Genomic DNA, 57671 nt, shown 5'->3' with positions numbered 1-57671 from the left:
TATCTTCGATGAGCCGAGCGTTGGCCTGCACCCGCGTGATGTACACCAATTAAACGAATTGCTTTTGAAGCTGCGAGACAAGGGCAATACCGTGATTGTTGTCGAGCATGATCCCGATGTGATTAAGGCGGCGGATCATATCGTCGACGTCGGCCCTCACGCCGGCAGCCGCGGCGGCTCCATCGTATATGAAGGAAGCTTTCAAGGCCTGCTGGAGTCAGGTACACTGACAGGCACCCATATGAAGCGGCCGCTCCAGCTGAAGCACAACTGCAGGAAGCCATCCGGCAAGCTGACTGTCAATAATGCTACACTGCACAACCTTCGGAACGTGAGTGTGGATATTCCAACCGGAGTGCTTACCGTAGTGACGGGTATCGCTGGCTCGGGCAAGAGTACACTGATTAACGAGGTATTCCTTGGTAAGCATCCGGATGCGATCGTCATCGATCAATCGGCGGTAGGAGTGTCAACCCGCTCGAATCCCGCAACTTATACAGGCATTATGGATGATGTGCGCAAGGCGTTTGCTTCCGCGAACAAGGTCAGCCAAGGCTTATTCAGCTTCAACTCCAAGGGAGCCTGTGAGAATTGCCAAGGGCTGGGAGTTGTCTATACAGACCTGGCATACCTAGACAGTGTGAAGCTGCCTTGTGAAGTATGCGGAGGCAGACGGTTCAAGGAAGAGGTGCTTGCATATAAACTAAACGGCAAGTCAATTGCAGATGTGCTGGAGATGACGGTAGAGCAGGCATTGGAATTTTTTCAGCTAAAAGAGGTTGTACGCAAGCTCCAGGCTATGTGTGATGTGGGGCTAAATTATATTACACTCGGCCAACCGCTCAGCACGCTCTCGGGCGGGGAATGTCAACGCATCAAGCTGGCAAGCGAGCTGCATAAGAAGGGCAGCATTTATGTGATGGACGAGCCTACGACCGGTCTGCATATGTCAGATATCGGTCATCTTCTGGGGATCATGAACCGCCTCGTTGACGCCGGGAATACGGTGATCGTCATCGAGCACAATCTCGAAGTGATCAGTCAAGCGGATTGGATCATCGATATGGGACCGGAGGGAGGTAGCAAGGGCGGTCAGGTGGTATTCGAGGGTACACCTTCGCAGATCATCCATGCGGAGCGGTCGATCACGGGAAAATACTTGGGGTAAATTCCACATTAACTGACAAGGTTTGTCAGTGGATTGATTTTATACTTGGATTAAGAAGAGTGAAACATCCTGTAGAGATTTACAACACCGCCGTTTCGAGTGTATGCTAACCCTACTAAAGGAGGAGAAGAATCTATGATAAAACAATTGATTATCGGAGACGCCAAGCAAGAGCTTGCCGCTACACGCCGTATCCTTGAACGCTTGCCCGAGGAGCATATGAACTGGAAGCCGCACATGAAATCAATGACGTTAGGCGGATTATCCACGCACTTGGTCAACCTGGTGAACTGGCAAATCGCGATTTTCCTTTCCGCTGAATTAGATCTCTCGACTTTACCGGACCGCCGGGAAGCTTTGGAGAATCGCGAAGACGTACTGAAGGAATTTGACGAGAACCTTGTCAAGCTTGAAGAGCTATTAGACGAATGCGACGAGAAAACACTCGGGGAGGAATGGACCTTACGACACGGTGACCATGTCATCCTGCGCCAACCGCGGGCGATCGCGCTGCGCACCTTTGGATTAAGTCATATGGTCCATCATCGTGCGCAGCTCGGGGTATATTTGCGGCTGCTTGATATTCCAGTGCCAGGCTTTTATGGCCCTTCGGCTGACGAAGAAAGTAAATGAACTACGATGTGCCTGATAGACGAAGGGTATCGGCTTTTACGCTGGTACTCTTTTTTTCGTGGATTAATGCTTCAGTCTCCGGAAGGACCAGAAGCCCCTTAGCGCGTGTTTCTGTTTATCTCACGTAAACAAAGCGGCAGGCTGCCCGCATATACCGCTCATCACGGATCTTCACGGACAACTCCGTAATTTCTTTAATAACGCCGCTGCCGACTAGCTCATCGCCGCGAAATACGATAATAGGCGTACGATCGTTAGCAGCCGTATACAGGTGGATTTCGGATGTTAATTCGCGGAATCCCTTATAGAGCTTCGTTCGTTTCAATGGGGGTGCTCCTGACTGTTTAAGGTTATACTTGGTCCATAATGTGTTTGAAAAATAAAAAAGTGCGTTGCCATAGGCATTGCACTTTTATTTGTATGTATGTTTTTGACACGGTTTAATGCAACATAGATGACCTCGCCATTCATAATCGTAGTATAACCGATCGAAAATGATAAGTCTATACTTTTTCCTAAATTTCCCTTATTTTATTTAAGTATCGATGATCGAAAGGAGGAGCATTTACTTTGAAGATTGGACTAAAGGTTTATGAATTAAAGAAAAAATAATAAAAAAAAAAATCATGCGTTTTTTTAGCAATTTGATATTTATGGTACGTGAGCAGTGGGGCGAAGAGCACGGAATCGATATTTCAGGAGGCGAGGAGCAGAAGATCGCATTGGCACGCGCCATCTACAAGGATGCTCCAATCGTTGTGCTGGATGAGCCTACCGCTGCCCTCGACCCCATATCCGAATTTGAAGTGTATTCAAAATTTAACGAAATGATTGGATGTAAAACGGCATTATTTGTGTCCCATAGACTTTTAGTACAATTAGGCACACATCTTGAATTACTTAAGAATTCGACTGGGACATATTTTGAGCTATGGAACGCACAGGCTCAGTATTATGCGGAAAAGGGCGAAGATATTAGTCTAAACGAGATTAATTGACGGGCAGGATACGTCAGTGGTTTTGTGGAAACTATTGCGTAATGCTTATGGAAGACATTCACGCCATGATAACCTATGGTATGCTCTTGCCTGAATATACAATTTTGGAGGGATAATCCATGAAAATAGGAGCGGCTCGAGAGGCGGCAACGGAGTGGATCAAGCATTATGCTAGTCAGGAAGCATGGTTCATGGGGGCGTATTTCAGCGGCTCGACGGTTGGTCAGCCGGATGACGTAATGATGTCATTGGGCTCCGACATTGATGTTGTCGTTGTTACCACTGAAGCAAAAGCACCTCTAAAACTGGGGAAGTTCATCTACCGTGATGTGCTGATCGAAATAACCTTCATATCGTGGAACCAGATCGCCTCTGCGGAGGAGGTACTGGCATCGTATCACCTGGCAGGCAGCTTCCGCGTAGATACCATCATTGCAGATCCAACCGGACAGCTGCGCGGCGTGCAGCAGAAGGTATCGCACCATTTTGCCGAGAGGGAATGGGTGCGGCGCCGCTGCGAAAACGCTAAGCAGAAGATAGAACATGGGTTAAAGAATATCGATCTGACTGCACCATGGCATGACCAGTTTATGTCATGGCTGTTCATGACCGGAGTCACCACGCATGTCCTCCTCGTCGCAGCTGTACGCAACCCTACCGTGCGGCTTCGCTATCTGGCTGCGTACAAAGTGCTTCAGGAGTTCGGGCGAACCGAATTCTATCCGGAATTGTTGAGGTTATTGGGCTGCGAGCACTGGACCCCCCAGCGCACCAGCCATCATCTGAGCGCGCTTGCCCGTACCTTCGACGCTGCAGCAGCGCATGCCAAGACCCCATTCTTCTTCAGCAGTGACATTACAGCCGCTACACGACCGATTGCGATTGACGGCAGTCGCAGCCTTATCCGCGACGGATATCACCGCGAAGCAGTGTTCTGGATCGGGGTGACTTTCGCTAGGTGCCACAAAATGCTCTCTATAGATGCCCCAAAACTACAAGTTGAGCTAGCTCCGGCGTTTGAGCAATTCGTCATCGACCTCGGCATTACTTCATCCGATAGCCTTGTGCGTCGTGCCGAGGACGTGCAGCAGTTTCTACAGCGGCTCTGGGATGAAGCCGAATTAATTATGCAAGCCAATTAATCCGGCAGCAAAGTGCTACTAATTGGTGAATGATTTATCTTTCAATTATGATTATCAGACAGAACGAAGCCTTAAGCAATAGTTAACAACAATTAGAATCTACTGCACTTTTATCACCAAGGAGGCATCCACATCCTGAATACAGCTGCGGCCGGAGATGGTTAGCTGCAGCTCGGTTTCCGCGATAAGTTGTTCCAGCAGCTTCACGACGCCCATTTCTCCTGCTACGGCCAACGCATAAGCATAAGGACGGCCCAAGAGTACGGCGGAAGCGCCGAGCGCAAGGGCCTTCATTATGTCGGCGCCCCTGCGGATGCCGCTGTCCAGAAGAACAGGAACTCTACCTCTAATGGCCTCGGCTATCGAAGGAAGACTATCGAGGGTCGCTACCGCTCCGTCCAATTGTCTTCCTCCATGGTTAGAGACGACGATACCGTCTACCCCGTGCTCTACCGCCATAATGGCGTCGTCTGGATGGGTGATGCCTTTGATCAATAATGGAAGCTTCGTTTGCTTGCGAATGAAATCCAGTTCCTTCCATGTAAAACAAGTATTATTTCCTTCTTCAAGCGCCTTTTTGACAGCCGCTTTCTTGTCTTGTTCCGGAGGCTCCTTCAGCAACGCAAGAAATACGGGATCGGTAAAATAATTCCCCATCCCTTGTCCGGAAAGGAAGGGGAGGTAAGCATTGCGAAGATCCGTTTCGCGCCATCCGAGAAGGGTGGAGTCCACTGTGACGACGATGGCCGAGTATCCGGCTGCTTCGGCGCGGCTGATAAAGCTTTTGGTCAAATCGTGATTTTTGGGTGGATACAATTGAAACCACCGAACCGCATCTTTCATGGCATCTGCCACTTCTTCCATAGGCTTACTGGAAACATTGCTGAGAATATAAGGAACGCCAAGCTTTGCCGCTGCTTTAGCAGGACCGAGCTCGCCGTCGGGATGGAGAATCGTATTGACACCGATAGGCGCCAGCAGGAACGGGACCGGGAACCGGCAGCCAAATAGGGAAGTAGTCAGATCATGCTGGGAAATATCGCAGCACACCCGGGGCCGGATTCGGTACTTTTGAAACGCCTCCACATTGCTCCGATTCGTATCTCCTGCTCCGGCAGATCCATAAACATATCCGAACGGTGCGGCGGCAAGCGTTTTTTTCGCCCGTTCTTCCCATTCATCAATCGAAATTGGCAGCAGCTTGGCCGCCTCATCCCCGGACTCGTAAATTTTCATCTGAATGTCTTCACTGTGCAAAGTCAAATTCCCTCCGCAAACCCATTTTCTTTCAATGATAAGTAAACGTGTTTATCATCTCCGACTTATTCCTTTTTGATTCTCAAGAAAATACGCGATGTCCCCGTTTTCCCAGCAATCGAAGGGCTAAGTAGAGGCCCATGCAAACAGCGAAAAATAATAAACCGCCAACCGAACGGGCCAAAGCGGATTCGGCACCGATATATAGCAGGAAGGCAGCATACGGATTGTACAGGATGCCGACTCCGGCCAGGAACAACGTCCCGATTGCTAACGGCTGCAGGGGGAAGATACCTCGACATCGTTTTCTCAGAAAACTGATGTTCCAAACCAGTGCAATGCATTCCAGTGTGAAGACACCTATCGCCGCTCCGGAATAGCCGAATCCTGGAATGGCAACGAAATAATATGCGGCTGCGGCAGAGCCGATCAATCCGAAGAGAAGCCCGAACAGGGGGATCGTCTTTTGCTCGGAGGCCCATAACATCGTCGTCGTTAGCTCCCGTATCCCGGTAATGAGAGGGGCAAATGCCAAACAGCGAATCGCCTCGGCCGCCCCAAGGCTGCCGAAAATAAGATTAGACAGTTCAGCAGCATGTGCATATAGAAACATCATCGAACTGATGCCCAATATCCATCCGATTTCCAGAGATAGATTGGAACGTTCGGCAAACTCTTTGGTCTTGCCACTCTCCCAATCGGCCGTTAATTTGGGAGCAGTTGTAAACGATAGTGCAGCGGTGACCATCGTGGGTAAATAAACGATCGTCGCCGCCATTCCGAAGATTTCTCCGAACATCGCGAACGCTTCCGTTTGACTAAGTCCAGATACCTGCAGCCGATTGGGGATAATTAGGGTATCCAAAACGTCGGAGGCCGGTACAATTAAGCGGGTGAGGGTAATGGCCAGGGAGGATTGAATGAACCAGAATACGCCTGGCCCGATGACCAGCCAGCGGTAGGCTGGGGTTCTAACAGACCTGAAGCTTCCAATAGACGATCCCCTGGAATGGCAGTAAAACCAAATGATAAGAAAACCCAGTGCTATACAAGCACCTGTAAAGGCGCCGAAGACCGCTCCACCCGCAGCGGCATGAATACCGTAATTCATCCATAGGATGACTAGCAGCAGCATCGTGCCGACGCGAATGATTTGTTCTACCATTTCGGATACGGATACCATCCCATAATATTCAAGACCTTGCAAGTAGCCGCGATACAGCTGCAGAAGAGGGACGATTGCAAGAGCAGGCACCATACAGCGGAGCGGAAACGTTAATCGGTCGTCACCAAAAAAATGGGCAAGCTGGGGAGCCAGAACGAAGAACAGGATGCCCAGGCTAGTCCCCAGCATGAAGAAAGGGATCGCTATATTGTGAAAAAAACGCTGTCCTCGTTCCTGATCTTTTGCGGTCATTAGCGCCAAGGAGGTTGGAAATCCTCCGGAAATCAATGTTAGAGCGAAGCCGTATATGGAGTAAACCATCTGGTAAATGCCCGTGCCTTCTGGACCAAGCAGCCGAAATAAAGGAATACGGACTGCCAGTCCGATAAGTTTAATAAGAAAAATAGCGCTAGAACGCAGCGCTGTTTGTTTAATAAAGGCGGGAAGCTTCATCTTTTCACCCCAAAGGATTTGTCCAAATCATTATATGAACAAGCTCCTGGAGGTAGACTTCTCCGCGCCTTTTAATCGTTGATATGAATTAATATATATTTGGTTGTCCGATCCCAGCCCAAGTCGAAGGGCACACGATACCGGTCGGCGGTATGGGAGTTTACCAAAGGGTATCCGTTCGCATCCACTCCGATTACGATGGAGAAATGGTCCGTATCCCCATCCAATACATAACCGATCAAATCGCCCGGCTGTAATTTAGCGATGGCTCCATGAGGATGCTTATCACTGGGCCGGGTAACTTCCGTGAAGGTTCCTTTGCCAATGAGCCGGCCGTACCCCGAGTACAGCAAGAAACGTTCAAAGGCATCCGTCTGCACCCAGGATTGGCTTCCCCCTCCATGGTATCTCCATATATTTGACATCGGCAAGCCGCCGCCTTCCTTAGCATCGCCAAGAACTTGGGAGGCAAAATTCGTACAGTCTCCTCCAAGAGGCGTATAATCCCGATATTTCCGGTTATACCGATTGTTATTTCCAGCCCCCCAGGCTAACCCCGCATATTTATTGGCGTAAGCGACCGCGCGTTCCCGATTGTACCGTCCCTTTGTCTGAGAAGCTTCATGATGAGGAGCCAGCTGGGGGAAGCCGGCCGGGGAATCAGGTATTAAATCCGGGTTCTCCTCGAGCGGATCCAGATACCATTCCTTTTTCACAATCCACTCATCCCGTTCCTTGATCAATGTAAGAGCATGCCGTGTACCAATTCCGAACGATTGAGGGGGCAGGTGATGCGATTCGTACTCGTAGGATATTTTTGCCGACTGAACCAGTGAAACCGTGGCTAGGCTGTCGTTCTTTTTGATGCGTACAATTCGAATAACCGGCTCGGCAGAGACCATTCGGACACCGCGTTTCTTGGCCCAGGTCTGGATATATTTTGCACGTTTAAGCTCCATTTGATAAGCATACCTGCTGGCACTTTCGGTTTGATTGTAGTACTTCTGGATAGCTTCGGGCTGCTGATGAATGAGAAGGCTATTGCGATCCTTATATAGTTGTTGTATAAATACAGTCACCTCATCCTTAACTCCACTACCCTGTATCGAATTCAAAGCGTAAGCATCCATAGGTGAAGCGATCATGGTGAACAAAACCCCGATTAGCAGAGACAAGCGCAGCACGTAGATAAATCCCCCTTAAGTTCGTTATGCCAAAAAACATTCCAATCCCTTGAATCGACATTCCAAAGCAAAGGAAATCCAACTTTTATCCTTCCCCGCCTGATCGGTGATATGCTAAGGGGTTCAGACCCTTAATTTGGAAGCGGAGGCTTGAGCCTGATTAAGTATAGAATACCCAGGGGCATCGAATAAACCCATTGCCTTTATTTATATTGGTTTATCCTAAAAAGTCGGGGGAACACTGTTCATTGTACTTGATCTATTCAACTATCTAATTGGAGTGAGTACCTTGACTTATGAATGTTATTACTGTAAAAAAAGTACAAACCATCATGATGATTCGGCTCATAGTATCACCCTTTATGATAAGGATGGCCTTGAGGAAGACATCGAGCTTTTATGCAATGAATGTTACTCGGATTGGTTATTGTCTCTGAAGGTTTGAACATGGAAGAGTTTGAAGGAAGAGCTTGCCTGCGGCAGGCTCTTTTTTAACGTTTCCGATAATATCACCAGGTAATCTATATCAGATGTTGTCCTTATGAAACTGATCAAGAATGATTTATAAATTTTTAGCTGAAAAGCCGCATCCGATGCGGCTTTTTCATTTTGTGGCATCAAGCTTCTGTCATAGACTGCTTATGCCCGAATTTTTGTTAACACTTGTCTTTGCCTATTCCAGTTCTCTCCATTGATCATATGGTATGTAGACATTGCTAAAAGGAGGATTTATATGGCAGAACATGTGAAGGTAAGCCCACGATTCAGAAAGCTTTGCATCCAATTTGGAAGAATTTTGGGGGGAGAATCTGAGATCGATCAGGGTCCTGTTTGTTTTGTTACACGAATGACGAATCTTCGGGCGAGGATCTTGGGAAGAAGAACCCTTTCCCCATTAGTTCAAATGCAAATGTTTTCGTTTGAATCTCTTGATGCTTCGGGAAGGGCACTTTGTTTAGGCGAGACTGCGGTACATCAAAATCAGGTTAACCGATTAATGTCGAATCTTCGTAAACGCGGAATTAAAGTCACTGCGGTCCATAATCACTGGTTAAAAGAAAATCCACGCTTAATGTATATGCATTGGGAAGCTGTTATGAATCCTGTTGTTTTTGCTAGAAGAACCAAAGAATCCATTTCATTCTTGGGTTAATTGCAGCTGTTCAGCATGGGCAAAGGAATTTTATCATAAAAGCGAAAGGAAGGATTCATATGGCTGTGAAAGTAAGTCCACGCTTTAAAAGACTATGTAACCAATTTTCTAGCATTTTAGGTGGTACAGAGCATGAGATTACAAAAGGACCCGTATGTTTTGTCAGTAGAAATCGGAAAGTTAACGCCTCGATATTAGGAAGACGCACCACATCGCCATTGGTCCGTTATCAGCTGTTCTCTTTTGAATCCTTGGACAGTTCTGGTCGTGCTTTATGTTTGGGGGAAACAGCCCTCTTCCAAAACCAAGTAAATCAGTTGCTGTCCAATCTTCGCAAAAACGGAATTAAAGTAACAGCAGTTCATAATCACTGGCTGTTTGAGAACCCGCGTCTAATGTATATTCACTGGGAATCGATTGATAAGCCAGTAGATTTTGCAAGGAAAGTAAAACGTTCGATTGCATTTTTGGGATAAACTATCATCAAAAAACATCGCAGCTATTTGAGGCGATGTTTTTTGATCGGGAATGCTGAACTTTTGTTATTCATCCACCGTTTCGAACAAATGCCTTGAAAGTTTTCGATTTATTCTTCTTTGGTTTTGAAGCTTTAACTGGCGTGCAATTGTGTAACCAATAAGAAATGTGGGAGCCGAGGTATTGCCGTCAACGGTAAAAGGGATAATGGAAGCATCGGCTACTATTAAATTTTTTACACCATGAACGCGACCTCTACGATCAACTACACCGCCGTTCTTTAACGGAGCCATCCGTAAAAAGCTTTGCTGATGATGGTTATGATCGAAATTCTCCTTGATATATTGTTCCAATTTCGAATCGTTATCAATAACGTCGGGTTCAGGCGAAATGAGCTTGTAAGACGGGTCTATTGCTTCTAATTCTGCAGCAATATTTTTTACATATATTCTAAAAATATTTTTTATTGCTTCCATATCCTCAGGATTAGCGATAAATCCTTCGTCCGCAAGCACGATTTTTAACGGGTCGTTATTTTGAATACGAATGCTTCCTCGGCTTTTCGGCCGAAGATATAGAATTGCCAATGTTAGCATGCCCTTCGAACCCAAACCTATGAGTTGTACAGCACGCCTGCCAGGTGCGGCTCCGGTAGGGTCGGGCAAGAACGCTCCTCCAGAGTATAAGCTGTTCGGGTCATTCGCGGGGAGCGCATGATCTCTAGGATTGGCAGAGAATACGGCAAAGTTGAGCGTATGATTTCTTATGCTCTTACCTACGTGCGGATTATTGAAAATCACCGGGATGCCGGCCTGCTTAAGTAATTTACCAGGACCGATGCCGGATAACATTAAAAGCTGAGCACTGTTGATGCCGGCAGATATAATCACTTTTTTTCTTGCGGAAGCGGTTATGCATCTGCCTTCGCGTAAAAACTGAACGCCAACAGCCTTTTTGCCGGTAAAAAGAACCCTTAATGCCGTCGATTTATATATCACTTTAAGCTTGCGTCCATTCACTCCATGTCCATCGGCAGTCATAATATCTGAGGATAGGAAAGCTGTAGAAGAGCTCTCCCTGCGGCCGTCCGGATTTTGATACAGCTGCCATCGGGTGAAGGGCCCCAGAGTTGTATTTGGATCGTTATAATCGAGAATCTCAGGCAAACCAGTGGCCTGCTCTATTGCCGTAATCAGTTTTCTTGTCATCCCCGTCGGCTCCGTGGGGGTTTGCCTTATGTCGATCCTTCCCTTAAATCCTCTTGCCGCTTTATTGCTGGTTTTGCCGTTGTACTTTTCCAAACGTTTAAAACGTCGAATTGCCCGTCTCGGAGACCACAGCGGACCTAATAGCTGTTCCCATTCTTTTAATACTGCAGGAGTAGGCCGAACATACTGCTCGCCGTTAATGGAAGAGCCGCCTCCCGACAGCCGCCCTGTAGTCCATTCGAAAGCACGATCGTCGAGCCCTTTTTGGGGAACACCTTCTCCTTGCCAAAAATATTTTGGAAAAAAATGTTCTTCAAGCTCCAGGGCCTCAGAAGAATCCCTGATCGCTTTGTCCCGGTCGTTGTTTTCGCCAGCCTCCAATACGAGAACAGATGTTCTTTTGTCATCGGTTAGTGTTTTTGCAAGAACAGCTCCCGCTGGCCCCGTACCCACAATGATATAATCGAATGTTAGTTTCCGGTTCATTTCGATTCCCCTTTCATCGGATAATGTAGGGTATTATCATTGGGCGCCTGATGTGACGATGATCAATGAAAACCTGTAATGATAGCCTGATTCAGTCTTCAAATGTACATCAATCGCGGATTATCAAACAGACGATGGCTGTGGAAAGCGGTTAACGGATTTTGGATAGATTGCGGTATAGTTGGCAACGATAATTTAAACAAAATTTTATGAAGAGGAGGCTCGTTCATGTACTGGGATTCTTGGTCGATTAACCGAGTGTTGATTTTATTCGTCAGTTTAGCTTTTTTGTTGATTGGCATTCAAGTGACCATGTCGCATTACCGCCAAAACTTTCATCATAAAGCGATGTGGATGCCTGTCATTGCTTCACCTCTGTTCTTAGTAACAGGTCTTATACTCACGTGGTATAACCTGACATGGTTACATCAATTATTTATTTGGTTTATGTGGATCGGTGCCATCGCCGGCCTGTTAGGTTTTTACTTTCATTTTCATGGTGTAGGAGTCCGGGTAGGAGGTTGGTCGCGTCGAAACTTTTTAGTTGGACCGCCGATCATAATGCCCCTCATGTTTACTGCCTTAAATATCTTGGGCCTTATCGCATTGTATTGGAAAGGAAGGTAGCCGCATGTCCCATACAATCCATTATCCATCCTTCAATGTTATGAAAGAAAAAGATGCTTGGGATGATCATACCCAATCCATTGTCATCGCACGGTTAACCTCTGCGCTTGACTATTTGTTTTTGACTCAGCAAGAAGCTGAGCTGCTTTCAGTCCTTTGCAGTATTTTGGTAGACGATTCTACAGCCGATGTTCTCCAATATGTAATTAGCCATATCGACCAAACTCTTTTTTCATCTATAGGAGAAAGCCAACGGAAAGCGGGAGTTCCACCGGAGAAAGAGTTGATTCGTCAAGGTCTTCTTAACTTGGATCATAGTGCTAAGAATGCATTTGCCCTTACTTTTGTTGAGCTGGATCGTGTCATGCAGAAGCAGCTGCTGCAAAACATTAGTGAGGCAAAGGAGCCTCTCTCGATTTGGACCGGAATAACGCAGCAGGCATTTTTTCAAAAGCTGCTGAAGCTGACAATTGAATCTTATTGTTCCCATCCTAAAATATGGTCGAACATCGGGTATGCCGGCCCGGCTTATCCTCGTGGTTACATTCGTACGGATATCGGACAATTGGATCCTTGGGAGGCAAGGCTAGAACAATGAAGAGAAAATATGCGAACGAAGAAGTGGACGTCGTCATTGTTGGAGCCGGAGCAGCCGGCGGTGTGCTTGCCAAAGAATTGAGTGAAGCCGGCATGAGTGTTGTCGTTCTTGATGCAGGGCCGTTCCGCGACCCGCAAAAAGAGTACGCAAGTGATGAATTGGCTATGAAATCACTCGGTTGGCAGGATACGCGAATCGTTGATGGCAAAAATCCGTTAACGATGGGGCATAACAACTCGGGTCGAGGTATTGGAGGAGGAACGAATCATTTTACAGCGGTGTTTCTGCGATTTCATGAAACCGATTTTAAATCCAAATCAATGGATGGTGTAGGTGAAGATTGGCCGATCGGTTATGATGATCTTGAGCCTTATTATTCAAGGATTGAGAAAGAAATCGCCGTATCCGGACCAAAATATTTCCCATGGGGAAATTATCATGGACCTTATCCTTATCCAGAACGAGATCCGCTCAGTCCAAACGCATATTTGTTTATGAAGGGGTGCGAGAAACTCGGAATTCGTTCTTCGGTCGCGCCGCTCGCTATTTTGTCCGCACCGTTTGAGGGACGCCCGCCTTGTATTAACCGCGGCTTTTGTAACCAGGGATGTATGCCCGATGCAAAATTCAGTACGTTAATCGTTCATATACCCAAAGCTATCCGAGCGGGAGCTGAAGTATTGTCCGACTGCATGGTAACCCAGATTGTAATGGGAAAAGACGGACGGGCTAAAGGTGTAACTTTTGTCCATGATGGATCAACATACGAGCAAAAAGCAAAATTGGTGATTCTTAGCGCATTTGTCGTGGAAACACCAAGGCTTCTTCTAAATTCGGCCGATTCGAATTTCCCTTATGGGCTTAGCAACAGCAGCGGAATGGTTGGGAAAGCGATCATGGTACATAGCAGCCATGATGTTTATGCAAAATTCGAGCATGAAATAAGATTGTATAAAGGCACGCCGGTACTCGCGACAACACAGGACTTTTACCAAACCGATCCGAATCGTTCGTTTGCAAGAGGATACACTCTGCATGCTCATGGGGCTAGACCTGTAGCTTTTGCCAGCGGGATCTCTCAAGCACAGGGAGGTCCCATTTGGGGAGAACGCTTCAGGGAAGCCTTACTGAATTACAATTTTTATGGAAGGGTCACTTTGGTTGGAGAAGTGTTACCGAATGTGGACAATCAGGTATCACTAGCCGAAGACAAAGACGAATATGGATTACCGCGTGCAAAGGTGACCTTCAGCTATGGGGATAATGATAATAGACTCATTGATCATGCTGTCCAAACGATGAAGTCCATATTGGAAGCGGAAGGCGGAAAAGTGGACTTTGTTGTTCCCGATTCGGCGCATTTGATGGGAGGCTGCAGGATGGGGGAGAATCCATCTACATCGGTTGTGAACTCGTACGGTCAAAGTCACGATATCGAAAATTTATTTATTTGTGATGCCAGCATATTTGTGACCTCCGGTGCCGGAAATCCGACGAATACGGTGATGTCGCTTGCGCTGCGTACGGCTGAGTACATAAAAGAAAAAGCTAAAAAATTAGAATTACAAGGAAGCCGATAAGAAATGGCTGAGCTGGCTGAAGAGCATGAACGAAAAATCGGCGACTTGTATAAGGCAATCGGACGAACCCCTTCTGGGCTTCGTCCTTCGGTTGGGGAATGGATGGCAAAGGCGGAGGAAGCGATGTCCAGTCTTCAGCACCTGTGCGGTGGAGCAATAGGCTCCTGGAAACATATTCATCAGCTGCTGCTCATGAATTTGAACGCATTAGGTGCGTTCGCAATCGCGGAACAGATGGGACTGGCATTGGGACTGAAAGAAATTATCGACATCACGTTCCAGATTACTCTCGAGAAACAGGCTCATCAGCTTATTCTTCAGGAGTATATGCTGGAAACCGTACCCATCTCGATTCTCTACCAGTTATCATTATGATCATTCGGAATAACGGATAAACCCCGGCCGAATGAACCCCGATTCGCTCGAATATAATGATAACGAGTCAAAGGGAGTGGGGAATGGGGATGACTGCAGCCGCCAAAATACCGTCCGTCGTTTTTGAGAACGTTTCATTCCGCTTTTCAGAGCATGGCGAATGGATCGTAAAGGATATCAATATCAGCATTGCTCCTGGCGAATGGATATCCATCGTGGGGGGAAACGGTTCGGGAAAGTCGACCTTCGTAAAATTGGTGAACGGCTTGCTGAAGCCGAGTCTGGGAAAGGTGATCGTCTTCGGGGAATCTACTGACAACGCGAATCTTCGAAAGATTCGTCAGTCGGTTGGAATTATATTCCAAAATCCCGATGAACAGACGGTCGGCGCCACCGTTGAAGAGGATATCGCGTTTGGCTTGCAAAACCTGATGTTCCCGCGGGATGAGATGATATCGCGAATAGACCGTATATTGAAATTGCTGCAGCTGGAAAGCCTCCGCGGCCGTCCCGTTCGAATGTTGTCCGGCGGTCAAAAGCAATTGGTTGCGATCGCCGGAATACTCGTCATGCATCCGCAAATCATTATTTTTGATGAAGCCACATCCATGCTTGATCCGCACAATGCCGGGAAGCTGATAGGCGTCATGTCCGAGCTTCATCGTATGGGGCTTACCGTCCTTCAGGTGACGCATGATCCGGAAGACATCTGGCGGGCAGACCGGATTTTGGTGCTAAATAATGGTCACCTGGCTTTTGCCGGTGACATCCCTACATTAATGAAGCAATCCGACATTCTCGAAGAGGCTCAGACACTCCCACCATTTCTAGTTCGTTTACATAAAGCCCTTCGTCAGAAAGGGATAAAACTACCTGCATGGAGCAGCTCGGAAAAGGAAGTGGCCAAATTGATATGGGAATTGTGTTCCACGACGTAAGCTATACGCATGCCAAAAGGACTACCTTGGAGCATAAAGCGGTGAACGGCATTACACTTTCTTTACCCGACGGGCAATTTGCGGCCATCATGGGCCCCTCCGGGTCCGGCAAAACCACTTTAGGACAGCTGGCTGCGGGTATACTAATGCCTGAATCCGGTCTTGTCTATGTGGATAATATCCCGACGAACAGCAGAAAACTATGGTCCGATCTATCGAACAAAGTTGCTTACGTTTCTCAATTTCCTGAGCACCAGTTGTTTGAAGAAACGGTATTCCGGGATATCCGTTACGGGCTTCGCCGGAAGAAGTATAGCGATCAGGAAATTACGGCAAAGGTGAAGGACGCGATGGAATGCGTCGGCCTTGCCTTTGAAACATATAAAGATCGATCTCCGTTTCAGCTTAGCGGCGGAGAGCAAAGACGGGCTGCCTTGGCAGGAGCCATTGTCCTGGAGCCAAAGATTCTGGTTTTGGATGAGCCGACGGCGGGGCTTGATTCATGGGCACGCGTAAAGTTTCTCAGGCTGCTGACTCATCTCCAACGAACAAAGCATATGACTATCGTCTGCATAACCCATTATCTGGAGGACGCTTTGGAATTTGCGGATCGTCTGGTCATTTTAAATAACGGAAGCTTAAGCTGTGATTTGAAGCCTGCCGAAATCCAATGGGCGTTGAAGGAGCTTGATACTGCCTTGTCACCAACACCTTTACTGCGCTTCCGAGAAGAACTGGATTCCTTATTCCCTGGAAAAATCGATTCGGAGATTATTCAAGAAAACAAGCTCTTCGCCTTCATTACCGACCGGCTGATGCGGACATAGGAGATGAACCATGAGCAGCCTCGGAGCTTTATCCACTCTGCAATATGTACCCGGTGATTCCTTCCTTCACCGGCTGGATCCCCGTTCAAAATGCGGGTTTGTCGCAAGTTACTCGCTCAGTCTTCTGTCTTCCCATTCGTTTACAGCAATCCTTGTGTACACGTTTATCGCATTATTGTTGTTGCTGCTTTCTAAACCCCGCCTATACATATTATGGGACAATATTCGGGGGTTTCTGATTGTCATTATCCTATTCCATTGCCTTCAATTTGCATTTAACGGGATAGTGGACGCAGTGATAATAACGCTAAAAATGATTTCTTTTCTCTTGATAGTCACGCTAATGTTATCGACCACGCCGCCGGAAAAACAAATAGAGGGGCTGCGTAAATTGTTGTCTCCATTGGGCCGCCTTGGGTTGAAGACAGAATCGTGTGCAGTAATGTTCACCATAGCCGTCATTTATCTTCCGCTTCTTTTGGAGGATATCATGAGAATCATGCAAGCACAGAGAGTGCGGGGACCGCAGCACGGAAGATGGGATTTGGCAGGGCGGGGGAGAGATATGGTTTTATTGTTGACGCCGTTATTTCTCATGATCTTCAGACGTGCCGAACGTTTGTCGGACGCTATGGAGTCCCGCTGTTTCCAGCCGGGCAGTGAGCGGACCGCTTTTTATGATTTGAAATTTGGCAGGCATGATCTCATCGTATTGATCCTGGCGCTGCTGCTTCCATTTATTCATTTCAGCTCCGATTGATCAAACAAAAGGAGGCTACTACCATGCGCCACCCGTTTCTCAATTATTGGGCAAAGCCGTTACCGCAGATGGAATCCGCATCCCTATTGGCCCGCGTCGGTGCCAGCCAAACAAAAACACTCGTCACTGTCGCCTTTCTAAGCGCGTTAGCCGCATTATTCCAATCGGCCGGAGGCTTTGTACCGGGGCCGGGTTACTTGCTCAGTCCGCTGTCGACAGCTCCGGTTGTACTGGCAGCGCTCATTTCATTGCGATCGGGATTAACCGCCTATGTGCTTAGCATTGTACTGCTGCTCCTACTTCAACCAAGCGAATTATTCATCTTTCCGTTTACCACGGGATTACTTGGGCTTGCATTAGGCTTCAGCATAGCGCGCTCCAAAAATCGGATTCAGGTTGTCTCGTTATCCACTCTTGCATTATGGGCCGGAATTGCGCTGTTGTTATACGCCTTTCGCTTTCCGCTGCTCGGACCTTCAGTCTCCATGAGCTTCGATATCACGCCGGCAATCTATATTTTTTTATTTTGTTTGCTTTATAGTGCGATATGGACGGAAATCAGCCTCCGGCTATTAGCGAGATTAAGAACATCCGTGAACGGGATATAAAGAAAATGGCTCTGATGCACTGCACAGGGCCTTTTGTTATCGTTCGAAGGAAACTTAATCCGTTATCTACCAAAGAAGAATCTTTTCTTTACTGATCGTTCTCAAAATGTTATATTGTTGACGGGGGAGGGAAATGAATTGGCTAGAAACAAAGAGTTTGAAGAGTCCGCGGTTTTGGATAAAGCAATGAGGCTTTTTTGGGAACAGGGTTACGAGAAGACCTCCATGACCGATTTGGTCGAGCATATGGGAATCCACCGTAGAAGCTTGTATGACACATTTGGTGATAAGCATACGTTGTTTTTAAAAGCTATGGATCGTTTTGGCGACCAATTCAGCGTCGCGATTGCAAACGGAGTAAAACGCTCCAAGACAGCAGTGGAGGCTCTTCAGTTTATTTTTGATTTCATGATTCGTTTAAATGTAGATGTGGATTTACCCGCTGGCTGTTTAATGGTGAATTCGGCGGTGGAATTGGCAGCTCGTGATGCTGAGGTTGACACAAGGTCCATTAAAGCATTTACGTCTGCAGAGCAGCAACTCAAGGAAATTATTATTTGGGGACAGCGCGATGGTGAATTCACCTCTGACTACGATGCAGAGGAAATGGCAGAATATCTGCATAATGCCTTGGTTGGAATAAGAGTAGCTGCAAGAACCTCGGTTTCCAAAGAAAAACTTCAACGTATAGCCAACCTATCAATGAAGCTTTTAGAGAAATGATTGATTTATTTTTGCCATTATTAGAACGATCATTCTTTAATGCTGTACGAAGCTAGAATGAGGTATAGGTCCTCACTGTCAATGCAGAGTCTGCATAAGCGTACTGTCGCAAAGAACGCGTCTGTTAATCCGTTGCAGTAATTTTTTTACATCATTTTAATTGGAGGTTATTATGTACAATTCACAATCTATTCAAGCCTTGTTTAAGCCCTTCACATTCGGAAATAATAAACTGGCTAATCGTATCGTGATGGCGCCGATGACGAGAAAATTTTCTCCCAATGGAATTCCAGGTTCTGACGTAGCGGACTATTACCGCCGAAGGGCTGAAAACGGAGTTGGACTTATCGTGACGGAAGGTACGGTGATTCATCATAAGGATTCAGCCAATGCAGACGACATACCGCACTTCTACGGCGAGGAAGCATTAAACGGTTGGGCAAACGTCGTAGCCGCCGTGCATGAAGCGGGAGGGCGGATTATACCGCAGCTTTGGCACATGGGAACACGTGGTCATGTTAGCGATTATACCGAATCGGATATCGCAGACATCGTCCAAGCTTTTGCGCAAGCAGCATCCGATGCCAAGCGGCTCGGGTTCGACGGTATTGAACTCCATGGCGCACATGGATATTTGATCGACCAATTCTTCTGGGAAAAGACGAACACGCGCACCGACAGCTATGGTGGCGACATGGTGGCCCGCACCCGCTTTGCAGTGGAGGTTATCGAAGCCTGCCGTCTTGCCGTCGGTCCGGTTTTCCCGATCGGGCTGAGGTTTTCGCAATGGAAGATGACGGATTACGCAGCAAAATTGGCCCCTACGCCGGAGCTGCTGGAACAGTTCCTGGCGCCTCTATCCGATGCCGGAGTCGATATTTTCCATTGCTCGACCCGCCGTTTCTGGGAGCCCGAATTCGAAGGCTCTAGTCTGAATCTCGCCGGATGGACAAAAAAACTGACTGGAAAACCGACGATTACCGTTGGATCTGTTGGTCTGGATGGTGACTTTTCGAGTCATTTTACTGAAAGAAAGGGAGCAAATATTACCACGATAGACGGGGCAGCCGAACGACTTGAACGTGAAGAATTTGATCTTATAGCCGTAGGCCGGCCATTATTGGTTGATCCTGCTTGGGTAATCAAGGTTCGAGACGGTAGAGCGGACGAATTGATTCCCTTTACGTCAGAGGCGGTTAATACACTTTATTAATTTTCCGTTTGAAATGGTAGTACGAAAGCATGACCCTGCCAAAAGAGGCAGCTTTTCATGCCGATCAAAAAGTTCAATGCTTGATGTTTTTAGCAAGGGTAAGCATTTCTAATACAGACCAAAAAGAACCTGGACAGTTGTACCAGGTTCTTAAATATTGCATATAATCAGACACAATGATATAATCGGACTACGACCGATTTTCTGGTCAAAGATTGCAAAGTTATTTCATCTTACATTATAAGTGTATCATGGGTACAAAGCTTTTGTCAAATGTTTTTCTCAAATTCATGGTTAGGAGAGATGATGAATGAGTTCGTTGGTTCTCGGCTTCCAGGAAATCGATAAAACAAAGCTTTTGCTCGTAGGCGGAAAAGGGTTACATTTAGGGGAATTATCAAAAATGGAAGGAATCCGGGTGCCTGAAGGATTTTGTGTTACCACCGTGGGATTTCAAAAAGCCGTCGAACAAAACGAAGCATATCCTGCTTTGCTCCATCGACTAACCATGCTAAAGGCAGAGGATCGGGACCAGATTGGTGAAATCTGCAGAAAGATCCGACAAAGCATCATGGAAGCGGAAATCCCTTCCGATGTTGTGGAACCAGTTACTCATTATCTCTCCCGGTTTGGAGAGGAACATGCTTATGCAGTGCGTTCTAGTGCGACGGCCGAGGATTTACCACATGCCTCGTTTGCCGGGCAACAAGATACCTATTTAAATATCATCGGCAAGGAAGCCATCTTACAGCATATCAGCAAATGCTGGGCTTCCCTATTTACGGATCGCGCGGTAATCTACCGTATGCAAAATGGGTTTGACCACAGTCAAGTTTATTTATCCGTTATCGTTCAAAGGATGGTATTCCCGCAAGCCTCTGGGATTGTATTCACCGCCGACCCGGTTACTTCCAACCGGAAGCTGCTTTCCATTGACGCCAGTTATGGACTCGGAGAAGCGCTGGTCTCCGGCTTGGTATCCGCTGATTCTTATAAAGTACGGGAAGGAGAAATCGTCGATAAGAGGATTGCCGCGAAAAAATTAGCTATTTATGGACGAAATGGAGGCGGAACAGAGACACTGCAGATCGATCCTGATCACCAAAAGACTCAAACGCTTACTGAACAACAAATTTTAGAGCTGGCACGTATCGGAAGACAGATCGAAGCCTATTTTGGCTGTCCACAAGATATCGAATGGTGTTTGGCCAAAGATACATTCTACATTGTCCAGAGTAGGCCAATCACGACTTTGTATCCGATCCCTGAAGCGAATGATCAGGAAAATCACGTCTATCTATCCGTCGGCCACCAACAAATGATGACGGACCCCATAAAACCGCTGGGTCTTTCCTTTTATCTGTTAACGACTCCAGCACCTATGCGTAAAGCTGGCGGAAGGCTGTTTGTGGATGTTACGCCTAGGCTAGCTTCACCAGTGAGCCGAGATGCCATAATGAAAACCTTTGGACAACATGAACCGCTCATAAAGGACGCACTTATGACCTTATTAGAGCATGGAGATTTTATAAAATTGATACCCGATGATAAAACAGCACCGGTTCCCGGCAGAAGTAATACAGATACGCTTTCTCTAATCGAAAACGCTCCGACTATCGTCTCTGATTTGATGAAGATGAATCAAACTTCATTAGAGGAGTTAAAGCAAACCATCCAAACGAAATCAGGATCGGATTTGTTAGATTTTATTCTAGAAGATATCCAACAGCAGCTAAAGAAGCTGTTATTTAACCCGCAAAGCTCAGCTGTCATTATGGCTGCTATGGATGCTTCAGCATGGATCAATGAAAAAATGAACGAGTGGCTAGGTGAAAAAAACGCGGCCGATACGCTTTCTCAATCTGTACTGGGCAATATTACTTCGGAAATGGGTCTGGCTCTATTGGAGGTCGCAGATGTGATTCGTCCTTATCCTCAAGTTATTGATTACATACAACAAGCAAAAGAGGATGACTTCATGGATGAATTGCTTAAGTTGGATGGCGGACAGGAGACCCATGACGCTATCAATGCCTTTCTCAACAAATATGGAATGCGATGTGCCGGTGAAATTGATGTTACGAGAACTAGATGGAGTGAAAAACCAATGACTCTTGTCCCGTTGATTCTTGGTAACGTCAAAATCTCTGAACCTAATGCTGGACAACGCAAATTCGAGCAAGGGCTACAGGAAGCCCTGGAGAAAGAAGAAGAGTTATTGGATCGATTGAAGCAATTACCGGATGGCGAGCAAAAAGCCAAAGAAACAAAACAAAGGATTGACCTAATCCGGAATTTCAGCGGCTATAGGGAATATCCGAAATACGGCATGATTAATCGCTACTTCGTATATAAGCAGGCTTTGCTCAAAGAAGCCGAACAACTCGCACAAGCCGGCGTTATTCGAGAAAAAGAAGATATATACTATCTCTTTTTTGAAGAACTTCACGAAGCCGTACGCACCAAAAAACTGGATTACCAGATCATCAGCCAACGAAAAGAGGAGTACAAATTTTACGAAAAACTAACTCCGCCACGTGTTATTACGTCCGATGGTGAAATCATTACAGGCGAGTACAAACGAGAAAATCTCCCGGCCGAAGCCATTGTAGGTCTGCCTGTTTCTTCCGGAGTTATAGAAGGACGTGCACGAGTCATTTTAAATATGGCCGATGCGGATCTGGAGGATGGAGATATATTGGTTACCTCCTTTACTGACCCTGGCTGGACGCCATTGTTTGTATCCATTAAAGGACTAGTCACTGAAGTCGGCGGACTGATGACCCATGGAGCCGTTATCGCACGTGAATATGGCCTGCCAGCCGTTGTAGGCGTGGAAAATGCCACCAAAATAATCAAAGATGGGCAGCGAATTCGCGTACATGGGGCAGAAGGGTATATTGAAATATTGTAATGGCTGAATACCCATAATGGAGAGTACACCACTGAGCATAAAAGAGGCGGCTGCGGCCGCCTCTTTATTTTTTATCGAGACCTATCCGTTCTTCCTTAAAATCAAATGATTTTATACAAAAATATAAAAATATCCAATTATGTAATTAAAAAACTTATGAGATAATGACACCGACATTAAGACTAACGCCTGATTGCCGGCAGTTTCGTCTTGAAAAAAGGGGGGGGAGCGGGAACGTAAAACAGCCGAAATTGTATCGAGGATATTTCAGTATGGAGGTGGGAAGCTGCTTGTTTTGGGTAAGTTGTTATTCCAATATAAGGAAGTTTCTAAGATGATGAGATATTCGAAAGTATGCGCCTTTTTACTAGTATTGTTTATTACGGTTTTTGCGTCAATCCCCACATTCGTATTTGCAGATGCTCAGGGGCCGGTCGCGGATGGCAAAATCATGTATTCCCAGGATTTCGAGCAAAACACGGACGGCACCAAACCTTCACCCTCCGGCCTTCCGAGCAATCGGATCACCAGAGTCACCGACCCCTTAGGGCAGCGTGGGACGGTACTTAAGCTGTTATGGCAGAAGGATGACGATTATCGCACATCCTCGGGTACGAATCCGAGAACGGAAATCAACGTCGAGAACGGCTACGAGTGGCCGCGGGATCAAGTCGTCAGCATCGCATGGGGACAGCGCTTCGATACCTCTGTAGTCAATGCTTCCATCGCACAAGTGATCGGAGATAACGGCCCTTATTGGATGCTTAAGGCTGACGGCACGGGGAAGCTGTCCGTTATGGGAGTGAGCGGCGGTTCTGATGTTAACTACACACTGAAAACGAATGAGTGGAACGATTTTAAGGTCGAGTGGAAAGGCTCGGCTTCTAACGCCTATTTTAAATTTTGGATTAACGGAGCGCTCGTTCTAAATAAAACCGGTTTATCTTTCCCGAGGGAAACCGTAAACATGCATACGAAGTTCGGGATTTACAATACGGACGAAGGGGTAAAGGCTAACAATACAAGGAACTGCTATTTGAGTAACATCAGTATCGGCAAGGATCTTGCGTCCACATCCCTAATTACGAATTTATCAGTCAAAGATTCTGCTAACGCTGCGGATTGGTCGATTCAGAAAAATCTGCAGTCCGGTCAAACCGAATACGGGGACCGTGCTTTCACATTTACTTCGGTTCCTTCCCATGTCGCTGGATCGGATTGGATCCGAACGGCAAACGATTCGAAGGCCTATTCGTCCGACCCGGCTGTAACGTTTACAGTCACTCAAAATGCTGTCGTGTTCGTTGCCGTGAACGATATGATATCCCCCAAGCCTTCATGGCTTAGCGGCTGGACAGATACGGGCGAAGATCTGGTCAACAACGAATCAACTCCGCGGACATTCAGCTTATATCAAAAGTCGTATGCAGCCAATTCGAACGTTTCTCTGGGGAATAACGGCAGCACATCGTATGGCATGTACACCGTTATCGTGAAGCCCAACTAGTCGGGCTGCGGCGATTGTCATTTTGCGGAGCTTCCGGTTTTCCGAACGTAGTTTATACGAATATAAGCGTTTCGGCAATGTGTCGAAACGCTTCACTTTACTTTTGGTCATAGCTAATCGAACGTTTGAAGCGCACAGCATCTACCAAAAAATATATAATGGGTATGCATTCGGTCAAGATGAGAAAAGTCATTTCCCCATGCTTAAGCAATTCCGTTAGCTCTGGGGCGGATCGCGCCATGAGCAAGCATAAAGCGATCATAGCTGCAGTCATCGAGAACGAGAATGGCTTATGATCTTCTAATGCAAATGTATGGGTAAGTGCGATGACAGACACGAATAAGAAAAGGCTAATTTTAATAAATAAGCTTGACAACCATACGGATATGAGGATAGGATCCAAATTTTCAAGAAACGTACCGATACGTACGTAACTGATTAATTCAAGTTCCGGGAAAAACATGTTGGCAGATAATTTGGTTCCAAAAATCAATAGGGTCGGTATCAAATTAGCCAAAATAATGAATACGGATGTGGCCACGGCCCAAATAATCGACTTCATCGTATTATGCTTCTCGGCAAAGTAGGGGAAGAGGAACAAAATAAAGTTCATCTGGCCATAAAGAGCCATGACAATGTACATGCCGCTCCATATCCCTTTGGGTCTAAAATGGTTTGTCAATGCGATCCACATGTCGGGGTTCATAGTATTACCGACGAAGAGAGGGACAATTAGAACACCTACAACACTTAAGAAAAAGATGCCTTGGGCAGAGCGGAAAATAGTTTCTACTCCAGATCGCACAGCATAAGCCACGCATAGGCCGAAAATAGTTGCTACTGCCCACTCAGGGGTATCCGGTAAATAAACGTCGCTCACGAAATCCTGCAGCTCTCTCATTACAAAAGATGCAGAGAATAAGAATGAGAATATCATTAGAGCAACGAGCGGATAATGAATCCATCTTCCAATAATTGTATGCCCGTACTGACCAAAAAATTGAGTCGGGCGTTTTAGACCTAATCGAAACGAAACATAGGTAAATCCAATACCTGCAATGGCACCTGCAATTAAAGACAGCCATGCAGCAAAACCCGCTTTCTCAACTAATGTACCCAGTAAGAAACCAAGAATGGTTGTAAACAGGTATTGTGTAAAGAGCATATATATCTGTAATTGGGATACGCGTCCCAAATAGCTTGTCATGATTTCGTACCACCCCCAGCGATATAATTTTCAATGGACATGAAGATGCTTTGAACGAGTCGAGCCATTGTAAATTCATCCTTGAATATATATAGCGTTTCTGTCCCTAGAAAGAGGAATAGTGCCGTCCCCAGCACGATAAAGTAAGTCCGCTGCTTCCGCCGCTTTCGTTTCAGGTAAAACCATTCATATCCAATAATGCATCCAAAAGCGATCCCGATTAATATCATGTTCAAGCCCCCGCGTCTTTGATTGTTTGTATTCGGAGAGGATGCTTTTCCGTACCTATATGTTTTATGATAATACGTGCCTGTATGTTAAACTTGACTTTCTTGGCATAAAGGTACCGCCATTGAGGTTCGATGGAAATCCATTTGAGCGGGTAGTTCCAATCGATATACTGGCCAAATTGGAATGCATCTGAGCCTGCTTCTTGCGATTTTTTGATTGCCTTTGACATGCGATCTTGAACAAGTGTCGCAAGGTCATGTTCAAGAATAGCCCGCTGCTTCGCATCTTGAAAGTTGATATCAGATTCGGACGAGATGAGATCGGCGTTAGCCCTGCTTTGGATATTTATGGTGATTTGATCACCGGATAAATCCGGTTTTATCGATGTTCGATTATTTTTTACCATGAAGCTAACTTCCTTTCCGTCTATCGTGGAAGGAACCGTGATCTCTGAGTCCTTTACCGTCTCCTGTACCCACATAGCCCCGCGCATTTCATTCGTATCCAAGGTTCCTACCATCTTTCCAAGCTTGAAAATGGCAGCTCCATCGGTACCCATCCATTGCTGTGTTTTATCTTTCTCGCTAGGCAAGGTTTTCATTTCAAAGTTAAGCTTTGGTATCAATAGATCCCCACCTGAATAGGTAGCCATGAGGGCATCCTTAACGGTCGCTCGGACGGTGATATGCTGTTTCGCATAGGCAACTAAGATATCTACTGGAAATCGCTCAAATACAACAGGAACTGCCATCATTTTCTTAACCTTACCCTCTGTAACGAACATGCTGGCATTGATATGAAAGCGTGGCTCACGGGCAATAAATTCTAAAACGGGCACAATTCCTTCTTTAGCCATTGCGTTCCCAATAACAACAATACTCGTCTGTCCAAACGTAATTTTTCTTGAAAGGTCCGCTTGAATAAAACGATAGGCTTCCCCGATGTCACGTCCTGTTTTCGTAACAAAGGTATAGGGTTTGCCTGTTTGTCCACCGGAACCGCCGGATTGTCCTGGAATGAGGCGATTAGGCAAGGGGAAGGCAAGAGTAACCTCAATTCCAGACTCGGATTTATCAAGCAGCATCATTTTCACAAAGGCTCGGTCATTGATTTCGATTGAATTCCAACAGCCAGTTAGTAGCAATAAAGGGAATAGCGTAATCAACGTCCATAGAGTATTGTAAATGGGAAATTTGGACTTAATCATTGCTATCCTCCTCCGAATACGACCACTTTCGAGTAACCTTTCCTTGTCTCGTTTTATTCGGTGCAGCCTGCATCGGGCGTTTTTTCATGAGCCACCACGGAGCACGAACTAGAGTATCCTTCAGATCACTCGGGACGAAAGGGGCGATCGGGGATAAATACGGCATTCCGAAGGAACGCAGATTGATAAGGTGGATGTAAAGAAATAACATGCCGCAGGCAATTCCGAACAATCCAAAGAATCCGGCTAATATCATAATTGGAAATCGCAATAAACGAAAGGCCAGTCCCAGATCGTAGTGAGGACTGATGAATGAAGCAATGCCTGTTAAAGACACAATGATCACCATTGCCGCTGACACGATGCCTGCCTGTACAGCTGCAGTGCCAATAATAAGCGCTCCGATTATCGACACCGCTTGCCCGATGGATTTGGGGATACGAATGGCTGCTTCCCGCAGTGCCTCAAAAGAAATTTCCATAATAAAGGCTTCGATTAAGGCTGGAAACGGGACGATTTCTCTGGAAGACATGACGGTGACAAGCAATTTTGAAGGAATAATCTCCGGATGAAAGGTCGTAATTGCGATATAGGTAGACGGTAACAGCAGCGAAACGAACAGAAAAAAGTATCGGATCCATCGTATCCAGGTTGAAGCAATGAAGCGCTGGTAATAATCCTCAGAGGACTGCAGCAGCATCATCAAGGTAACCGGAGCGATAATCACAATCGGAGTCCCGTCGACAATAATAGCCACGCGCCCCTCAAGAAGTGCGGCAGCCGTAATATCTGGCCGTTCCGTATATTGCAGCTGCGGGAAAGGAGAGAAAGGAGTATCGTCCAAAAATTCCTCGATAGTGCTGCTTCCCAAAACGCTATCGATGTCAATTTTCGACAACCGATATTTCACTTCATCCAGTAAATCTTTCTTGCAGAGGCCGTCTATGTAACCAATTAATACCTTGGTCTGGGTTAACGTTCCAATCCGCAGGGTCTCCGTCTTAAATTTTGGTGTTTTCAAACGTTTACGAATTAAGGTCAAGTTAATACTGGCATCTTCTATAAAAGCCTCTCGTGGTCCTCTGATACCGGATTCGTTGGGCGGCTCTTCAATAGCACGTTTTGAATACTTGGATAGAGGGAGTTCAATTATTCTTTGTTCACCGTCTATAATAAGAACGGCCTTGCTATCCAGAATAGACGATATCCCCTCCGAAAGCGTGAACAGGAATCGATAGTCCGAGACGGACAATTGTTTGCGGTCGAAGAGCCGCTTGCGGAATTCATCAGCATTCGCCGCATCCATATGAAGAACAATCTTAAGAACATCCTCCTGCAAAGTGGTTAAATCGATCATTCCGCGCAAATAAATAATGGCGCACTCCACCACAGGACCTGCAATAAAGTTGTGGTAAGCTACATCTGAATTGTCGATCAATTGCCGACGAATCCAAGCTAACCGTTCTTCAATCGGATAAGTATCGGCCTCCACAGGCTCAGGTTCAATTTGACCGTTGTTCATATCGTTTTCTTCGCGGTGCTCAGGGTTCTGTTTCATAAACCAATGGAAATAGGTCATAAAGTACCTCACGCTGATGTATTATCGGTATTAACCAATTTTTCCATTTATCGTTATTTTAAACTAAACTACAATTATCAAGTGTCTAATCTAAAATGTACAATGAGCGCTGAACAATGACGACCAAGGGTCGGGTATTGAGCAATTTCAATAAGGCCATTTATTTATGTTTGTAAGGTATTTGGGAGAAGGCTGTGGTAATATCCTCATATAAGTAATAACCGTTTATTATATCACTGAAGAGAAGAAGCGGGGGAAATGGTATTGTAAAACTCATTCCTGCAAAATAATCGAGAAAGGAGCTTCCCAATGACAACCTATTGCAAACGTTGCGTCAGCGACGAGGCTTTGGCCGATGTCAGTTTATTTGCTATTGAGAACAGACGTGAATTGCACCCTTCATATGGTACCTTGGACATGGTCTCCCTGTTATGCTCTCATATTACGCAAGGCCATCTGATTTACATCACGAATACTGACAATCGGGTGCTCGGAATGATGACTTACTATCACGGAACGCCTGAAAAACAATTCGAGGATAAGGAGATCGCCTTCGTAAACTTTGCCATTATGGACAAAGCGTACCGAGGGACACGCCTCTTTGTTAAAGGGCTGTATTACATGGTTGAATTGATCATCGAAGCCCATCCGGATGTACAGGAGCTCAGATTCAACGCTTTAACGGAAAATACATACTTGTGCAGGCTTTATTCCAAATTTGCAAGTGCCAGCCATACCCAGGAGGGTACCCTTGGAGAAGAGACCGTGTTTTGTGCTAAAATTCACCATTTAAGGACTACCTTAACTCGATATATCAAGGTATAATTGGGTAGAGAATATATTTTTTGACACGAAATGGAGGATAACAAATGATTTTGCCACCACCTAATTTTGATAAGAAAACTGGCGGTAAATTGGGGAGATTCGCTATTCTCAATGACACCCTGAGAGCAGTTCCGCAAATCCAGCCGCAACCACAACCACAGCCGGCTAAGTAATGTTTTTTCTATGCCGGCCATGTACCACGGAACTGGATTACGAGGGTTATGTTAAGTTTCTGCTCCGACACCACAACGATCTGAACTTGCCGTACGCGTTTGCCGTAAAGCTCAGCTTTATTAGTAGCCCGCTCATTTTTGGTAAAGCGTTGCTGATTCTTTCGGAAGAGGATTACGATGTAGTTGGGGCTGCCGGTTTCGTCTATGGAACGGGCCCTAACGGCTATGAGGATCGGCATATCTGTCAAGTGGAGGTCGCGTATCTGCGTCCGGAATATCGACGTACAAGCTTGTTTATGCAAGGTCTGATGAATCTTCTAGGCGAGATAAAAGCGGGTAGCCGGGAGGTAGAGATAATTCAGTTTTGGGTTACAGAGGGTCAATCGGAGGAGGAAGGGCTCTTTTCCAAATTGAATGGCTTACCGGGCTCAAAACGCTTTCTCGTGAACGGTCTGATGTGTCATCAGGTGCTTTTTCATGAGCTGGAGGACTATTGCCGCAGGTTCAAGAATCGGTTCCAGAGGATCGAAGGGACATGTTGAATTTCACTTATAGAAGGAAGGCACTGACTATACAGATCAGTGTCTTTTTGCTGTATATTGGGCCCATGAAAGGCCAACAGTTACTATTTGCCGCAGCCGTTTGTGTAAAAAAATGCAAGATGACAAGAATATGTAAGGGTATAGGCTTTTACACATTGTAGATCAATACAGATAGGATAGCACTTTCCATAAGAAAGGAGAAAAGTACAATGAAGCTACATGTAGTCATTGAAGGTAAAGAGTTTCCGATTCAATATGAGCATGCGGACAGCTATGAATTAGTCGATTTTGCTCCCGACGGGGAAGAAGCCCGTTATATCGTATTCAAGGATGACTGTATTATTGGTAAGGACGGTAATCTGCATACAGACGATTTCCAAATAGACGCCAAATATTAATTTGTAATAAGGCTTCCGGTTTTTGGTAAACTAATAAGTTTATCGAAAATCGGTTTTTATTAGGTATAAATTAGGAATCCTATCGGGATTACTTGAATTTTAAAAATGAACATCTTATAATTCAAATATTCACTTGAATAATGAATGGCGGTGGTTCTAATGGAAGATGCTCAATTAGCACAAATATATAAAGAACAATTATTTTTACAATATGCCCGAATTGGGAAATGCCTTTCCAGCGAGAGAAGACTCGAAATTTTGAGTTTATTGTCCAACGGTTCAAAATCTGTAGAAACGATAGCACATCAAACTGGAATGAACCTTGCCAATGTATCTCGTCATCTTCAAATTTTGCTAGATGCTAATCTGGTGAGGTTTACAAAAAAAGGGACTTACGTTATTTACTCTTTGGCAAATCCCATGGTCGCAGAGTTTTTGACGTCTTTATGGAAAATCTCCGAACATCAGCTTTCTGACGTCCCCCGCCTCAAACAGAATATATATCAGCACTACAATAACGTTCGCACGATATCCAAGAAGGAAGTATTGGAGAGGATGAAATTAGGCAATTTCCTTATATTGGATGTTCGTCCTAAAGACGAGTATGAGACGGAGCATATTGAAGGAGCCATATCAGTTCCAATGGAAGAACTTGACGATTATCTTCAAAATTTGCCGAAAGATACCGAAATTGCAGCCTATTGCCGAGGACCGTATTGCGTATTCACCACGCAAGCCGTCGAGCAGATGCAAAAAAAGGGATTCAAAGCCTATCGCATTGAAGAAGGCGTACATGAATGGCAGACAAATTATTCTTGAGAAAAGCGCAGCAATCAAGCTGCGTTTTTATATATCCACATTTCAAATTAAAGGAGAGGTTAGAATTACTTTAGAACATTACTTCTTATTTATTATTCAATTATATAATTGAATATTACTTTTCTTTAGCCTATACTAAGGGAGAATCTACAACCGGACTGTAGGAGGAGGTAAGCTGCAATGAAAATGATGAAAGCTATGCAAATTCCGTCCAAGGGTGAAAAAATGAAGCTCGTCGAAATCCCGGTGCCTCATCCTGGAGAAGGGCAAGTGCTTCTTCGTGTAGAAGCATGCGGGGTATGTCATGGGGATTCGGTGGCTATTAGAGGAGCCGCCTCAGAGTATCCGAGGATTCCCGGGCATGAAATAATCGGTATCGTGAAGGAGCTAGGGGAAGGTTCGACGAAATGGCGAATAGGGCAGCGTGTCGGTATAGGATGGCACGGCGGTCACAACCATGTGACAGGTCTAACCATGGATGGCGGCTATGCGGAATATATGGTTGCTTTTGAAGATAGCTTGACGAGCATTCCCGATGAGGTGTCATCCAAAGAAGCGGCTCCACTGATGTGCGCTGGTGAAACTACGTTTAGTGCGCTTCGGAACAGTAAGGCCCGGCCCGGTGACCTTGTTGCCATCTCCGGTATTGGCGGACTGGGACATCTTGCAGTACAGTATGCCAAAAAAGCCGGCTTTCAAACCGTTGCTATCTCCCGTGGCAGGGATAAAGAAACATTAGCACGAGAGCTTGGGGCGCATGACTACATTGATTCGGAAAAAGAAGATCCGGCCCAAGCGTTAAAAGCTTTAGGCGGAGCCAAGGTCATTCTCGCTACCGCGCCTAATGCTAAAGTAATTTCCTCTTTGATAAATGGGTTGGGCACAGATGGCGAACTCATAATTGTAGCCGGTTCTGGAGAACCTTTGGAATTGTCCGCCAGGGACTTTTTAACAGGCCCAAATACCGTTCGCGGATCCTTTACCGGACAAGCAAAAGATATTGAAGCGGCGGTTCGTTTCAGCGTACTGACCGATGTGCGTCCTATGATTGAAGTCTTTCCCTTGGAACGTGCTAACGAAGCATACGAAGAGATGATGGCGGCAAAGACGCGCTTCCGTGCCGTGCTGAGCATTTCTGAATAATCCCGTGAAATGGTATCGGGACAGGAGACTACTATATAAGTACCTTGACACAAACAGGACGACAGCTTTATAATTCAAACATTCAATTGAATAGTTATTTATGTAAACACACAAGCAGAATATATGCACAAAAAAGGAGTTTATTTCCTCTCGCATCGGTAAAGGGGTTCAGGAATGAAATTTGACATGAATAAACATGAATCGGTGATCATTGTTGGTGCGGGCCTAAGCGGACTGCGGATTGCTTCATTGCTCACAGCACAAGGCATTCCATGCACCATACTCGAAGCCCGAGACCGTATCGGTGGGAGAGTCTTAAGTCATGAGGTTGCGGGCAGGCCTGATCTAGGCCGATTCGATCTAGGTCCGACATGGTTTTGGCCACGCTACGAACGATCAATCACCAAGCTAGTTAAAGAGCTTGGTTTAAAGACCTTTGAACAGTATAATGAAGGGTTGATGCTTACGGAGCGTTCCCGACAAACTCCCCCTCAACAACATGTTTTGCCAGAAGGAGCTATCGAAAGATCGCTTCGGTTCGTTGGAGGTGTGCAGTCTCTCATCGACGCAGTATCGGCCACTCTTCCTTCGGACACGATCCGGATGAATACACGAGTGACCGCGATCCGCCAGGAAGCAAACGGAAAAATAACGCTAGAAACGGATGGCCAGGGGGAAAGTTTCCGTGCAAGTGCAGTCATTATCACCTTACCGCCTCGGATTGTAGTGCAAAACATCTCCTTTTGGCCCGAGCTCCCCCCGAATCTAAAGGCCAGCATGATCAGCAAGCCCACGTGGATGGCAGCACAGGCAAAAGCGGTTGCGGTGTACGAACGTCCCTTTTGGCGCGAGAAGGGGCTTTCCGGTTTCGTGTCCAGCTGGGCAGGACCATTGCAGGAAATCCACGATGCATCGCCCGATTCAGGTGCAGGCGCACTTTTTGGTTTTTTTGGGCTGCCTGCCAAGTCGCGGAGAGAGTTAGGGGAGGAAAACGTCCTTCGACTCGTTGTTGAACAATTGACTCGGCTTTTCGGACCGTCCGCTGAAAACTTGGGCGCCCTTTTATATAAGGATTGGTCTAGTGATCCAGACACAGCTGCGGATGAAGACACAGAACCGCTTCAATACTATCCAGAGTACGGTCCCCTTGCAGACATAGAGAGTTGGGGAATGAAGATCATTTTCGCAGGTACAGAAACCGCTTTTGAACAGGGTGGACATCTGGAAGGCTCACTTCGATCTGCTGAACGGGCCGCATCAGAAATCGTTAAGCTAGTCTAATATAAGGAGAAACCAAATGCCAGAAGGTAATTTACCGCTTGAAGATAAGATAAAAAGTCTTCCGGAGACGCTAAAGGAATACGCAGTCTCTCCCGAGAAGCAGTATCAGTTGTACAAGAGAACCATGAGAATCGTCATTGCTTCTCAAATTTTTGGCGGTGCAGGTTTGGCTGCGGGAATCACGGTTGGCGCACTGCTTGCCCAAGACATGCTCGGCACGGACGGGTATGCGGGAGTTCCTTCCGCGTTGTTTACGTTAGGTTCCGCTGCCGCAGCGCTTTTAGTCGGCCGGCTTTCCCAGCGTATGGGCCGCAGGGTGGGGCTTGCCGCCGGTTTTTTGACAGGGGGGATTGGAGCATTAGGTGTCGTTCTCGCAGCAATTCTCCATAATGTGCCGCTGCTCTTCATTTCTTTGTTAGTCTATGGTGCCGGCACAGCGACCAACCTGCAGGCTCGTTATGCCGGTACGGATTTGGCGCCGGCTACCCAACGGGCCAAAGCAATTAGTGCCGCCATGGTCTTCACGACCTTTGGTGCGGTGGCCGGGCCGAATCTGGTCAATGTCACTGGCAAGGTAGCGTCATCCATGGGAGCTCCTGCATTAACGGGTCCGTTTATGCTGGGTGCCGCGGCTTATATTTTGGCCGGGCTGGTTCTTCTCTTGTTTCTCCGCCCCGATCCCCTTGTGGTCGCCAAGGCCATTGCAGATGTAGAGCGGCTTAAGGCTGCGCAAGGCAGCGGAACAAGCAGGCATGAGGCAGAGCTGCGTGTCCATAAGCCGGGGATTATAGTGGGGGCAACCGTAATGGTGCTTACCCAAATCGTTATGATTGCCATTATGACGATGACGCCGGTTCACATGAAGCATCACGGCCATGGTCTTGGCGAGGTGGGTATCGTCATAGGCATTCATGTTGCTGCGATGTATTTGCCTTCCCTCATTACCGGCGCGCTCGTCGATAAATTCGGGCGCACGATGATGTCCTATGCCTCCGGTGTCACCTTGCTATTGGCAGGCTTAGTGGCTGCTTTTGCACCTGGTGATTCGATGGTTCTGCTCATTCTGGCGCTAACTCTGCTTGGTTTAGGCTGGAATTTCGGTTTAATTAGCGGGACAGCGGCCATCGTCGATGCGACGCCGCCGCAAATCCGGGCGAAGACGCAAGGCACGGTTGATGTGCTAATCGCTTTGGCTGGTGCCTCCGGGGGCGCGTTGTCCGGTATGGTTGTAGCCCAATCCAGCTACTCCACACTCTCTTTGATCGGAGGGATCCTATCCTTACTGCTTATTCCGGTTGTCGTCTGGTCACGTAAGAAGCGGAATGCAGTCTCTAGCGGAAGAACAGAAAGCATGTAGATTCTAAAACATGTTGAGGCTAGGAGTTGAAGAATCCGCATCCAATCCATGAATCAAAAAATGACTATTTCCCCTCTTATAATGACAATCAAGCCTTGTAAGCCGCTGCTGCAAGGCTTTTTTCGTGTTTTTGCAATTACGTACCGGAATGACTATGGACGGCAATGAAAGCATTACCCTATGATGCAGAGGTGACAGCAAGACTCGGTTCACCGGTGAATCAACTCTGCAGCTTAGTGGAGAGCATCCACGGCATAATCCATTGAAAGAAAGGAAGGGGCGTTATGACCACGGAATCGGCCGCAGCGGCCATCAAGGTATCAGGCGATACGTTGTACCGCAAGCAGCGCATTCGACGTATGCTGCGCAATCGCTGGCTTTACCTGATGCTGCTTCCCGGCATCCTTTATTTTCTTATTTTCAAGTACATTCCAATGTACGGAGTATTGATCGCTTTCAAAAATTATCAGCCGTTTCTCGGCTTCTGGGATAGCGAATGGGTAGGGATGAAGCATTTCAACCGGTTTTTCGGAGATCCTCTCTTTTGGAGATTGCTTAAGAACACCTTTGTCCTGGCGATTTACAATATCGTCTTTTTCTTTCCGCTGCCTATTGTGATCGCGCTAATGCTGAATGAGCTGCGCCTGGAGCTGTTCAAACGGATGATCCAGACGGTCGTGTATATTCCCCACTTCATGTCGTGGGTCGTCATCGTATCCATCGTCTATTTGTTCTTTACGACCGAAGGCGGACTGGTGAATGAAGCGTTGAAGTCGCTTGGAGCCGAGAAGATCAACTTTCTGCTCAGCGCCGACTGGTTCCGGACGTTTATCACCGCAGAGGTGATCTGGAAGGAGACTGGCTGGGGCACGATCATTTTCCTTGCTGCCCTGGCTGGCGTAGACCCGCAGTTATATGAAGCGGCCCGGATCGATGGGGCGAACCGGCTTCAGCAGCTTCGTCACATTACGGTGCCTGCGATTCGTTCCACGATTGTTATTCTGCTTATTTTGCGGCTGGGACACTTTCTCGACACCGGCTTCGAGCAGATATGGCTGATGCTCAATGCGATGAACCGCGAGGTCGGCGAGGTATTTGATACGTACGTGTACTCGACGGGCATCACGGAAGGGCAGTACAGCTACAGTACGGCTGTCGGCCTGTTCAAATCGATCGTCGGTCTGGTGCTGGTCGCAGCATCTAATTTTATCGCCAAGAAAATGGGCGAGGAAGGGGTAGTATAACACATGGAGAGGAAGGGTAGGCATGGTTAAAGACCGCACCTTCGGCAGCCGGTTATTCGATACGGTGAATGTCACCGTCCTGGTTTTGTTTGCTCTTGTTACATTCATTCCATTCATCTATATTATCGCCGGGTCGTTCGCGACCCAGAAGGAGCTTCTGGAGCGGGGATTCATCCTGTTTCCGACCGAGTTTACACTGAGCTCCTACGAATACATCTTTTCCACCGGGACGCTGCTCAAAAGCTTGGGGATAACCGTCTATATTACATTGGCCGGCACGCTCATCAATATTTTCATGACCTGCTTAATGGCGTATCCATTAGCACGCAAAGATCTGGATTACCGGACGCCGATTCAAATGGCCATTATCTTTACGATGCTGTTCAGCGGTGGGATGATCCCGACGTTCCTTGTCGTCAAGCAGTTGGGCATGATCGATACCTACTGGTCTCTGTTAATACCCGGTGCGATAAGCGCCTTCAATCTGATTATTCTTCGTAATTTTTTTCAGCAGCTGCCCGACGGTCTTGAAGAATCGGCCAAAATAGACGGCTGCAACGATCTCGGCATCCTGTTTCGAATCGTCATTCCGTTGTCGCTGCCGGCGATCGCTACGTTTTCTCTTTTTTATGCCGTAGGGCATTGGAACACGTTTTTCAGCGCGGTGCTCTACATCAATGATGCAGCCAAATGGCCGATTCAGGTGCTGCTGCGCCAGATCGTCATCATGGCGGATGGCGGCGGGCTGGGAGATTCGACCTCGCTCGCTTCGGACTTCGTTCAGCCGCCGGAGCAAAGCATCAAAATGGCGGTCATTGTCGTCTCGACGCTGCCGATTCTCTTGGTCTATCCGTTCCTGCAAAAGCACTTTGCCAAAGGCGTGCTGCTAGGTTCCGTCAAAGGATAAACGGTTTACTCCGTTTGCCGATATCGATATGATGAATAAGGGGAGGAAGTTTCAATGAAACAAAAATTACACAAATCTATGCTTATGGCGTCCGTGTTGACGCTGACGGCCGGTGCTGCTGCTGGCTGCGGCGGCACTAAGGCAACTGATGGGGGAGGACAGCCGGCTGCAGCCAGTGATGCCTCCAAGGCAGCTGCACCGTATAAAATGTCGATTATGCTGCCAAGCTTCAATCCGGAGCCGATGTCGACTGACGGAGAAATTTTCAAAAAAATTCAATCGGCAACGAACACCGAGCTGAAGCTCAACTGGGTGCCATCCGCTACCTATTCGGATAAACTGAGCGCTACCGTAGCCTCCGGCGAGCTGCCGAATGTTATCACCGTATTAAATCAAAAAGCGCCGTTCATCGTCAACTCCGTACGATCCGGGATGTTTTGGGAGCTCGGACCCTACCTGAAGGACTACAAAAATTTAAGCCGCATGAATCCGATCGCCTTGAACGCGATTTCCATAGACGGCAAAGTATACGGGATTTACCGCGAACGGGATCTGGCGAGGGACGGGCTGACGCTCCGCAAGGATTGGCTCGACAATCTCGGCTTGAAGGAGCCGAAGACGATTGATGAATTTTACAACGTTTTGAAGGCGTTTACGTATAATGATCCGGACAAAAATGGCAAAAACGACACCATCGGCCTCGTCGAGCAGCAGGAGCCTGCAGGCTGGAGAACTATGCTAGCGTGGCACGGTGGCCCTGCCGACTGGGAAGTGAAGGACGGCAAGCTGAGTCCGGCCCACCTGTCCCCGGCTTACTTGGAAACGATGAAGTTTTATAAGAAGCTGTATGACGAAAAGCTGATGAACCTGGATTTCGCCGTGGTGAAGGACGGACGTCAGGTGATGAATAAAGGGACGGCGGGAGGATGGGTCGCCAACTTGAATGATGCCAATGGCATCGAGGAGCAGGCGAAGAAGGTTGATCCGAAGGCCGAGATGACCCTGATCGGTGCTCTGGAGGGGCCTAAGGGCTTGCGCAGCATCGCCGGGACGGGATCTTACGGAATCTTCATGATTCCGAAGACATCGGTTAAAACGGAAGCCGAGGTGAAGGCCATCCTGAACTATTTCGACAAGCTCTCGGATAAAGACATGCAGAATATGCTGTACAACGGCATTGAAGGACGCCAATACACGGTGGAGAACGGTCAGTACAAGAAAACAACAGATCCAAAAATGCTGGTCGAATACGGCATGGGCGATTCCTCCCAGCTGGCGGTGCTGAGAGACCAGGTCACGACCTTCGGCTCCCCGCTCGTGCACCTGCGTGACAAGGTATGGCAGGAGAACGCAAAACGGGCGATTGAAAATCCGGTGAACGCTTTTATCTCGGCTACCTACAGCGAGAAGGGTAAGGAGCTGGATAAGCTGATTGATGATGCGCGCACAAAGTTTATCATGGGCTCTATCGATGAGAATGGCTGGAACAAAGCGGTGGAGCAGTGGAAGCAAAATGGCGGCAGCAAGATCATGGAGGAATACACCGCCGAGTATAACAAGAGCGCAAAGAAGTAACCATTCACGACCAGCAAAGCCGTGTAGCGGGAGGTCTGTGATTTTTTCCCTCGGCACTGACCTTTTTTTGCTATACTAAGGGCATTAAAGACTTAGTACATTGACGTTCCGAAGGAGAAGACATCAGGCATGAGGACACATTCCTATTTCCGCAAATTGATATTGCTAACGCTTGCAGTGGGGGCTTTTCCAGTTCTCATCCTGGGCTGGTATTCCTATAACTATTCATCCCAGACGGTGCTGGAAAAGGTAAACGAAAGCAACGCGCAAATATTGCGGCAGACACAGCTTCGGGTGGAGCAGACGTTAAAGACGATCGATTACTCCGCCTCCCAGCTGCTTAATACTCCTCTCGTCACGGCGGCTATTGGTAAGCGGCTTACAGCAGTGGATTCGGAAATGATTACCGACGTCTATGACAGTCTTATCGGCATCCAAACGTTTGAGCTAGGGATTAAGGACGTTCTCTTGTACAGCTTGGAAAAGGATTGGATCATCAGCAATTCCGGGATCGACGAGCATAGCCAGCCCGGGATGAAGGGTCTTCTGAAGGAGTTTGCAGCCATGCCGCAAGGCTCCCGGTGGGTCAGTATGGATCTGACCGGGCAGTACAATACCGATCAGGAACCGCTGACGGCTGCAAGCAAACAGACTATTATGATTGTAAAAAAGTGGCCCATCAATTCCTTGCATCCGCAAGGAATGATGGCCGTCATGCTGTCTGCCAAGGAGGCGAATCGTTTTATCGATCTTGAGGACAGCAACGGACAAATCATGATCGTCGACGAGAACAGCCGCATCATAGCCCATAGTGATGATAGCTGGGTAGGCAGGGATGTATCACAGGAAAACTTTATTCGCTCCATTGCAGACTCGAAGGAGCCTACAGGATTGCTGCAGTCCGCCATAGGGGACGAGGATATGTCTGTCTCTTATCGCAAATCCGCATATAACGGCTGGATATATATTGCGGTGCTGCCGATTCACGAAATGACGAAGCAGGCGCAGAGCATCGCTTGGACATCCCTGTGGGTCAGCATTCTCGCGTTGGGCATCTCGGTGCTCATCGCTGTTCTAGGCACACGCAGCGTGTACAGCCCGGTCCGCCGCATTTACCGCGTTCTTGCTGATCACCGGGCGACTCGGGAAGGTAAGGACGAATTCGGAGTAATTGCCGATGGGATTCAATCGCTGCTGTCCAATCAATCGAAGCTTCAGTTTCAGCTGGAGGGCCAGCAGGAGCATATGACGGAGCTGCTTGTCCGCAAAATGCTGACAGGCGAGGAAAAGACCGCGACGCTGCAGGAAAGGCTACACTATTACGGCCACACGTACGACTGGGAGAAGAAACGGGTACTCTTGTTCCAGATCGACGATCTGGAGAAGAGCCGTTTCGAGGAGAAGGACCGTGACTTGCTGTTGTATGCGATGAGCAACATAGTCTCCGAACTCGTACCGGGGGAGGAGCGTCTCGTCCCGATTATTTACCGGGACGCGGTCGTTCTGATCGCCGGTACGCAGTCGGGGACGGACGATGCGTTCAAGGAGCGGTTGTTCCGCATAGCCGAATCCATTCAAGATGCGGTGAAACGGTACATGTCCATCGAGGCGAGCGTAGGTATCAGCCGGGGCTTTGAGGAATGGACCGGGGCCGAGCAGGGCTACGAAGAATGTGCAGCCGCATTGAAATACCGATTGCAGCTCGGGAGGGAGGCTGTCCTGTTCATCGAGGACGTGCAGCCTGACATAAGCAATGAGCCAACGTATCCGAAGGAAGCGGCGGCGCGGGTGCTGGATGCGATTCAGTCGTTAGACCGGGAACGGGCGAGGGAGGCCTTGGCGGGATTTATGGAGAGCGTTTCCAGCCCGGGAGGTCATCCGAACGACTACCAGCTGTCGTTAGTCCGGCTATTCGTAGAATTGATCCGTCTCCTGCAAGATGCCGGCGTCTCGATCTATTCGCTTACCCGCAATGAACGTTCGCTGTTCGATGAACTGATTCAGCTGCAAACGGTAAGGGATATCGAGTCGTGGTTCAACGGGCAGCTTGTCGAACCGGGAATCGCGCTGCTCGAGCAGCGGCGGGAGAAGCAGTTCCGCACGATTTCCGAAGAGGTCAAGCAACTGATCGCCGAAGAATTCGATACCGATCTGACGCTGGAAAAGTGCGCCGCCCGAATCAATTATCATCCGCAATATATTAGCCGTGTGTTTCGCCAGGAAACTGGCATCAACTATGTGGATTATTTGGCCCAGTATCGGCTGGACGTCGCCAAGCGCTGGCTGAGAGAGACCGATATGACGGTCACGGAAATCGCCGAGAAGCTGAAGTATAATAATCCGGCCAACTTTATCCGGTACTTCCGTAAAATGGAGGGAATGACTCCTGGACAGTTCAGGGGGAAGGCTTAACAGGAGCAGGCAGGGAGTGTTCCAATAAGCGCTTTGCTCTCCATAGTGTAGTATTTCCTGCAAATTCATGCTCAGGCTAGCGTCAGGAAATTGATTGATCGTTCTCTGATGCGGCCGGCATGATGGCTGCAGCCTCAATACATATAAATAACCTATTATTACAATGCGAAAAGAGGGATTAAACTGTGAGGAGAGGCAGAATTAGTATCGCCTATTGGCTGCTTGTTCTCGTCCTGCTAGTTTCGCAAGGCACCGCCTATGCGGAGCCGTCAGGCACCATACTGGCACCGATCGGCGAGCGAAAGCAGGGTGAAGCCTTCACCATTCAAGGAACGACCGGCTTGCCTGAATTGATCGTTCAGATCCTGAGGCCGAATCAAACGATTCTGGAAATGGATCAGCTTACTAAGGAGCAGTTTCTATTCGGTAAAACGGTTACGCTCCCCGCTGACGCCACGGTGGGCGTCTATACAGTGAAAGCGGGAGCGGGCAGCGAGGCTGCCGTAAGGGATTTCAATGTGGTTGCCAGGAATGGCGATGGAGAGCCAGGTACGGAGCCGGGGACTGAACCCGAACCTCAGCCTGCATTAGAGTTAAGCGCGATCGGCTCAGTCGAAGCAGGTGGGGCGATGCGTATTCTAGGCACGACCAATCAGCTTGCTTTACTGTGGAGAGTGTTAGCTCCGGACGGGACGCTGCTCCATGAGCAAGCGATAACTGGAGCCGAGCTGGAGCAGGGCTATGTCTACACGATTCCTGCGGATGCCGTAAACGGCGTGTATACGCTCAAAGTTGGCAACGACCGTGTGTCGAGGCAGTTTACGTTTCAGGTGACGCGAAACGATACCGGAACGCCAGGAGGTCGACCTCCTGGCGGAAGCAGCCGCAATCACAGCAGCCGAGGCAGCGCGGATATTTCGGCACCGGCGAAGCCGGAACCGCAGCAGGACGGCTCGGTTGCGCTCCTGCTTCAGCCCCAAGGGCCGCCAGATACAGCGGGAATGGTTCAAGTTATCGTCACGCAGGAGATCATTGACCAAGCCATGGCGGAGCTCAAGGCAGGAGCCTTGAAGCTGCGCATCGAGGCTGCGCCAAAGGATGGCGCGAAGGCTTATGCCTTTCAATTGCCCGCAGGCGTCCTGCATGAAAATAGCATGGACCTGCAAATCGAGCTGCTCACCGAATTGGCCAGTGTATCGTTTCGGGACAGCCTGTTCCGCCAGAGCGTAACGTCTGAAGCTCAGACCATTTCTATAACAATAAGAAAAGCACAAATGAATGCGCTTTCCCAAGGAGTGGCTGCAGCCAATGGCACACGTCCGGAGGTCATGGTGCAGGCGGCGCTGGATGGGCAGGCGATCAATTGGCTGAGGCTTGATTCGCCGGTCGTCGCCATTCCATATACCCCATCGGCAGCTGAGCTGGCCGTTCCGGATGGAATCACGGTTTGGTCTATCGACCGCTCAGGCGATCCGTCTCCGGTACCTAGCGGTCATTATGATAGCTACAGCGGCAAAGTGATCTTCCGTGCGGCACATCCCGGTCATTATGCCGTCGTTTATGTGACAAAGACGTTCACCGACCTATCGGGCTATGCTTGGGCGGAGAAGCCTATTCGAGCCCTTGCAGCCAAAGGCATCCTGATGGGCATTACGCCGGAAACGTTTGCCCCGGAAGCTTCGATACAACGCGCTGACTTCGTGCTGCTGCTCGTTCGTACGCTGGAGTTGTCGGCACCTTTCGAGGACAACTTCGACGACGTGCGTCCCGGAGCCTATTATTACGAAGCATTGGGCATAGCTCGAGCACTTGGCGTCACCGACGGAGCTGGCAATAACCACTTTCAGCCGGATCGATTGATTTCCAGGCAGGAAATGATGACGCTTACAGAACGGGCGCTGCATACGGCAGGACTGCTTGCCGAAAGCAGGGGGACGGATACCCGTGTTGAACTGAAAGCTTTTGCAGACGCCTCGCAGGTGGCGGACTACGCCGCATCCAGCGTTGCTGCTTTGATTCGCGAAGGGTTGATCGAGGGCAGCGGAGGCTCGCTCCGCCCACAGGATAACACCAGCCGTGCGGAGACGGCTGTCATGCTGTACCGCATTGTACAACACATCGCAGGAGGGATGTAACGATGGCTTTTGGATCATCATATAGACTGCGTCAGGCATTGAAACGATCCTGTATCGCGCTTGCGGCCGGTGCCTTGCTGGCATCGGCTGCAGCAAGCTTCACCGCGGGAACGACTCATGCGGCACCCGTGAATCTGGTAGCGGATTATGCCGTAAGTGAAGGGCCGCTTGTCCGCACGGAGCAATTCAACAATACGAATTACACGCCGCTTCCGGTTCATGTCGTCGATGAACTCAAAGGGATCCGGACCAAGGTCGTAAGAGATTTTGTTAAAATTAATTGGTACTACAACAAGGATGAGGCGAACAGCGATTATTTGGCTTATTCCATCGACGACCCGCGTAACGCGACGAACCCGGATTTACAGCATGGCCGCAAGGAAACGTATGATTTCATGTCCCAGTTTACCGATGGCATTCTCCTATCTCTCGCTTATTCCTATGGAGGTGACGCGAATCCGCAGAAAAACCGTCTCCTAGCCGGCGAGACCGAAATGAACTGGCCTGAATTCGACAAGGCGATGAAGAAAATTATTTATACGTTGAAGGAGAAAAATCCGAAGATCGAATATATCGAGGTGGGCAACGAGCCGAACCTGGAGCCTGCCTATTACGGACATGTGAAGGATGATATTCCCGGCTACATGCGCATGTATCAGGGCATGTCGGAAGCGGTAAAATGGGTAAACGCACAGGGCTTGGCCGGGCAGCCGCTGAAAGTAGGCGGACCGGTATTATCCGGCTACAATTTCGAGAAGCAGAAGCAGTTCGTCGATCTGGCCTACGCCGCAGGCTATCAGGTCGATTTCGTGTCATGGCACCGGTACCAGGAGGACGTGCGGATGAACGAAACGCAGGAAATCGAAATGAAAAGCTATCTGCACAAGTTTTATCCGAATGCTATAACCGTTGTTAGCGAATACGGCTGGAAGGGGGGCGGGGGGTTAAGTGATCCGACGAACAACGTCGGACTGGCGAAGCAAGCGGCGTTTATGACGGACTCGGCATCCTATTATGCCCACGGAGGGACGGATATTCCGATGAACTGGGTAGCGGTCCATACGCTGAATGCGTATTTCAAGAACCAGTTCGATGTCGACTATGCTTTAAGCAATGGGGATATGACGAATTGGCAGACGTTTATGAACCCTAATCCAAGGGCTTTACAATATTTGAATCTGCGCGGGTGGAGGGAGTCGGCATCGTCCTCCAAACCGATGAAGATCAAGGAAATTCGTTTTTTTGACAGCAGTAACAACCCGATTCCAATCCCGAATCCGGCAAACGACCCGAATATTGCGGCGGTTACGGACGGTGACGATACGACGCAGTTTATCCAAGCAGACTACTGGACCTGGCTCAAGTTCGATCTGGGGCCATCGGCTCCCGGGATTGCCAGGGTTGATATCAAGTGGGGGAATCCCGATATCAACACCTTCCAGCTCATTGGCACTAGTGATAAATTGAAATATTACGAGGTGCTGGGCCGCACTTTCTTCACCCCGTATTTTAACACAATGCGGATGTTCGCCCGGCTCGGGGACACCCGGGTGAAAGCAACCGGCGGAAGCAGTGACATCTATGGGACACGGATGCTGGCGACGAAGAACAGCGATTCCAAAGCGACGATGATGGTGTGGAACAAACAGGGAGACGGGGCGGCCTCATCCAATGTCAGCATCGATGTGAAGCATCTGCCGCCAGGCTTTGAAGGGAAGAGTGTACGGATCAAAAAGTATTTGGTCGACGAGACCCATAGCAATTATGCCTACAACAAAATCGACGAGCTCCAGTTGGTCGACGAAACCATAGCGAACACGGCGGACAATCTGACGATTAACGCTACGTTGAATAGAAATGCGGTAATGCTGATAGAGCTGGAGGCGGTTGATCCTAGCATCCAAAATATCGTGTCTGCCGGCAAGGAAGTTACCTCTACGACAGGAATGACGAATATGCCGGCGCTGGTGGACGGCAATAGTCTGACTGCTGCTGTCGCAGCCGATAGCAGCTATCCGCAAACTATACAAATGGATCTCGGCAGACCCTATGAGTTATCAGGGATGCAAATCGATTGGACGAACAGCGCATCGAGAGATTTCAGCTACGCAATAGCGACGAGCTTGGATGGCACGTCGTACCATACGGTAGCGGATCAAACCGACCCGGCTTCCGCAGTCCCAAGAGGGAACAGTTTGGACTGGTTCCAAACCAAGGCGCGGTATGTGAAGCTGACGGTGACGGTCTCCACCTTCGATGGCCCGCTATCGATTAACGATGTAAAGGTTTTTGCCGAAGCGCTGTACAAAAACGGGTTCGACACTACCGAGGATAAGAATGCAATGGCGGCATGGACGACGGTTGGCTTTGGATCGAAATCCACCCCATGGACCACCGTGACGGACAGTGTTTACCCTAACACATTCGTGCAACCGATGGACCTATACAGCACGACACCTAGTTTCGCCATTTTTGGTGACAGTCTTAAGGATTATGGAGTGGAAGCGCGGGTCAGAACTACGGACAGTGGAAACGTGCAAATGGGGCTTATTGCCCGAGCGACCGATTACAATAACTTGTATTACTTCAAGCTGTACCGAAACAGCTCCGCGCATCAGGCAGTGCTGGAGAAGCGCGTCAATGGAACGACAACCGTGCTTAAGTCGGTGGATTTGGCTGATCCGATTCAGTCGAACCGCTGGTATAGGCTGAATTTGGAAGCTGTCGGAACAACGCTGCGAGCTTCTATTGACGGCGTTCAGGTTATCGAGCTTACGGATGCCAGCCGGGCTTCCGGTAAATTCGGGCTGCGAAGCCATGAATCCATCGTAGGCTTCGACGATGTCAAAGTGTATCCGATCGTTCCGCTGCTTGGCGATATTAAGATGAACGGCGTTTCCATTGAGGGCTTCCATCCGCATTTGAACAACTACACTGTGCTTGTCCCATCGACGAGCTTTGCGGTAATCGTGACGGCAACCGTCTACGGTACGGCCAATACCATGGCGTCCCCGGCCTCCGGGCAGGTGGCCTTCGACGCGGTTGGCCAAGAGAGGTCGTACACAATAGCTGCGCTGTCGACTGAAGGCAATGGGGCGAATTATTACAAGATAAACTTGCGGACGGCAAGCGCCGACACATCGCTTAGCAGCCTGAGGCTGTCGGCCATTACGGACCCTCTGACAGCCCCGGGCCAACAATTACCCGAATCGAGTGTTGCTCTGGTTCCGGGTCAAACGAAATACACGATTCACGTTCCTTCCCGTACGGCTTATGTCAAGGTGGTAGAGGCGATCCCGACGGCAAGCAATTTGGCTTCAGTTCAAATCACTAACGCAGCTTTGGTGAACGGCTCGGGTACCGCAACGGTAAAAGTAACCTCCGAAGCCGGAACGACGGCGGAATATATACTGAATATCCGGGCGAATCCGGAGGCGGCTGCCGGGACGGTGCTATACGAAGAAAATTTTGAGAGCGGAGCTTACAATCAGGACGCAGCGACCGGTTGGAATAACGGTGCCGTACCGAATGGTGCAGCTTCACATCTACGCATTGTGGATGAGGATCAGGGCAAGGTGCTGGAGAAGTATACGACGACCAGCATGGCCTTTACGGTCGGTCAAAGCGGTTGGACAGATTACGATGTAAGGGCCAGAGTTAAAGCGCAGGCCAGCCCGTCACTGCCAGGCATTATTGCGCGCGCATCCGACGATGCCAAAAACTTTTATATGCTGCGCATTCATAACGGCACGAATGGACTGCCCGGCGGAAGCACGGGGTATGTCATCCTTGGTCGTGTCGTGAACGGGACGCTGCGTGAGCTGGACAGCAAAAAAATCCCATACCCGTATGCGGTCGGCAACTGGTATCAGCTTCGTCTTGTCGTGGACGGCAATCGGATCAAAGGCTATGTGGACGATAGCCTGATCTATGACGAAGTAGATAACGGATCGTTATTCCCGACGAATCCTCCCGCACTGATGCAAGGCAAGGCGGGGATCCGGGTGGCAAACCAGGCAGCCCGCATCGATGACTTTCAGGTGTCCGATCTTGCCGCCATACCCGCGGATTCGGTGAAGCCGGTGATAACCCTGAACGGGCCGGCAGTGATCGAAGTATTGGCTGGCACCACGTATACGGATGCAGGAGCGACGGCGGCGGATGATGTGGACGGCGATCTGACAAGCCGCATTCAAGTGAGCGGCAATGTGGACACGTCGACGCCAGGAACGTACACGCTGGTCTATACCGTAATGGACAACGCACAAAATGCGGCGGACCCGGTAGTACGCACTGTAAAGGTAACCGCTGCGGGGGATAAGCCGTTTACTGTCATTGCAAACGGCGGGCTGAACCGGACGAACGGTTTGAGCGCTAGGGTTGACGTAGCCCGTACAGCAGGGTCGTTAGATCATGCGGGTACAGAAGTCGTCTACTTTCAGCTTCTCAAGGGCAGCACTCCCGTATCCCATGTTGCGCTGGAAAGTGAGCTCACGAATGGTGGCAGCCTGACAGGACATTTCGATGTGCCGGATGCGGATGCGGATGCGGGCACCTATACCGTTCATGTGTTTATCGTCGACAAACTCGATTCTTCTATAGAGGGAACCTTACCGAATCCGTTATCGAATAAGGTGATCTTGGAGTAGATTTATCTGCAAGGAGGTAGCCTTTAGTTCGAATGGTTTTCCTTCCAATTAAGTCAACACATAAACAACAAGCCACTCCGCACAATGGAGTGGCTTATTTTGATAGAACTTCTCTTTTAGTGATTCGCTATTTCCTGCTTAATATTGTCCTTTAATTACAAAAAACGAGCCTCGAATCGTTCCGGCCAATTTGGATTTCTGCCTGGCAAACTTAAACTTGCCTTCCAACTCCTTGGGAACGTCCATTCCCTCAGAAAGCTTAAAGCCAACAGCCCGCTTCTTGGGATCGTCAACCGTATACATGACATTAAGCCCAAGACCATCCTCATAAAAAACGTAGGTGAACAGGATATTTTCGACTTGAAAGCGCGATGTTTCCAAAGGCTTGGCCGCAAACGCAATATCCCGTTCCTCCTTCAAGATTCGGTTCACATAATCAAGGATCTCCTGACTTTCGCCAGCTGGCACAACCGTAAATTCATGCTTGTATTTGTTCATAAAGTAACGGGCTTCGTTAGCACGTAAACCAGCGAGCGCTTCCGCTACAGGTGAAGATTCCAAACCTACCGTAGACACATTTTTAAAATCAACGATATACGACATGTCCATCCCTCATTTTCTCTTTATTCCCGAATCCTCTTAGATATTTACATAGATTGGTATTGACAAACGACACTTTAAATATACTACATTGCTACGTCAAAACCCTTTATTTCGAGGAATGGAAGCCATGCCAAATCAATATCGTGACCTTCGCTGCATCATCTATGAAAATATATCGATAAGCATTGTTCTCATTTAAAGTCGTCGCCCGTCAAATAGTTGTGGAACGGACGGTCTACCCAGAACTTATACGTGCTGACGGTGACCTTCGGGTCGATTTGTTTGAAACCGGCGACGATGCCGTCCGACTTGTCGTTCAGCGAGAACGATTGCGCATAATAAGGACCAGCTGCAGTGGTGATTTTATTATTGGTAATCACATCGTAATCGTTCAGTTCGGTCAAGGAATAATAGAGCGGCTGCCACCAGGAACCAGCGATCAGGCCGGATGTGTCTTCGCTGTTTTTCTTGGCGTATTTCAGTACGATCGGCTGGAATTTGGCCTTGTCCGCCGTACTCGTGAATTCGAAGGCGATGTCGTACTCCTTCGCCAAGGCGATATAGTTGCCGTTGGCCAGCTTTTGATAGCGCGTCGTGCTGGACGGTGTCGGCTGACCCCACTCGATCAGATGTACGAAAGCGGATGTCTTCGGCTCAAACTGCACTTTGGCTTCAATACCTTCGCTGCGCAGCAAGCCGATCAGCTGAATCGCGTGCTTTAGATCGGAATGGCCGTACGTTAGGGATAACGATTCGACGAAGTTGGAGCTGAATCGCGAGTCCTTCAAATTATAACCGGTGACCAGCCCTTGCTCCAAAGCGGTGTTGACAACTTTCTCCAGTTCAGGCGCCTCGATGATATCCGATGTATTGTAGGCATCGGTCAGCTTCGCATAGATATTGGGATCGGAGGTTTGGCCGATGTAGTGTTTATACTGGCCCTGAGTTTCCAGCAAGTGTCCGAGAAGCTGCTCCGTTAGCCGTTTGGAGGCGTTCGCGCCCAGCTTCAGATCGCCGTACAATTCCGGGTCGACGAGTCCGGCATCCTTAGCTGCAGCGATCTCCTGGGCAGCCGACAGCGAGACGAAATCATCGACGTTGAGCGCCAGCGGGGCGAGCGATTGGGACACTTTCGACTGCGGATAGGAATAGGCCAGCTCGGTGAGGCCCGCTGCTTTTACTGCGATGAAGGCGGCTTGCAGCGCTGAGAGCGGCTGATCCGCTGATACGGACGTCGAGGTCAGAATTCCTCTCTGATACAGTGCTGCGGCCGAGGCGTAGTACGGACTGGATGCCGATAGATCGCTGAAAGCGACGGTCGTTGTACTATCCGGCGTAAAGTTCAGCGAGCGGGTGACAGCAGCGATAAATTCCCCGCGCGTCGGTGTTTCCGACAGCGACACTTGGAATTTCTCCTGCAGGAATACGCCGTATTCGCTCGATGCCTGCTGAGTTTGTACAGCGGCGGTCTGAATGGGAGCGGAAGCTTCCGCTGGAGCTTCAGCGCCAAATGCCGCGTGCGCTGGAACCGTAAATAGCAGGGAGGCGGATAGGGCTGCTGTGAGCAGTCCATTCGGTACGGAAATCGTCTTGAACATGATGCATTCCTCCAACCATAGTTAAAATGGAAAATATAAATCCGAGTAATTATGTAGGATTTTCCTATGCATTCTATCATTCGTCAGAAAACCTGTCAATAGTAGAAAACCAGCCGAGATCTAGTCAGAGAATCTGTTCCGATCCGCGAATTGAATGCATGACGCAAAGTTGAAATGTGAAAGTTATTATGCTACAATCACTTTTAGTATTCGAGGGGAGATGATGAGAATAATGTAAGTTTTCTTGCTATTTTACGAATGATAAAACAATATCTGTTTTATTTTTTGTTGAGCAAGAAAGTTACTTATTCTCTTCACTCAAATAAATTTATCTGTCCCACGAGGTGGGTTAGATTTCAGCATTCATTTATTTGAGCTACAAGAAAGGGAACTTTCTTGCAGCTCTTTTTATTTTTTTAAGGAGGTTGAAAATCGATGTTTGAAGTTGTAAATGATCATGTGAGCCGTTCATTGTCCGTTGGTACGGTTCACGATCAAATAAAACGGATGCCGGAGCATTATCCATCTATCGATAGATGCACGTAGCGATTCTAGCTGCAAGCTTCGTGGGCTTTCATAGGGTTGGTTAATGTGCTTGTTAGACACCAACAAAAGGGTGTAAAGGCTTTTTCTCCGGCTCAAGAGGAGAAAAAACATGAAATCAACTTCGAAATACGAAATGATTCAACATATATTGACAGAATGGAAACAACCCGCCTATCGGTTCCAGCAAATTACGGATGCGATCTTTAAGCAAAGAATCGGGGAGTATGACCGAATGACCGTACTGCCCAAGAGGATAAGAAACGATTTCATCATGGAGCTTGGCGAACATGTTTTGAACTTAACCCCTGTTATGCAAAAGACATCCAGTCAAGTGAATAAAGTGCTCTTTGCCATTGAGGGCGGCGAACGGGTGGAAGCCGTTCAGCTGAGCTATGAGCGCGGGTGGAAATCCTACTGCATTTCCAGCCAGTGCGGATGCGGATATGGCTGCCGCTTTTGCGCTACAGGCACAATCGGCCTGAAACGGAATCTGACTGCCGATGAAATTACCGATCAATTGTTATATTTTCATTTAAACGGTCAAGCCTTGGATAGTGTTTCGTTTATGGGGATGGGAGAGGCGCTGGCCAATCCTAATATCTTCGACGCCCTTAAGCTTCTAACCGATTCCCGAATCTTCGGCTTGGGTCATCGAAGAATAACCGTTTCCACTATCGGTATTATGCCGGGGATCGATCGTCTGACGCAGGAATTTCCGCAGGTAAATCTGACCTTTTCCCTGCATTCTCCGTTCGACGAACAGCGGAGCGAGCTAATGCCCATTAACCATCGCTTCCCGCTTCATGATGTAATGAATAAGCTGGACCAGCATATTCGCACTACAGGCAGAAAAGTATATATTGCGTATATCTTGCTTCGAGGAGAAAACGATTCAACGGAACACGCAGAGGCGATTGCCGCCTTGTTGAAGAATAGAGGCTCTTGGGAACATTTATATCACGTCAATTTGATCCCCTACAATGCGACCGATGTGACGCCCGAAAGCTTCCATCCATCGGACAAAGACCGGGTTCAACGGTTTGTTAAGATTTTAAAGTCCAGAGGAATTCATGTCACCGTGCGAACCCAATTCGGAACGGATATCCAAGCAGCATGCGGCCAATTATATGGACATAACAAGTAAAAAAAGCTAAAGGAGGGATAACATGAGTACGGACACCGTGGTTACGCATGATTTACTCCGTATAAGTCGATAATATCCATTAAACTTATACGGAGTAAAATGAGACTGGATGGATATGTACCGACTTTTTATAAAGAAGCAGTGTGGTTATAAAAAGGAGGAACTTTCAACATGTCAATGATACAAGTACAAAACCTGACGTTTTCTTATCCGAGCAGCTTTGATAATATTTTCGACGATGTTAGCTTTCAACTCGATACGGATTGGAAGCTCGGATTTATCGGCCGCAACGGACGGGGTAAAACAACGTTTTTCAATCTGTTGCTGGGCAAATATGAATATAGCGGGAAAATTATTTCTTCGGTCGAGTTTAATTATTTTCCCTACCCTGTCTCGGATAAAAGCAGACTCACCTATGAAATATTGGAAGAGGTATGTCCGCAGGCGGAGGATTGGGAGTTTCTTCGGGAAATCTCTTATTTGGATGTCGATGCCGAAGTGATGTACCGGCCCTTTGAAACCTTATCCAATGGGGAACAAACGAAGGTTTTGCTTGCCGCGCTTTTTTTGAATGAAGGGCAGTTTTTATTAATTGATGAGCCCACCAATCACCTGGATACCGATGCACGAAAGAGGGTTTCCAATTATTTAAAAAGAAAAAAAGGGTTCATTTTAATTTCGCATGATCGAAACTTTTTGGATGGCTGTGTTGACCACATTTTGTCCATCAACCGGGCGAATATCGAAGTTCAAAGCGGTAATTATTCTTCCTGGAGGCTCAATTTCGACAGACAGCAGGAGCATGAGGAAGCAGCAAACGAGCGTTTGCAAAAAGACATTGGAAGGCTGCAGCAATCTGCCAAACGTTCAGCAAATTGGTCAGATCAAGTAGAAGCTTCCAAAAATGGCACAACGAATTCCGGTTCTAAATTGGATAAGGGGTTTGTGGGACACAAGGCTGCCAAAATGATGAAACGTGCAAAGAATATTGAATCCAGACAGCAGAAAGCCATTGAAGAAAAGTCAAAGCTGCTCAAAAATGTGGAAAAAACAGAGTCATTAAAGCTCGAACCTTTGGAATACAAATCCGAAGAGCTGATTCGTTTAACGGATGTATCCGTTATATACGATGGTGAAACCGTGAATAAGCCCATAAGTTTTCATGTTAAGCAAGGAGACCGGGTTGTGCTTGACGGAAAGAATGGCAGTGGAAAAAGCAGTATTTTAAAGCTCATCCTAGGGGAGCCCTTACAGCATACAGGCACTTTGAACGTTAGTTCAAGTCTTGTCATTTCTTATGTACAGCAGGATACTTCTCATTTAAAGGGAATGTTATCCGACTTTATTGAAGAACATCAAATTGATGAACCGTTATTTAAATCCGTTCTGCGAAAAATGGACTTTGAACGTATCCAGTTTGAAAAGGATATATCCCATTATTCCGGCGGGCAAAAGAAAAAGCTGCTTATAGCCAAAAGCTTATGTGAAAAAGCTCATTTATACATTTGGGATGAGCCGTTAAACTTCATTGATATTTATACACGCATGCAGATTGAAGAGCTTATTCAAGGCTTCAATCCAACCATGGTGTTTGTAGAGCATGACCAGGCATTCCAAGAACAAGTGGCTACGAAAACGGTAGCCCTATAATGAACCTTCAGTACTGAGAAGTAAACCCGTTCCATAATTCCGGAGCGGGTTTATTTTTGTTTTTTATTTGGGAAATGGATGAGTTTCCTCGACCGTGATACCGGCCGCTTTCAAATGCCCGTAGGCAATGATTTTGCTAAACTGGGATGCAACTTCATCTGCAGGAAGGGCGTTATCGTTTTTAACCCACCAAATTACAATCCCCATAAAAGCTGATACGAGGTATTCGAGCAGCAATTCCTTGGATATCGACGAAGGGGAATTTCCCTTAGCAGGATTCCATCCTTCATTCAGTTTATCTTTAATGATATTCTCCATTTTCGCTCGAAACGGATAGATTCTGTTCTCGCCAACTAACATAGCATAGTAAAAGGTAGTGTTACGCGAAATATGTTCGAGTATAGTTTGCATGACTAGTTCGAGTACAGAAATACTGTAAGGATTCGTACTGATGGGACAAAGAACGATGGCATCCTTTAATTCGCTCAACAAATCATTCATGCATGTATCTAATAAATCGGGCTTATTTTGGTAATGGAGATAAAAGGTGTTGCGATTAATCATTGCCCGATCGGCAATATCCTGTACCGTAATCGCTTCGTAACCTTTTTCCTGAATAAGCTCATAAAACGCCTTGCGAATCGATTGTTTCGTGCGCAGTATTCTTAGATCCGTTTTCTTGCTCATGGTTTTCGTTCCCCCAAAATGGATTTAGTCCGTTTAGCGACAAACTTTTATAAGATGTCTGTTATCCTTCAAAACGAAAAATATTGAATATTGAACGTGATAATAACCTCAATTATAATGAGCGACAGATAAATAAACAACATGATGTTCATTATTTATCAAATGACCAATTACTCTAAGGAGGATATTCCAATGACATTCAACCATCAACATGAGCTTGTACTGAAAGCAATCGCCGTTCTGGAAAGTTTAGAAAGCGGGAACCCCGAAGCGATTACGGCTTACGTTCATCCGGAACATTATATTCAGCACAATCAGGCCTTACCCAATGGTCGTGAAGCCATGCTTGGCGCACTCGGTCATTTAAAGGAAATAGGTACGAAGGTAAGCATTAAGCGTACATTAGTAGACGGAGATTATGTCGCTCTTCATTCTTTATATGATTTTCACGGACCTAAAGCCGCTTTTGATATTTTCCGTTTCGAGAATGGACTCATCGTCGAGCATTGGGATAATTTACAAGAGATGGAGGGCAAGACACCAAGCAATCATACGATGATTGATGGACCGATCACCATTAAAGATATCGACAAGACGGATGCCAACAAACTATTGGTCAGAAGCTACGTCGAGAACATCTTGCTTGGGAAGAACCGCGACCTGCTTGCCGCTTATTTTGACGGAGATAACTACATTCAGCATAGTCCACATATTGCGGACGGCCTTTCCGGACTTCATGCTGCATTGCAGGCGCTGGAGGAGAAGCATATTGAGTTTCAATATACTCATGTCCATCAAGTCATAGGACAAGGCGATTTTGTGCTTACAATGAGCGAAGGTCACTTCGACCGTCAGCCTACCGCTTTCTACGATTTGTTCCGCGTAGAGAATGGAAAGATCGCCGAGCATTGGGATGTCATCGAGCCCATTCTGCCGGCAGAAAAACGAAAGAACTCGAACCCTAGATTTTGAGGAAATTTTGCAACTGCATCGCGACGATTCCTTGTGACGACGGGAGCCGCGCAAGAGCGACCATGACGAAGGTCGAGAAAGCGAAAAAAATGTCCGCGATCCACAAGCAAAAAAGGAGCGGAAAAAGAACAGGAGGCGCCGTACGGAAGGGATTGTGGTCCTGAATGGAATGCGTGAGTACAATAAGCATAGGCCTACTGCTTGCTGCAGTAGGCCTTGTTTTACAATCCTATTTCTACTCATTTGAAGAATTACTTTTTAAGCTCTTCAGGGATCTCAGGACGATGCCATTCAAAGCTAAACGAAGTAGGTACAGTAATAAAAGCAACACCAACTAGCATGGTATTCAGAATTTTCGCGATACCTTTTTTTACCATAGTCAATAACTCCTCTCAAGTTTAAATATTTTTTCAAACCAAGGTGTTAATGAAAATGCTTGTACAATTATAATAGAGGATAATAGAGAATTTTGTAAGTAGAAATTGGAAAAAATAAATAATAAACTGCAAATTTTTATGATCCATTTTTTACGTAAAGAGACCTTCCTTATTACATCAATTCCTTTTGGTGCATAGATTGCAAAAACAAATAGAGAAATAATATCAAAAGTGAGTCCTAAGTAATCATAAGGATACTTTACGAAAACAAGAAGCAAAAATACGATAATGGTAAAGATACAACAGGATAACGAAGAATTTAGATGCGCTCCGCCTGTAAAGTACCTTAATACGGTTAATATCAAGAATACTACGAGCCAACGTTCCAGGTTCCCGGCAACGGCGCAAATAACGAATGATACCAAGAGTGCGGTAAGGGTATTAATAGTAATAATTAGCGAATAGGTTAACAGCTCCTTAGAGGAAGCTTTAGGATGATTTTGCCTGATAAAGTCAGCTATTTTTGAGGCTAACTCATCGATTGGATTCATTTTTTACCCACTCCAGTAGTGTTTAAGTACTTTTTATCTACCGCGTTTTTGTTTCTTCTCCAGGCAATTATCAAAACGATGATAAGTAATAATGCGATTAAAAAAAATATAATCGGATGGATCATGCTGTGTGTAGCCGTGTACATAGACAGCCTGCTTGCTTGAATTGCACAAACAATTAATATGAGTAGAACGCCAAAAATAACATTGAGCGGTTTCAAGGCTTTACGACCGTAAAGTTGTCTTGCGAGGAACATGAATCCAAACTTCCTGTAATTGAACAAAGCTGTTAATAGTAGAAGCAATATACTAGTACTTATTTGAATAATGGACATTTGAGTTAATGAATTACTAATACCCATATAAGTGGTTAAACCTATAAGCTGTGCAATGGAAGCAATTAAGTATTCCGCTAGAAATCCTACAATCGTATAAATGATGGAAATTAGGAATGAATATGCAATCGGCAGGTTAAACAGCACTGTGCAAGATATAATCAAAAATGTCGGCAGGAAGAAGATGGTGATCCCTTTCATAGCCGCTACTTCTGATAAATAATAGGAGAGCAGACTCATTATAGTAGTAATTGATAATATTTTATAAAGATTACGGCCGAACAAAAGGCGAAAAATAGAAAAGGTGAAGAGACCTGTTGCACCATATTCCAGTATGTATAGTAATATCCGACTTACAGCAACCACAAAGGCACCAATCTCTCTTGTTGTATTATTGTTACTAGTTATTAAATAAGAATTAACATATTTTTGTTTATTTGTGTAGTCTTTTTTCACAATGTGAACTAAATAATGCCCGCTTTGTGCCTGGCAACAAATTATTGACAGGAAGAAATTGCAATTATAAGATTGATCGGATAGTTGGGCTTAATGACGTTAAAACGGCATATTATGTGTTCTTGCGGATGATTACGTTCGTGGGCCTGAGGGATTTATTGTGGAGCTGGCTGAGAACATAAAAAGGAGAATGTGGCCTATGTTGAACAAAAAAACAAAGGGTGCGGATGTGATCGGTTGGGCACGTGACGATGATTGAGCTATTAACGAATGATTTGCTTGCTTTGCATGAACGGATTAAACAAGCTGGCGATCCTATTGATAAAGAGCCTGTGTTTACTAAAGATTTCGGTTACTTCACCTTTTATGATCCGGACGGGCATTATTTTCGAGCGGTCGAAGAAGCATAACAATAGTAAAGCCCTTGAGTATCTTATGATAGACTCGAGGGCTTGTTCCTTATTGTAAATTGTTCCCATCCGTTAAAGGGTCCTTGTCTAAATCGCTTGCAGATTCAAACACATTGTCTTGCGGAACATTCGTAAGATCAAGCTTTTGCTTCACCTGATCGCCGATGTTTTCATACCAGGCTTCAAAGGAGTCATCTAATTGCGCCTCACGATGGCGATCCTCATTCACATCCGAGTCAGCTTCGATTTTACTGCCAAGTACCCCATAATCATCCCCAGTTTGGCTCATTGAGTGCTTCAACTCCTTCGTTGTTGGGTCTAATTAAAATCTCCCAAAAGAATCCATTTTATACATGGACTTGTTCTGCAAGATTTCGGAGATGAATATGGAATCCAAGGAGTGGCATACTTTTATCGTGTTGCCATCTCAGCAAAAGGAGGTTGGAAGGATGTCTCGCAATAATGCGAACAATAACGGCAAAAAATCTCAGCCTGGAAATAACCAGGACTCTGAGGTAGCCGGATCCAATGGCAAGACGAAGAAATAAAGGAGTAAGAAACCGCCGAACGGGACTGTTGACAAAGTACGGCTAGGGATTAAATTCCCTAGCCGTACTTTACTTTTGGCGTATTTCCTCCTGAATTATTACGATTTTCGGTGGCT

Annotated in this window: 51 protein-coding genes (1 of these 51 running past the window's edge); 35 read left to right on the top strand and 16 right to left on the bottom strand. The window is 47.3% G+C overall.

Annotated features, from left to right (window positions below; translation table 11 throughout):
* Together GGC63_RS10745 and GGC63_RS10740 are read left to right on the top strand one after the other, a co-directional pair.
* Positions 1-1168 carry the 3' portion of an ATP-binding cassette domain-containing protein gene (locus tag GGC63_RS10745; RefSeq protein WP_192702325.1) on the top strand. It extends 1088 nt beyond the left edge of the window, so only the last 1168 of its 2256 coding nucleotides appear in the window; its start codon lies beyond the left edge, outside the window; it ends in the stop codon at positions 1166-1168.
* A gap of 135 nt (positions 1169-1303) precedes the next feature.
* Entirely contained in the window at positions 1304-1801 is a 498-nt protein-coding gene (locus GGC63_RS10740; protein ID WP_192702324.1) for a DinB family protein, read from the top strand.
* 115 nt (positions 1802-1916) lie between these two features.
* Here the strand turns inward: GGC63_RS10740 and GGC63_RS10735 are convergent, their stop codons facing one another.
* Positions 1917-2126 (bottom strand): hypothetical protein, encoded by a 210-nt coding sequence (locus tag GGC63_RS10735; RefSeq protein WP_079915053.1) that lies wholly within the window; start codon positions 2124-2126, stop codon positions 1917-1919.
* A 328-nt stretch (positions 2127-2454) separates the two neighbouring features.
* On the opposite strand from GGC63_RS10735, the gene GGC63_RS10730 reads away from it, so the two are divergent.
* Entirely contained in the window at positions 2455-2799 is a 345-nt protein-coding gene (locus GGC63_RS10730) for an ATP-binding cassette domain-containing protein (RefSeq protein ID WP_225948117.1), read from the top strand.
* Between the two features lie 119 nt (positions 2800-2918).
* Positions 2919-3941, top strand: a complete 1023-nt coding sequence (locus GGC63_RS10725; RefSeq protein ID WP_192702322.1) for a hypothetical protein — start codon at positions 2919-2921, stop codon at positions 3939-3941.
* A 99-nt stretch (positions 3942-4040) separates the two neighbouring features.
* Here the strand turns inward: GGC63_RS10725 and GGC63_RS10720 are convergent, their stop codons facing one another.
* The 3 genes from GGC63_RS10720 to GGC63_RS10710 all read right to left on the bottom strand — a co-directional run bounded on the left by GGC63_RS10720 (position 4041) and on the right by GGC63_RS10710 (position 8000).
* Entirely contained in the window at positions 4041-5204 is a 1164-nt protein-coding gene (locus GGC63_RS10720; protein WP_192702321.1) for an alpha-hydroxy-acid oxidizing protein, read from the bottom strand.
* A 76-nt stretch (positions 5205-5280) separates the two neighbouring features.
* Positions 5281-6816 carry an oligosaccharide flippase family protein gene (locus GGC63_RS10715; protein ID WP_192702320.1) on the bottom strand — a complete coding sequence of 512 codons (1536 nt, stop codon included), beginning with the start codon at positions 6814-6816 and terminating at the stop codon, positions 5281-5283.
* A 71-nt stretch (positions 6817-6887) separates the two neighbouring features.
* Complete coding sequence (locus tag GGC63_RS10710) at positions 6888-8000, bottom strand: amidase domain-containing protein (protein WP_318781024.1); 1113 nt, start codon at positions 7998-8000, stop codon at positions 6888-6890.
* Positions 8001-8733: 733 nt separating this feature from the next.
* On the opposite strand from GGC63_RS10710, the gene GGC63_RS10705 reads away from it, so the two are divergent.
* Both GGC63_RS10705 and GGC63_RS10700 read left to right on the top strand, forming a co-directional pair.
* On the top strand, positions 8734-9153 hold the full coding sequence (locus GGC63_RS10705) for a DUF1259 domain-containing protein (protein WP_192702319.1): 420 nt from the start codon (positions 8734-8736) through the stop codon (positions 9151-9153).
* Between the two features lie 59 nt (positions 9154-9212).
* A complete protein-coding gene (locus tag GGC63_RS10700; protein WP_079915045.1) occupies positions 9213-9629 on the top strand; it encodes a DUF1259 domain-containing protein in 417 nt (138 codons plus the stop codon).
* A 66-nt stretch (positions 9630-9695) separates the two neighbouring features.
* On the opposite strand, the gene GGC63_RS10695 is transcribed toward GGC63_RS10700, so the two are convergent.
* The gene (locus GGC63_RS10695) at positions 9696-11324 is read right to left on the bottom strand and encodes a GMC family oxidoreductase (protein ID WP_192702318.1); all 1629 of its coding nucleotides are present in this window, start codon (positions 11322-11324) and stop codon (positions 9696-9698) included.
* 228 nt (positions 11325-11552) lie between these two features.
* Between GGC63_RS10695 and GGC63_RS10690 the strand changes: the two genes are divergently transcribed.
* The 12 genes from GGC63_RS10690 (at position 11553) to GGC63_RS10635 (ending at position 23994) form a co-directional block, all read left to right on the top strand.
* Positions 11553-11951, top strand: coding sequence for a hypothetical protein (locus tag GGC63_RS10690; protein WP_192702317.1), 399 nt, complete (start codon positions 11553-11555; stop codon positions 11949-11951).
* 4 nt (positions 11952-11955) lie between these two features.
* A complete protein-coding gene (locus tag GGC63_RS10685) occupies positions 11956-12549 on the top strand; it encodes a gluconate 2-dehydrogenase subunit 3 family protein (RefSeq protein ID WP_192702316.1) in 594 nt (197 codons plus the stop codon).
* On the top strand, positions 12546-14129 hold the full coding sequence (locus tag GGC63_RS10680) for a GMC family oxidoreductase (protein ID WP_192702315.1): 1584 nt from the start codon (positions 12546-12548) through the stop codon (positions 14127-14129). Before GGC63_RS10685 ends, GGC63_RS10680 begins: the two co-directional genes overlap by 4 nt.
* A 3-nt stretch (positions 14130-14132) precedes the next feature.
* Entirely contained in the window at positions 14133-14504 is a 372-nt protein-coding gene (locus GGC63_RS10675) for a hypothetical protein (protein WP_192702314.1), read from the top strand.
* Positions 14505-14587: 83 nt separating this feature from the next.
* On the top strand, positions 14588-15442 hold the full coding sequence (locus GGC63_RS10670) for an ATP-binding cassette domain-containing protein (RefSeq protein WP_192702313.1): 855 nt from the start codon (positions 14588-14590) through the stop codon (positions 15440-15442).
* Positions 15382-16269, top strand: a complete 888-nt coding sequence (locus GGC63_RS10665; protein WP_192702312.1) for an ATP-binding cassette domain-containing protein — start codon at positions 15382-15384, stop codon at positions 16267-16269. The genes GGC63_RS10670 and GGC63_RS10665 overlap by 61 nt, the downstream gene beginning before the upstream one ends.
* Before the next feature lie 10 nt (positions 16270-16279).
* Positions 16280-17029, top strand: a complete 750-nt coding sequence (locus GGC63_RS10660) for an energy-coupling factor transporter transmembrane component T family protein (RefSeq protein ID WP_192702311.1) — start codon at positions 16280-16282, stop codon at positions 17027-17029.
* 23 nt (positions 17030-17052) lie between these two features.
* Positions 17053-17637 carry a hypothetical protein gene (locus GGC63_RS10655; protein ID WP_192702310.1) on the top strand — a complete coding sequence of 195 codons (585 nt, stop codon included), beginning with the start codon at positions 17053-17055 and terminating at the stop codon, positions 17635-17637.
* A gap of 138 nt (positions 17638-17775) precedes the next feature.
* Entirely contained in the window at positions 17776-18360 is a 585-nt protein-coding gene (locus GGC63_RS10650) for a TetR/AcrR family transcriptional regulator (RefSeq protein WP_192702309.1), read from the top strand.
* Between the two features lie 172 nt (positions 18361-18532).
* Positions 18533-19573, top strand: coding sequence for an NADH:flavin oxidoreductase (locus GGC63_RS10645; RefSeq protein ID WP_192702308.1), 1041 nt, complete (start codon positions 18533-18535; stop codon positions 19571-19573).
* 310 nt (positions 19574-19883) lie between these two features.
* On the top strand, positions 19884-22487 hold the full coding sequence (gene ppsA / locus GGC63_RS10640; protein WP_192702307.1) for a phosphoenolpyruvate synthase: 2604 nt from the start codon (positions 19884-19886) through the stop codon (positions 22485-22487).
* Positions 22488-22821: 334 nt separating this feature from the next.
* Positions 22822-23994, top strand: a complete 1173-nt coding sequence (locus GGC63_RS10635) for a heparin lyase I family protein (RefSeq protein WP_192702306.1) — start codon at positions 22822-22824, stop codon at positions 23992-23994.
* Between the two features lie 97 nt (positions 23995-24091).
* Here GGC63_RS10635 and GGC63_RS10630 read toward each other — a convergent pair whose 3' ends face one another.
* Genes GGC63_RS10630 through GGC63_RS10615 form a run of 4 tightly spaced genes read right to left on the bottom strand, consistent with a single transcriptional unit; the run spans position 24092 to position 28218 of the window.
* Positions 24092-25201 carry a GerAB/ArcD/ProY family transporter gene (locus GGC63_RS10630; protein ID WP_192702305.1) on the bottom strand — a complete coding sequence of 370 codons (1110 nt, stop codon included), beginning with the start codon at positions 25199-25201 and terminating at the stop codon, positions 24092-24094.
* Complete coding sequence (locus tag GGC63_RS10625; RefSeq protein ID WP_192702304.1) at positions 25198-25431, bottom strand: hypothetical protein; 234 nt, start codon at positions 25429-25431, stop codon at positions 25198-25200. Before GGC63_RS10625 ends, GGC63_RS10630 begins: the two co-directional genes overlap by 4 nt.
* Before the next feature lie 2 nt (positions 25432-25433).
* Entirely contained in the window at positions 25434-26639 is a 1206-nt protein-coding gene (locus GGC63_RS10620) for a Ger(x)C family spore germination protein (protein ID WP_192702303.1), read from the bottom strand.
* The gene (locus GGC63_RS10615; protein WP_192702302.1) at positions 26632-28218 is read right to left on the bottom strand and encodes a spore germination protein; all 1587 of its coding nucleotides are present in this window, start codon (positions 28216-28218) and stop codon (positions 26632-26634) included. Before GGC63_RS10615 ends, GGC63_RS10620 begins: the two co-directional genes overlap by 8 nt.
* A 309-nt stretch (positions 28219-28527) precedes the next feature.
* Between GGC63_RS10615 and GGC63_RS10610 the strand changes: the two genes are divergently transcribed.
* The 13 genes from GGC63_RS10610 to GGC63_RS10550 all read left to right on the top strand — a co-directional run bounded on the left by GGC63_RS10610 (position 28528) and on the right by GGC63_RS10550 (position 47678).
* Positions 28528-29043, top strand: a complete 516-nt coding sequence (locus tag GGC63_RS10610) for a hypothetical protein (protein WP_192702301.1) — start codon at positions 28528-28530, stop codon at positions 29041-29043.
* A 172-nt stretch (positions 29044-29215) separates the two neighbouring features.
* Complete coding sequence (locus GGC63_RS10605) at positions 29216-29758, top strand: hypothetical protein (RefSeq protein ID WP_192702300.1); 543 nt, start codon at positions 29216-29218, stop codon at positions 29756-29758.
* 209 nt (positions 29759-29967) lie between these two features.
* Positions 29968-30156 (top strand): hypothetical protein, encoded by a 189-nt coding sequence (locus tag GGC63_RS10600; protein WP_192702299.1) that lies wholly within the window; start codon positions 29968-29970, stop codon positions 30154-30156.
* A gap of 159 nt (positions 30157-30315) precedes the next feature.
* The gene (locus tag GGC63_RS10595) at positions 30316-30975 is read left to right on the top strand and encodes an ArsR/SmtB family transcription factor (RefSeq protein ID WP_192702298.1); all 660 of its coding nucleotides are present in this window, start codon (positions 30316-30318) and stop codon (positions 30973-30975) included.
* Positions 30976-31155: 180 nt separating this feature from the next.
* Positions 31156-32118, top strand: coding sequence for a zinc-binding dehydrogenase (locus tag GGC63_RS10590; protein WP_192702297.1), 963 nt, complete (start codon positions 31156-31158; stop codon positions 32116-32118).
* A gap of 174 nt (positions 32119-32292) precedes the next feature.
* A complete protein-coding gene (locus GGC63_RS10585; RefSeq protein WP_192702296.1) occupies positions 32293-33399 on the top strand; it encodes a flavin monoamine oxidase family protein in 1107 nt (368 codons plus the stop codon).
* Between the two features lie 16 nt (positions 33400-33415).
* Positions 33416-34756 (top strand): MFS transporter, encoded by a 1341-nt coding sequence (locus tag GGC63_RS10580; protein WP_192702295.1) that lies wholly within the window; start codon positions 33416-33418, stop codon positions 34754-34756.
* Between the two features lie 284 nt (positions 34757-35040).
* A complete protein-coding gene (locus tag GGC63_RS10575) occupies positions 35041-36000 on the top strand; it encodes an ABC transporter permease (RefSeq protein ID WP_079915032.1) in 960 nt (319 codons plus the stop codon).
* A gap of 22 nt (positions 36001-36022) precedes the next feature.
* A complete protein-coding gene (locus tag GGC63_RS10570) occupies positions 36023-36907 on the top strand; it encodes a carbohydrate ABC transporter permease (RefSeq protein ID WP_192702294.1) in 885 nt (294 codons plus the stop codon).
* 54 nt (positions 36908-36961) lie between these two features.
* A complete protein-coding gene (locus GGC63_RS10565; protein WP_192702293.1) occupies positions 36962-38482 on the top strand; it encodes an extracellular solute-binding protein in 1521 nt (506 codons plus the stop codon).
* Positions 38483-38611: 129 nt separating this feature from the next.
* On the top strand, positions 38612-40894 hold the full coding sequence (locus GGC63_RS10560; protein ID WP_192702292.1) for a helix-turn-helix domain-containing protein: 2283 nt from the start codon (positions 38612-38614) through the stop codon (positions 40892-40894).
* 185 nt (positions 40895-41079) lie between these two features.
* Positions 41080-43029 carry an S-layer homology domain-containing protein gene (locus GGC63_RS35100; protein WP_192702291.1) on the top strand — a complete coding sequence of 650 codons (1950 nt, stop codon included), beginning with the start codon at positions 41080-41082 and terminating at the stop codon, positions 43027-43029.
* Between the two features lie 2 nt (positions 43030-43031).
* A complete protein-coding gene (locus tag GGC63_RS10550) occupies positions 43032-47678 on the top strand; it encodes an immunoglobulin-like domain-containing protein (protein WP_192702290.1) in 4647 nt (1548 codons plus the stop codon).
* Positions 47679-47816: 138 nt separating this feature from the next.
* Here the strand turns inward: GGC63_RS10550 and GGC63_RS10545 are convergent, their stop codons facing one another.
* The gene (locus GGC63_RS10545; RefSeq protein ID WP_079915060.1) at positions 47817-48281 is read right to left on the bottom strand and encodes a phage tail protein; all 465 of its coding nucleotides are present in this window, start codon (positions 48279-48281) and stop codon (positions 47817-47819) included.
* A 191-nt stretch (positions 48282-48472) separates the two neighbouring features.
* Positions 48473-49879, bottom strand: a complete 1407-nt coding sequence (locus GGC63_RS10540) for a hypothetical protein (protein ID WP_192702289.1) — start codon at positions 49877-49879, stop codon at positions 48473-48475.
* A 655-nt stretch (positions 49880-50534) separates the two neighbouring features.
* Between GGC63_RS10540 and GGC63_RS10535 the strand changes: the two genes are divergently transcribed.
* The gene (locus tag GGC63_RS10535) at positions 50535-51569 is read left to right on the top strand and encodes a Cfr family 23S rRNA (adenine(2503)-C(8))-methyltransferase (protein ID WP_079915025.1); all 1035 of its coding nucleotides are present in this window, start codon (positions 50535-50537) and stop codon (positions 51567-51569) included.
* A 171-nt stretch (positions 51570-51740) separates the two neighbouring features.
* Positions 51741-53219 carry an Lsa family ABC-F type ribosomal protection protein gene (locus tag GGC63_RS10530; protein WP_192702288.1) on the top strand — a complete coding sequence of 493 codons (1479 nt, stop codon included), beginning with the start codon at positions 51741-51743 and terminating at the stop codon, positions 53217-53219.
* A 63-nt stretch (positions 53220-53282) separates the two neighbouring features.
* Here the strand turns inward: GGC63_RS10530 and GGC63_RS10525 are convergent, their stop codons facing one another.
* Positions 53283-53906 carry a TetR/AcrR family transcriptional regulator gene (locus GGC63_RS10525; protein ID WP_192702287.1) on the bottom strand — a complete coding sequence of 208 codons (624 nt, stop codon included), beginning with the start codon at positions 53904-53906 and terminating at the stop codon, positions 53283-53285.
* Between the two features lie 192 nt (positions 53907-54098).
* Between GGC63_RS10525 and GGC63_RS10520 the strand changes: the two genes are divergently transcribed.
* Positions 54099-54878 carry a nuclear transport factor 2 family protein gene (locus GGC63_RS10520; protein ID WP_192702286.1) on the top strand — a complete coding sequence of 260 codons (780 nt, stop codon included), beginning with the start codon at positions 54099-54101 and terminating at the stop codon, positions 54876-54878.
* 251 nt (positions 54879-55129) lie between these two features.
* On the opposite strand, the gene GGC63_RS10515 is transcribed toward GGC63_RS10520, so the two are convergent.
* Genes GGC63_RS10515 through GGC63_RS10505 form a run of 3 tightly spaced genes read right to left on the bottom strand, consistent with a single transcriptional unit; the run spans position 55130 to position 56597 of the window.
* The gene (locus GGC63_RS10515) at positions 55130-55255 is read right to left on the bottom strand and encodes a cyclic lactone autoinducer peptide (protein ID WP_192702285.1); all 126 of its coding nucleotides are present in this window, start codon (positions 55253-55255) and stop codon (positions 55130-55132) included.
* A 2-nt stretch (positions 55256-55257) separates the two neighbouring features.
* Positions 55258-55806, bottom strand: a complete 549-nt coding sequence (locus tag GGC63_RS10510; protein ID WP_192702284.1) for an accessory gene regulator B family protein — start codon at positions 55804-55806, stop codon at positions 55258-55260.
* Entirely contained in the window at positions 55803-56597 is a 795-nt protein-coding gene (locus tag GGC63_RS10505; protein WP_192702283.1) for a hypothetical protein, read from the bottom strand. The genes GGC63_RS10510 and GGC63_RS10505 overlap by 4 nt, the downstream gene beginning before the upstream one ends.
* 251 nt (positions 56598-56848) lie before the next feature.
* Here GGC63_RS10505 and GGC63_RS10500 point away from each other — a divergent pair, with 251 nt between their 5' ends.
* The gene (locus GGC63_RS10500; protein WP_192702282.1) at positions 56849-57007 is read left to right on the top strand and encodes a VOC family protein; all 159 of its coding nucleotides are present in this window, start codon (positions 56849-56851) and stop codon (positions 57005-57007) included.
* Between the two features lie 49 nt (positions 57008-57056).
* On the opposite strand, the gene GGC63_RS10495 is transcribed toward GGC63_RS10500, so the two are convergent.
* Positions 57057-57296 carry a hypothetical protein gene (locus GGC63_RS10495; RefSeq protein ID WP_192702281.1) on the bottom strand — a complete coding sequence of 80 codons (240 nt, stop codon included), beginning with the start codon at positions 57294-57296 and terminating at the stop codon, positions 57057-57059.
* Positions 57297-57671: the final 375 nt, after the last annotated feature.

The sequence above is a fragment of the Paenibacillus sp. OAS669 genome (genome assembly GCF_014873645.1).
Lineage (GTDB): Bacteria > Bacillota > Bacilli > Paenibacillales > NBRC-103111 > Paenibacillus_S > Paenibacillus_S vulneris.
This window is presented reverse-complemented; position numbering and strand designations above follow the sequence as displayed.

Excerpts from the sequence above, each read along its gene's own strand:
- GGC63_RS10570 (WP_192702294.1), top strand. The coding sequence starts at position 36,023 with ATGGTTAAAGACCGCACCTTCGGCAGCCGGTTATTCGATACGGTGAAT.
- GGC63_RS10740 (WP_192702324.1), top strand. The coding sequence starts at position 1,304 with ATGATAAAACAATTGATTATCGGAGACGCCAAGCAAGAGCTTGCCGCT.
- GGC63_RS10510 (WP_192702284.1), bottom strand. The coding sequence starts at position 55,806 with ATGAATCCAATCGATGAGTTAGCCTCAAAAATAGCTGACTTTATCAGG.
- GGC63_RS10660 (WP_192702311.1), top strand. The coding sequence starts at position 16,280 with ATGAGCAGCCTCGGAGCTTTATCCACTCTGCAATATGTACCCGGTGAT.
- GGC63_RS10630 (WP_192702305.1), bottom strand. The coding sequence starts at position 25,201 with ATGACAAGCTATTTGGGACGCGTATCCCAATTACAGATATATATGCTC.
- GGC63_RS10605 (WP_192702300.1), top strand. The coding sequence starts at position 29,216 with ATGTTTTTTCTATGCCGGCCATGTACCACGGAACTGGATTACGAGGGT.
- GGC63_RS10565 (WP_192702293.1), top strand. The coding sequence starts at position 36,962 with ATGAAACAAAAATTACACAAATCTATGCTTATGGCGTCCGTGTTGACG.
- GGC63_RS10585 (WP_192702296.1), top strand. The coding sequence starts at position 32,293 with ATGAAATTTGACATGAATAAACATGAATCGGTGATCATTGTTGGTGCG.
- GGC63_RS10620 (WP_192702303.1), bottom strand. The coding sequence starts at position 26,639 with ATGATTAAGTCCAAATTTCCCATTTACAATACTCTATGGACGTTGATT.
- GGC63_RS10690 (WP_192702317.1), top strand. The coding sequence starts at position 11,553 with ATGTACTGGGATTCTTGGTCGATTAACCGAGTGTTGATTTTATTCGTC.
- GGC63_RS10625 (WP_192702304.1), bottom strand. The coding sequence starts at position 25,431 with ATGATATTAATCGGGATCGCTTTTGGATGCATTATTGGATATGAATGG.
- GGC63_RS10715 (WP_192702320.1), bottom strand. The coding sequence starts at position 6,816 with ATGAAGCTTCCCGCCTTTATTAAACAAACAGCGCTGCGTTCTAGCGCT.
- GGC63_RS10525 (WP_192702287.1), bottom strand. The coding sequence starts at position 53,906 with ATGAGCAAGAAAACGGATCTAAGAATACTGCGCACGAAACAATCGATT.
- GGC63_RS10685 (WP_192702316.1), top strand. The coding sequence starts at position 11,956 with ATGTCCCATACAATCCATTATCCATCCTTCAATGTTATGAAAGAAAAA.
- GGC63_RS10530 (WP_192702288.1), top strand. The coding sequence starts at position 51,741 with ATGTCAATGATACAAGTACAAAACCTGACGTTTTCTTATCCGAGCAGC.
- GGC63_RS10655 (WP_192702310.1), top strand. The coding sequence starts at position 17,053 with ATGCGCCACCCGTTTCTCAATTATTGGGCAAAGCCGTTACCGCAGATG.
- GGC63_RS10515 (WP_192702285.1), bottom strand. The coding sequence starts at position 55,255 with ATGGTAAAAAAAGGTATCGCGAAAATTCTGAATACCATGCTAGTTGGT.
- GGC63_RS10695 (WP_192702318.1), bottom strand. The coding sequence starts at position 11,324 with ATGAACCGGAAACTAACATTCGATTATATCATTGTGGGTACGGGGCCA.
- GGC63_RS10635 (WP_192702306.1), top strand. The coding sequence starts at position 22,822 with ATGATGAGATATTCGAAAGTATGCGCCTTTTTACTAGTATTGTTTATT.
- GGC63_RS10495 (WP_192702281.1), bottom strand. The coding sequence starts at position 57,296 with ATGAGCCAAACTGGGGATGATTATGGGGTACTTGGCAGTAAAATCGAA.
- GGC63_RS10590 (WP_192702297.1), top strand. The coding sequence starts at position 31,156 with ATGAAAATGATGAAAGCTATGCAAATTCCGTCCAAGGGTGAAAAAATG.
- GGC63_RS10520 (WP_192702286.1), top strand. The coding sequence starts at position 54,099 with ATGACATTCAACCATCAACATGAGCTTGTACTGAAAGCAATCGCCGTT.
- GGC63_RS10680 (WP_192702315.1), top strand. The coding sequence starts at position 12,546 with ATGAAGAGAAAATATGCGAACGAAGAAGTGGACGTCGTCATTGTTGGA.
- GGC63_RS10500 (WP_192702282.1), top strand. The coding sequence starts at position 56,849 with ATGATTGAGCTATTAACGAATGATTTGCTTGCTTTGCATGAACGGATT.
- GGC63_RS10540 (WP_192702289.1), bottom strand. The coding sequence starts at position 49,879 with ATGTTCAAGACGATTTCCGTACCGAATGGACTGCTCACAGCAGCCCTA.
- GGC63_RS10600 (WP_192702299.1), top strand. The coding sequence starts at position 29,968 with ATGAAGCTACATGTAGTCATTGAAGGTAAAGAGTTTCCGATTCAATAT.
- GGC63_RS10670 (WP_192702313.1), top strand. The coding sequence starts at position 14,588 with ATGGGGATGACTGCAGCCGCCAAAATACCGTCCGTCGTTTTTGAGAAC.
- ppsA (WP_192702307.1), top strand. The coding sequence starts at position 19,884 with ATGAGTTCGTTGGTTCTCGGCTTCCAGGAAATCGATAAAACAAAGCTT.
- GGC63_RS10615 (WP_192702302.1), bottom strand. The coding sequence starts at position 28,218 with ATGACCTATTTCCATTGGTTTATGAAACAGAACCCTGAGCACCGCGAA.
- GGC63_RS10675 (WP_192702314.1), top strand. The coding sequence starts at position 14,133 with ATGGCTGAGCTGGCTGAAGAGCATGAACGAAAAATCGGCGACTTGTAT.
- GGC63_RS10700 (WP_079915045.1), top strand. The coding sequence starts at position 9,213 with ATGGCTGTGAAAGTAAGTCCACGCTTTAAAAGACTATGTAACCAATTT.
- GGC63_RS10550 (WP_192702290.1), top strand. The coding sequence starts at position 43,032 with ATGGCTTTTGGATCATCATATAGACTGCGTCAGGCATTGAAACGATCC.
- GGC63_RS10535 (WP_079915025.1), top strand. The coding sequence starts at position 50,535 with ATGAAATCAACTTCGAAATACGAAATGATTCAACATATATTGACAGAA.
- GGC63_RS10610 (WP_192702301.1), top strand. The coding sequence starts at position 28,528 with ATGACAACCTATTGCAAACGTTGCGTCAGCGACGAGGCTTTGGCCGAT.
- GGC63_RS10725 (WP_192702322.1), top strand. The coding sequence starts at position 2,919 with ATGAAAATAGGAGCGGCTCGAGAGGCGGCAACGGAGTGGATCAAGCAT.
- GGC63_RS10580 (WP_192702295.1), top strand. The coding sequence starts at position 33,416 with ATGCCAGAAGGTAATTTACCGCTTGAAGATAAGATAAAAAGTCTTCCG.
- GGC63_RS10560 (WP_192702292.1), top strand. The coding sequence starts at position 38,612 with ATGAGGACACATTCCTATTTCCGCAAATTGATATTGCTAACGCTTGCA.
- GGC63_RS10645 (WP_192702308.1), top strand. The coding sequence starts at position 18,533 with ATGTACAATTCACAATCTATTCAAGCCTTGTTTAAGCCCTTCACATTC.
- GGC63_RS10730 (WP_225948117.1), top strand. The coding sequence starts at position 2,455 with ATGGTACGTGAGCAGTGGGGCGAAGAGCACGGAATCGATATTTCAGGA.
- GGC63_RS10665 (WP_192702312.1), top strand. The coding sequence starts at position 15,382 with ATGGAGCAGCTCGGAAAAGGAAGTGGCCAAATTGATATGGGAATTGTG.
- GGC63_RS10705 (WP_192702319.1), top strand. The coding sequence starts at position 8,734 with ATGGCAGAACATGTGAAGGTAAGCCCACGATTCAGAAAGCTTTGCATC.
- GGC63_RS10545 (WP_079915060.1), bottom strand. The coding sequence starts at position 48,281 with ATGTCGTATATCGTTGATTTTAAAAATGTGTCTACGGTAGGTTTGGAA.
- GGC63_RS10595 (WP_192702298.1), top strand. The coding sequence starts at position 30,316 with ATGGAAGATGCTCAATTAGCACAAATATATAAAGAACAATTATTTTTA.
- GGC63_RS10575 (WP_079915032.1), top strand. The coding sequence starts at position 35,041 with ATGACCACGGAATCGGCCGCAGCGGCCATCAAGGTATCAGGCGATACG.